54 protein-coding genes (2 of these 54 running past the window's edge) are annotated in these 56,681 nt (G+C 70.4%); 35 read left to right on the top strand and 19 right to left on the bottom strand.

Features of this window, described 5'->3' with window-relative positions:
• From prmC to MFF22_RS05140, 3 genes are all read left to right on the top strand, one after another.
• Nucleotides 1-812 carry the 3' portion of a peptide chain release factor N(5)-glutamine methyltransferase gene (gene prmC, locus MFF22_RS05150; protein ID WP_238247886.1) on the top strand. Its footprint begins 64 nt before the window's first position, so only the last 812 of its 876 coding nucleotides appear in the window; its start codon lies off the left edge, out of view; it ends in the stop codon at nt 810-812.
• Between the two features lie 468 nt (nt 813-1,280).
• Nucleotides 1,281-2,399 carry a DUF4167 domain-containing protein gene (locus tag MFF22_RS05145; RefSeq protein WP_238248027.1) on the top strand — a complete coding sequence of 373 codons (1,119 nt, stop codon included), beginning with the start codon at nt 1,281-1,283 and terminating at the stop codon, nt 2,397-2,399.
• Between the two features lie 113 nt (nt 2,400-2,512).
• Nucleotides 2,513-3,403 carry a cell envelope integrity EipB family protein gene (locus tag MFF22_RS05140; protein ID WP_238247885.1) on the top strand — a complete coding sequence of 297 codons (891 nt, stop codon included), beginning with the start codon at nt 2,513-2,515 and terminating at the stop codon, nt 3,401-3,403.
• Between the two features lie 34 nt (nt 3,404-3,437).
• Here the strand turns inward: MFF22_RS05140 and MFF22_RS05135 are convergent, their stop codons facing one another.
• The gene (locus tag MFF22_RS05135; RefSeq protein ID WP_238247884.1) at nt 3,438-3,740 is read right to left on the bottom strand and encodes a DUF3572 domain-containing protein; all 303 of its coding nucleotides are present in this window, start codon (nt 3,738-3,740) and stop codon (nt 3,438-3,440) included.
• A gap of 73 nt (nt 3,741-3,813) precedes the next feature.
• Here MFF22_RS05135 and MFF22_RS05130 point away from each other — a divergent pair, with 73 nt between their 5' ends.
• The 4 genes from MFF22_RS05130 (at nt 3,814) to MFF22_RS05115 (ending at nt 7,497) form a co-directional block, all read left to right on the top strand.
• Entirely contained in the window at nt 3,814-4,185 is a 372-nt protein-coding gene (locus MFF22_RS05130) for a response regulator (RefSeq protein ID WP_238247883.1), read from the top strand.
• An 82-nt stretch (nt 4,186-4,267) separates the two neighbouring features.
• Complete coding sequence (locus MFF22_RS05125; protein WP_238247881.1) at nt 4,268-5,641, top strand: PleD family two-component system response regulator; 1,374 nt, start codon at nt 4,268-4,270, stop codon at nt 5,639-5,641.
• A 165-nt stretch (nt 5,642-5,806) separates the two neighbouring features.
• Nucleotides 5,807-6,769, top strand: coding sequence for an acetyl-CoA carboxylase carboxyltransferase subunit alpha (locus MFF22_RS05120; protein ID WP_238247879.1), 963 nt, complete (start codon nt 5,807-5,809; stop codon nt 6,767-6,769).
• The gene (locus MFF22_RS05115) at nt 6,766-7,497 is read left to right on the top strand and encodes a DUF1796 family putative cysteine peptidase (protein WP_238247878.1); all 732 of its coding nucleotides are present in this window, start codon (nt 6,766-6,768) and stop codon (nt 7,495-7,497) included. The genes MFF22_RS05120 and MFF22_RS05115 overlap by 4 nt, the downstream gene beginning before the upstream one ends.
• 10 nt (nt 7,498-7,507) lie before the next feature.
• Here the strand turns inward: MFF22_RS05115 and MFF22_RS05110 are convergent, their stop codons facing one another.
• On the bottom strand, nt 7,508-8,419 hold the full coding sequence (locus MFF22_RS05110; RefSeq protein ID WP_238247876.1) for a LysR family transcriptional regulator: 912 nt from the start codon (nt 8,417-8,419) through the stop codon (nt 7,508-7,510).
• A 98-nt stretch (nt 8,420-8,517) separates the two neighbouring features.
• Between MFF22_RS05110 and MFF22_RS05105 the strand changes: the two genes are divergently transcribed.
• Both MFF22_RS05105 and MFF22_RS05100 read left to right on the top strand, forming a co-directional pair.
• A complete protein-coding gene (locus MFF22_RS05105; protein WP_238247875.1) occupies nt 8,518-9,684 on the top strand; it encodes an MFS transporter in 1,167 nt (388 codons plus the stop codon).
• A gap of 161 nt (nt 9,685-9,845) precedes the next feature.
• Nucleotides 9,846-11,375, top strand: a complete 1,530-nt coding sequence (locus MFF22_RS05100) for a L,D-transpeptidase family protein (protein WP_238247874.1) — start codon at nt 9,846-9,848, stop codon at nt 11,373-11,375.
• A 34-nt stretch (nt 11,376-11,409) separates the two neighbouring features.
• Here MFF22_RS05100 and MFF22_RS05095 read toward each other — a convergent pair whose 3' ends face one another.
• From MFF22_RS05095 to MFF22_RS05055, 9 genes are all read right to left on the bottom strand, one after another.
• Nucleotides 11,410-11,583: a YqaE/Pmp3 family membrane protein gene (locus MFF22_RS05095; RefSeq protein WP_238247873.1), complete on the bottom strand. Its 174-nt coding sequence runs from the start codon at nt 11,581-11,583 to the stop codon at nt 11,410-11,412.
• Nucleotides 11,584-11,665: 82 nt separating this feature from the next.
• Nucleotides 11,666-13,243 (bottom strand): cytochrome c, encoded by a 1,578-nt coding sequence (locus MFF22_RS05090; protein WP_238247872.1) that lies wholly within the window; start codon nt 13,241-13,243, stop codon nt 11,666-11,668.
• Between the two features lie 90 nt (nt 13,244-13,333).
• Nucleotides 13,334-13,642 carry a hypothetical protein gene (locus MFF22_RS05085; protein WP_238247871.1) on the bottom strand — a complete coding sequence of 103 codons (309 nt, stop codon included), beginning with the start codon at nt 13,640-13,642 and terminating at the stop codon, nt 13,334-13,336.
• Complete coding sequence (locus MFF22_RS05080) at nt 13,642-14,133, bottom strand: TspO/MBR family protein (protein WP_238247870.1); 492 nt, start codon at nt 14,131-14,133, stop codon at nt 13,642-13,644. Before MFF22_RS05080 ends, MFF22_RS05085 begins: the two co-directional genes overlap by 1 nt.
• Nucleotides 14,130-15,422, bottom strand: a complete 1,293-nt coding sequence (locus tag MFF22_RS05075) for a geranylgeranyl diphosphate reductase (RefSeq protein WP_238247869.1) — start codon at nt 15,420-15,422, stop codon at nt 14,130-14,132. The genes MFF22_RS05080 and MFF22_RS05075 overlap by 4 nt, the downstream gene beginning before the upstream one ends.
• Before the next feature lie 4 nt (nt 15,423-15,426).
• Nucleotides 15,427-16,728 carry a BCD family MFS transporter gene (locus MFF22_RS05070; protein ID WP_370877558.1) on the bottom strand — a complete coding sequence of 434 codons (1,302 nt, stop codon included), beginning with the start codon at nt 16,726-16,728 and terminating at the stop codon, nt 15,427-15,429.
• A 71-nt stretch (nt 16,729-16,799) separates the two neighbouring features.
• Complete coding sequence (chlG, locus tag MFF22_RS05065; protein ID WP_238247867.1) at nt 16,800-17,684, bottom strand: chlorophyll synthase ChlG; 885 nt, start codon at nt 17,682-17,684, stop codon at nt 16,800-16,802.
• Between the two features lie 177 nt (nt 17,685-17,861).
• Nucleotides 17,862-19,301: a transcriptional regulator PpsR gene (gene ppsR, locus MFF22_RS05060; protein ID WP_238247866.1), complete on the bottom strand. Its 1,440-nt coding sequence runs from the start codon at nt 19,299-19,301 to the stop codon at nt 17,862-17,864.
• Between the two features lie 35 nt (nt 19,302-19,336).
• A complete protein-coding gene (locus tag MFF22_RS05055) occupies nt 19,337-20,158 on the bottom strand; it encodes a cobalamin B12-binding domain-containing protein (RefSeq protein ID WP_238247865.1) in 822 nt (273 codons plus the stop codon).
• 311 nt (nt 20,159-20,469) lie between these two features.
• Here MFF22_RS05055 and bchF point away from each other — a divergent pair, with 311 nt between their 5' ends.
• The 16 genes from bchF (at nt 20,470) to MFF22_RS04975 (ending at nt 39,138) form a co-directional block, all read left to right on the top strand.
• Complete coding sequence (gene bchF, locus MFF22_RS05050; RefSeq protein WP_238247864.1) at nt 20,470-20,988, top strand: 2-vinyl bacteriochlorophyllide hydratase; 519 nt, start codon at nt 20,470-20,472, stop codon at nt 20,986-20,988.
• The gene (locus tag MFF22_RS05045) at nt 20,985-22,259 is read left to right on the top strand and encodes a ferredoxin:protochlorophyllide reductase (ATP-dependent) subunit N (RefSeq protein WP_238247863.1); all 1,275 of its coding nucleotides are present in this window, start codon (nt 20,985-20,987) and stop codon (nt 22,257-22,259) included. Before bchF ends, MFF22_RS05045 begins: the two co-directional genes overlap by 4 nt.
• 4 nt (nt 22,260-22,263) lie before the next feature.
• On the top strand, nt 22,264-23,835 hold the full coding sequence (gene bchB, locus MFF22_RS05040) for a ferredoxin:protochlorophyllide reductase (ATP-dependent) subunit B (RefSeq protein ID WP_238247862.1): 1,572 nt from the start codon (nt 22,264-22,266) through the stop codon (nt 23,833-23,835).
• Nucleotides 23,810-27,613: a magnesium chelatase subunit H gene (locus MFF22_RS05035; RefSeq protein ID WP_238247861.1), complete on the top strand. Its 3,804-nt coding sequence runs from the start codon at nt 23,810-23,812 to the stop codon at nt 27,611-27,613. Before bchB ends, MFF22_RS05035 begins: the two co-directional genes overlap by 26 nt.
• On the top strand, nt 27,610-28,503 hold the full coding sequence (gene bchL, locus MFF22_RS05030) for a ferredoxin:protochlorophyllide reductase (ATP-dependent) iron-sulfur ATP-binding protein (protein ID WP_238247860.1): 894 nt from the start codon (nt 27,610-27,612) through the stop codon (nt 28,501-28,503). Before MFF22_RS05035 ends, bchL begins: the two co-directional genes overlap by 4 nt.
• 16 nt (nt 28,504-28,519) lie before the next feature.
• On the top strand, nt 28,520-29,254 hold the full coding sequence (gene bchM, locus MFF22_RS05025) for a magnesium protoporphyrin IX methyltransferase (protein ID WP_238247859.1): 735 nt from the start codon (nt 28,520-28,522) through the stop codon (nt 29,252-29,254).
• The gene (locus tag MFF22_RS05020) at nt 29,251-30,642 is read left to right on the top strand and encodes a BCD family MFS transporter (protein WP_238247858.1); all 1,392 of its coding nucleotides are present in this window, start codon (nt 29,251-29,253) and stop codon (nt 30,640-30,642) included. The genes bchM and MFF22_RS05020 overlap by 4 nt, the downstream gene beginning before the upstream one ends.
• Before the next feature lie 19 nt (nt 30,643-30,661).
• The gene (gene puhA / locus MFF22_RS05015) at nt 30,662-31,441 is read left to right on the top strand and encodes a photosynthetic reaction center subunit H (protein WP_238247857.1); all 780 of its coding nucleotides are present in this window, start codon (nt 30,662-30,664) and stop codon (nt 31,439-31,441) included.
• Nucleotides 31,438-32,085 carry a photosynthetic complex putative assembly protein PuhB gene (gene puhB / locus MFF22_RS05010; protein WP_238247856.1) on the top strand — a complete coding sequence of 216 codons (648 nt, stop codon included), beginning with the start codon at nt 31,438-31,440 and terminating at the stop codon, nt 32,083-32,085. The genes puhA and puhB overlap by 4 nt, the downstream gene beginning before the upstream one ends.
• Before the next feature lie 10 nt (nt 32,086-32,095).
• Nucleotides 32,096-32,605 carry a photosynthetic complex assembly protein PuhC gene (gene puhC / locus MFF22_RS05005; protein WP_238247855.1) on the top strand — a complete coding sequence of 170 codons (510 nt, stop codon included), beginning with the start codon at nt 32,096-32,098 and terminating at the stop codon, nt 32,603-32,605.
• Nucleotides 32,605-32,901 (top strand): O2-dependent cyclase accessory protein, encoded by a 297-nt coding sequence (locus MFF22_RS05000; protein ID WP_238247854.1) that lies wholly within the window; start codon nt 32,605-32,607, stop codon nt 32,899-32,901. The genes puhC and MFF22_RS05000 overlap by 1 nt, the downstream gene beginning before the upstream one ends.
• Before the next feature lie 17 nt (nt 32,902-32,918).
• Nucleotides 32,919-33,971 carry a magnesium-protoporphyrin IX monomethyl ester (oxidative) cyclase gene (gene acsF / locus MFF22_RS04995; RefSeq protein ID WP_370877560.1) on the top strand — a complete coding sequence of 351 codons (1,053 nt, stop codon included), beginning with the start codon at nt 32,919-32,921 and terminating at the stop codon, nt 33,969-33,971.
• Nucleotide 33,972: 1 nt separating this feature from the next.
• Nucleotides 33,973-34,761: a putative photosynthetic complex assembly protein PuhE gene (gene puhE, locus MFF22_RS04990; protein WP_238247851.1), complete on the top strand. Its 789-nt coding sequence runs from the start codon at nt 33,973-33,975 to the stop codon at nt 34,759-34,761.
• Nucleotides 34,762-34,893: 132 nt separating this feature from the next.
• Nucleotides 34,894-36,111: a 5-aminolevulinate synthase gene (hemA, locus tag MFF22_RS04985; protein WP_238247848.1), complete on the top strand. Its 1,218-nt coding sequence runs from the start codon at nt 34,894-34,896 to the stop codon at nt 36,109-36,111.
• Nucleotides 36,112-36,412: 301 nt separating this feature from the next.
• Entirely contained in the window at nt 36,413-37,423 is a 1,011-nt protein-coding gene (gene bchI, locus MFF22_RS04980; protein WP_238247845.1) for a magnesium chelatase ATPase subunit I, read from the top strand.
• 56 nt (nt 37,424-37,479) lie between these two features.
• Nucleotides 37,480-39,138: a magnesium chelatase subunit D gene (locus MFF22_RS04975; RefSeq protein WP_238247843.1), complete on the top strand. Its 1,659-nt coding sequence runs from the start codon at nt 37,480-37,482 to the stop codon at nt 39,136-39,138.
• 5 nt (nt 39,139-39,143) lie between these two features.
• Here MFF22_RS04975 and MFF22_RS04970 read toward each other — a convergent pair whose 3' ends face one another.
• On the bottom strand, nt 39,144-39,287 hold the full coding sequence (locus MFF22_RS04970; RefSeq protein WP_238247841.1) for a hypothetical protein: 144 nt from the start codon (nt 39,285-39,287) through the stop codon (nt 39,144-39,146).
• A 332-nt stretch (nt 39,288-39,619) separates the two neighbouring features.
• On the opposite strand from MFF22_RS04970, the gene bchO reads away from it, so the two are divergent.
• From bchO to MFF22_RS04925, 9 genes are all read left to right on the top strand, one after another.
• On the top strand, nt 39,620-40,519 hold the full coding sequence (gene bchO / locus MFF22_RS04965) for an alpha/beta fold hydrolase BchO (protein ID WP_238247839.1): 900 nt from the start codon (nt 39,620-39,622) through the stop codon (nt 40,517-40,519).
• Nucleotides 40,520-40,596: 77 nt separating this feature from the next.
• Nucleotides 40,597-41,364, top strand: coding sequence for a gamma-glutamyl-gamma-aminobutyrate hydrolase family protein (locus tag MFF22_RS04960; RefSeq protein ID WP_238247838.1), 768 nt, complete (start codon nt 40,597-40,599; stop codon nt 41,362-41,364).
• Between the two features lie 102 nt (nt 41,365-41,466).
• A complete protein-coding gene (larC, locus tag MFF22_RS04955) occupies nt 41,467-42,810 on the top strand; it encodes a nickel pincer cofactor biosynthesis protein LarC (RefSeq protein WP_238248026.1) in 1,344 nt (447 codons plus the stop codon).
• Complete coding sequence (gene larE / locus MFF22_RS04950) at nt 42,807-43,628, top strand: ATP-dependent sacrificial sulfur transferase LarE (protein WP_238247837.1); 822 nt, start codon at nt 42,807-42,809, stop codon at nt 43,626-43,628. Before larC ends, larE begins: the two co-directional genes overlap by 4 nt.
• Nucleotides 43,625-44,311, top strand: a complete 687-nt coding sequence (gene larB, locus MFF22_RS04945) for a nickel pincer cofactor biosynthesis protein LarB (protein ID WP_238247836.1) — start codon at nt 43,625-43,627, stop codon at nt 44,309-44,311. Before larE ends, larB begins: the two co-directional genes overlap by 4 nt.
• Nucleotides 44,312-44,382: 71 nt before the next feature.
• Complete coding sequence (locus MFF22_RS04940) at nt 44,383-45,492, top strand: aldo/keto reductase (RefSeq protein ID WP_238247835.1); 1,110 nt, start codon at nt 44,383-44,385, stop codon at nt 45,490-45,492.
• A gap of 195 nt (nt 45,493-45,687) precedes the next feature.
• The gene (locus MFF22_RS04935; protein ID WP_238247834.1) at nt 45,688-46,716 is read left to right on the top strand and encodes a cyclase family protein; all 1,029 of its coding nucleotides are present in this window, start codon (nt 45,688-45,690) and stop codon (nt 46,714-46,716) included.
• 96 nt (nt 46,717-46,812) lie between these two features.
• Entirely contained in the window at nt 46,813-47,760 is a 948-nt protein-coding gene (locus MFF22_RS04930; protein WP_238247833.1) for a 3-hydroxyacyl-CoA dehydrogenase family protein, read from the top strand.
• Entirely contained in the window at nt 47,757-48,512 is a 756-nt protein-coding gene (locus MFF22_RS04925) for an SDR family NAD(P)-dependent oxidoreductase (protein WP_238247832.1), read from the top strand. The genes MFF22_RS04930 and MFF22_RS04925 overlap by 4 nt, the downstream gene beginning before the upstream one ends.
• Before the next feature lie 144 nt (nt 48,513-48,656).
• On the opposite strand, the gene MFF22_RS04920 is transcribed toward MFF22_RS04925, so the two are convergent.
• The 3 genes from MFF22_RS04920 to recF all read right to left on the bottom strand — a co-directional run bounded on the left by MFF22_RS04920 (nt 48,657) and on the right by recF (nt 50,908).
• A complete protein-coding gene (locus MFF22_RS04920; RefSeq protein ID WP_238247830.1) occupies nt 48,657-49,247 on the bottom strand; it encodes a histidine phosphatase family protein in 591 nt (196 codons plus the stop codon).
• 43 nt (nt 49,248-49,290) lie between these two features.
• Nucleotides 49,291-49,686, bottom strand: coding sequence for a VOC family protein (locus MFF22_RS04915; RefSeq protein ID WP_238247828.1), 396 nt, complete (start codon nt 49,684-49,686; stop codon nt 49,291-49,293).
• A gap of 79 nt (nt 49,687-49,765) precedes the next feature.
• A complete protein-coding gene (gene recF, locus MFF22_RS04910) occupies nt 49,766-50,908 on the bottom strand; it encodes a DNA replication/repair protein RecF (RefSeq protein ID WP_238247826.1) in 1,143 nt (380 codons plus the stop codon).
• 141 nt (nt 50,909-51,049) lie between these two features.
• Here recF and MFF22_RS04905 point away from each other — a divergent pair, with 141 nt between their 5' ends.
• A complete protein-coding gene (locus MFF22_RS04905; RefSeq protein WP_238247824.1) occupies nt 51,050-51,250 on the top strand; it encodes a hypothetical protein in 201 nt (66 codons plus the stop codon).
• A 231-nt stretch (nt 51,251-51,481) separates the two neighbouring features.
• Here the strand turns inward: MFF22_RS04905 and MFF22_RS04900 are convergent, their stop codons facing one another.
• The 4 genes from MFF22_RS04900 to MFF22_RS04885 form a co-directional block, all read right to left on the bottom strand.
• Nucleotides 51,482-53,374, bottom strand: coding sequence for a response regulator (locus tag MFF22_RS04900; RefSeq protein ID WP_238247821.1), 1,893 nt, complete (start codon nt 53,372-53,374; stop codon nt 51,482-51,484).
• On the bottom strand, nt 53,367-55,076 hold the full coding sequence (locus MFF22_RS04895; protein ID WP_238247819.1) for a response regulator: 1,710 nt from the start codon (nt 55,074-55,076) through the stop codon (nt 53,367-53,369). The genes MFF22_RS04900 and MFF22_RS04895 overlap by 8 nt, the downstream gene beginning before the upstream one ends.
• The gene (gene cheB / locus MFF22_RS04890) at nt 55,073-56,122 is read right to left on the bottom strand and encodes a chemotaxis-specific protein-glutamate methyltransferase CheB (protein WP_238248025.1); all 1,050 of its coding nucleotides are present in this window, start codon (nt 56,120-56,122) and stop codon (nt 55,073-55,075) included. Before cheB ends, MFF22_RS04895 begins: the two co-directional genes overlap by 4 nt.
• A gap of 160 nt (nt 56,123-56,282) precedes the next feature.
• Nucleotides 56,283-56,681 carry the end of a hybrid sensor histidine kinase/response regulator gene (locus tag MFF22_RS04885; RefSeq protein WP_238247818.1) on the bottom strand. The gene runs 1,869 nt beyond the window's last position, so 399 of the gene's 2,268 nt are visible here — the last part of the coding sequence; its start codon lies beyond the right edge, outside the window; it ends in the stop codon at nt 56,283-56,285.

Here is a 56,681-nt window from a genome sequence, read left to right as displayed (position 1 = left end):
CCCACCTCGCCGCGGCGGGCATCCCCGATGCGGAAAGGGAGGCCCGCTTCCTGGTCATGGGACTCCTCGGCCTCGAACCCCGCGACCTCGCCCTCGATGGCGACCGCCCTGTGGGGGAGGCGGCCCCGCTCGTACGCGCCGCCCTCGACCGGCGGGCGATGGGGGAGCCCGTGGCGCGCATCCTTGGCGCGTGGGAGTTCTGGGGACTGCCCTTCGTGCTGGTGCCGGAGACGCTGGTCCCCCGGCCCGACACCGAGACGGTGGTGGAGGCGGCCCTCGCTGCGCTGCCCGACAGGACGGCGCCCCTGCGGATCCTCGATCTCGGCACCGGCTCCGGCTGCATCCTCGTCGCCCTGCTGAGCGAGCTGCCCCGGGCGGTTGGGATCGGTCTCGACCGGTCGGAGCCCGCCCTCCGGGCCGCCCGCACCAACGCCATCGCCAACGGAACCGGCGGCCGGGCGCTCGTCGCCTGCGGTAACTGGTGCGACCCCCTTCGTGGCCCCTTCGACCTCGTGGTCTCCAACCCGCCCTATATCGCCGCCGGGGACATCCCCGGCCTGGACCGGGAAGTGGCACAGCACGATCCCCGGGCGGCCCTCGACGGCGGGGCGGACGGTCTCGACGCCTATCGGCAGATCCTCGGGAGCCTCGGACGCGGAAGACTACTGAAGCCGGGCGCCCCGGCGGTGGTGGAGATCGGCTACGACCAGGCGGAGGCCGTGCGGACCATCGGGATCGCGGCGGGCCTGCGCGTCGCCAAACTGTCGCGCGACCTCCCAGGGCACGACCGCGCCCTGACTTTCACGCATTGAATTCCACGGCTACGACGACCACGTCGTGTCTTCGCCCGCAATTCCCGAACGAAACGAAGCGTGTGATCCGAAAAAGCTTGTTGCAGCCGGCCGGAGGCGATAGAGTCGGCTTGAAGATCGCGAACGTTTCGTTAAGACGAGCCGCGATAGGGTCGGTGGAGACCACGGCCGCCACGTAGTTCGCCGCCCCCCTCAATTCCGGAGCTGGTTGTACGCGAGGCTCGCGACCCGGTCCGGTACCGCTCGAACCTGACAACCGGCTGTATTCCGCGCCGATCCATCGGCCTGCGATGCGAACGGCAGATCAGACGGCCGGTGAGGTTCGTGCAGGGAATTGCACGGCTGCTTTCGGGCAGCACGCGTCGGTGCGACGCGCCGGAGGCATGCGCGATCCCGGATGTGCCTTTGATTTGTCTGGCGTGAACTGAGGGTCACTGAAGACCGATGAGACCGAACCAGAATCGACGGATGCGCGGGCGCAACCGCCCCAAGGGTCCCAATCCGCTGACGCGCTCGTACGAATCGAACGGCCCCGACGTCAAGATCCGAGGCACCGCTCAGCATATCGCCGACAAGTATGCCCAGCTTGCGCGGGACGCGCTGGCGGCTGGCGACCCCGTCGCGGCTGAGAACTACTTCCAGCACGGCGAGCATTACTTCCGCATCATCTCCGGTGTCCAGGAGCAGACCCGCCCTGTGGCCGGCGGCTACGCGGCCCGCGCCTTCGATGACGAGATGGACGAGGGCGACGAGGAGGGGCAGGGCCAGGGCGGCCAGCCGAACGGCAGCGGCTACAACGGCCAGGGCTATAATGGCCAGGACGATTACGGCGACCCTGGTCATCAGCCCCAGCCCTACGAGGCCCGGCAGGATTCCTATCAGGAGGGTCGGCAGAACCGCGATCGCTTCCAGAACCGCGACCAGCGCCGTTACGACGGGCAAGCCCGTCAGGAGAACGGCCGCCAGGATTACGGTCGCGACAGGCAGCGCCAGGACAATGGCCGTCAGGACAACGGGCGCCAAGAGAACGGGCGTCACGACGGCAACCGGCAGGATTACGGACGCCAGGATTATCGCGGCCAGGAAAACGGGCGGCAAGACAACGGGCGGCAAGACAACGGCCGCCAGGATCAGCCGCGTCAGGACTATCAGCGGGCCGAGAGCCCGCGCAACGATAGGCAGGACTACCGCCAGGATCGCCCTGAGCGTCAGGACCGCCAGGAGCGTCAGGACCGCCCCGAGCGTCAGGACCGCCCCGAGCGTCAGGAGCGTCGCGACTATCGCGCCGAGGCGCCCCGCGGGGAGTTCCAGCGCCCCGAGAGCACGCCCCGTCGGGAGCGGCGTCGCGAAGAGCCGGCCGTTGTGGCCGAGGACGCTGCGGCCCTGCCGGCTTTCCTGATGGCGCCGGTGCGTCCGGTCGCCGCCACGACCCCCATCGAACCGGAGCAGCCGGCGGTCGTTGAGACCGCCGCAGAGGAAGCGCCCGCCGCCAAGCCGCGCCGTCGCCGTCGGCCGCGCTTCGAGAGCGCGGCGGCTGAGACGGGCGAGGGCGGCACGCCCTCGACGGACGACACGCCGACCGAGTGACCCCGCATCGTCGCCGCCTCCCTTTGCCCGATGGCGAGGGGAGGGGGCGGACCGGGGATTGTCCTGACCCGCAGGGCTATTTATCTCGCGACGGCTATGAACCCGAGATTTTGATGGCCGCTCTGCGTCGACGCCTCCTTGCCGGAATGCTGCTCCTCGGGGGGCCAGCCTATGCGGCTCCCGCCACGCCGGAGGCGGCCGCCCCGGCCGCGTCGGACCCCGTCATTCTCGCCAATCACCGGGCCGTCTACGACCTGACCCTGGGCGGTAGCTCGGGCACGCGCCCCGTCGAGGCGGCCAGGGGGCGCATCGTGATCGACTTCCGCGGCGATGCCTGCCGGGGTTACACGATGCAGACGCGACAGGTCACGGAGTTGTCCTCTGGAGAGACCGGCACCCGCATTTCAGACCTGCGCAGCACGACGTTCGAGAGTGGCGAAGGGCACGATTTCCGCTTCAAGACCACCACCGTCTCGGACGGGGATCCGTCCGCTCCAGTGGATGGCACGGCGACCGAGGACGGCGATGCGCTGAGCATCAAGCTGAAGGGCAAGGGTAAGCCCATCACCGCCGAGGGCCCGGTGCTGTTTCCGAGCGCCCACATGCGCAAGCTGGTGGAGACGGCGCGGGCGGGCCAAACCACCCTCTCCGCCAAGGTCTATGACGGCTCGGATGACGGCAAAAAGGTCTACGACACCTTTGCCGTGATCGGCCCGGCCGCAACGACGGCCGCCACAGCCGCCAGTGCCGAGGTCGACAAGCCGCTCCAGGCGGGGCCGATCGCGGCCGTGCGCCACTGGCCGGTGAAATTGACCTACTACACGGAGGGCGTGGGGGAGCGCACGCCGATCTATACCCTCGGCTTCGATCTCTACGAGAACGGCGTCAGCGGGCGGATCAAGCTCGACTACGGCGACTTCGCCCTGACCGGGACGATGACCGCCCTCGATCTCGATACGGACAAGCCGGCCGCCAAGGGGGCGGGCAAGGGTTGCACGCCGTGACGGACGCCTGACGCGGACCGCCCCCGACGTTCGCTCACGCCCACTCGTCGTCGGGCCGGGGCGACAGGCGATGCCACGCGGCGACGATGCGCTCCGGCTTCACGTCGAGGGACCGCGCGCATGCCAGGAGCACCGGCTCGTCGCCTGCGACGTGATCGAGCACGCCTGCGAGGAAGACCGGGTCCTTGGAACCGGCACGGACCGCATCCAGATCAAGGCCAGTCGAGGCGAGAAAGGGAAAAAGTCGGTCTTCATCCCCCACGATCCACAGCAGAACATCGAGGGCGAGGCTTTCCGTGGAGTCATCCGCTTGATGCGGTTTGCCATTCGTCAACATGTAACCCTTAAAACCGACGCAATGGGGCTGATGGGTCCTTAATCATGATCGGCTCTGACCGAGGCAAGGAACCATGTCGAAGACGGTGCTCATCGTCGAGGACAACGAACTGAACATGAAGCTGTTCAACGACCTCCTCGAGGCGAACGGCTACGCGACGCTGAAGACCGCCAACGGCATCGAGGCGATCGAGCTGGCGCGCGCCCATCACCCCGACCTCATCCTCATGGACATCCAGTTGCCGGAAGTGTCCGGCTTGGAAGTGACCAAGTGGCTGAAGGAGGACGACGATCTAAAGTCCATTCCGATCATCGCGATCACGGCCTTTGCGATGAAAGGTGATGAAGAGAGGATTCGCGAGGGCGGCTGCGAGGCTTATCTTTCGAAGCCCATCTCCGTTGCGAAGTTTTTAGCAACGGTTCGCGCCTATCTTGAATCCAAGTGACGCGACGCGGGACTAGTCCGGCGGCGCGAGGCCGCGAGCCGCACCGGCGGGTGGGGCCGACGACCGTCCTGAGTGAGGTAGCATGTCGGCCCGCGTCCTCATCGTCGATGACCTGTTCCCGAATGTAAAACTCCTCGAGACGAAGCTCGCCCTCGAATATTTCGACACGCTCGCAGCCCTCAACGGCCCCGATGCCATCGCCATCTGCGAGAAGGGCCTGTGCGACATCGTCCTGCTGGACGTGATGATGCCGGGCATGGACGGGTTCGAGGTCTGCCGCCGGATCAAGAGCAACCCGGTCACGGCCCATATTCCCGTGGTGATGGTCACCGCCCTCGATCAGCCGTCGGACCGGCTGAAGGGCCTCGATACGGGTGCTGACGATTTCCTGACCAAACCCGTCGACGACGTGGCCCTGTTCAGCCGGGTCCGCAGCCTCGTCCGCCTCAAGGCCGTGACCGACGAGTTGCGCCAGCGGGCCCTGGCCTCCCGGGCCTTCGGGATGGGTGATCCGCTCATCACCGCCGCGGCGGAGACCGGCCTCGATGCGCGAATCCTCCTGGTCGAGGACCGGCCGGGATCCGCCGAACGGATGGCGATGGCCCTGCAGCAGCATCACCGGGTCACGGTGGAGGCGGATCCGCACAACGCGATGGTGGTGGCCGCGGAGGGCGATTTCGACCTCGCCCTGGTGAGCCTCGACCTCACCGGGCATGACGGCCTACGCCTGTGCAGCCAATTCCGCTCCCTCGACCGGACCCGGGGCATGCCGCTCATCATGATTGCCGAGGCCCATGACCGGCCCCGGATCACCCGCGGCCTCGATTTCGGCGTTCACGACTATCTGATGCGCCCGATCGACCGAAATGAGTTGCTCGCCCGTGCCCGCACGCAGGTGCGGCGCAAGCGCTTCTCGGACGTGCTGCGCGGGGCGATGCAGGCCTCCCTCCAGATGGCCGTCACCGACGTGCTCACCGGCCTGCACAACCGGCGCTATCTGGAAAGCCACCTCAGCGGCCTGTTCGCGGAGGAAAGCATGCGGCACCGCCCGCTGGCGGCGCTCATCCTCGACATCGACCGCTTCAAGGCGATCAACGACACCTACGGGCACGAGGCAGGCGACGAGGTGCTGCGCGCCTTCGCCGAGCGGGTGCGCCAGCACACGAGGCCCATCGACATCGTCGCCCGCTACGGCGGCGAGGAGATCGTGGTCATCCTCCCCGAGGCCGGGCTGGCCGAGGCCCATACCATCGCCGAGCGTATCCGGGAGCGCATCCAGGACGTTCCGTTTTCCGTGCAGCGCGATTCGCGGCTCCTGTCGGTGACCGTCTCGATCGGCGTCGCCATGCGCTGCGCCGAGGATACCTCGCCGAGCGAGATGCTCCGCCGGGCCGACGAGGGCCTGTACGAAGCCAAGGCCGCGGGCCGGAACCGGGTCGTGGCGCAGGCGGCCTGAGCGGTGAGTCCGGCCTGCGGGGCGGGCCGGTCGGCTGGGATCCCATTCCTCGGGCGGACGCCCTAAAAGGTTGACAGCGCCGGGCTTCTCGCCAACACCTCGCGCCCGCCGCGGCCGGGATCGGAACCGGGCGTACGGCCTGTCACGACTCGATCACGGAACCCCATGGCGGCGACGCGCTCCTATCTCGACTTCGAGAAGCCGGTGGCCGAGCTCGAAGCGAAGCTCGAAGAACTGCGCGCCGTGGGCAGCCAGGACGGCGCCGTGTCCATTGCGGAAGAGGTCGGCCGGCTCGAGGCGAAGGCTCGTCAGGCCCTCGCCGAGATTTATGCCGCCCTGACGCCGTGGCAGAAGACTCAGGTCGCCCGGCACCCGCAGCGTCCGCATTTCATCGATTATTGCGCCGGGCTGATCACCGAGTTCACCCCGCTGGCCGGGGACCGGGCCTTCGGCGAGGACGAGGCCATCGTCGGCGGCTTCGGCCGGTTCCGGGGCCGGCCGGTCTGCGTCCTCGGCCAGGAGAAGGGCGCGACGACGGAGGCGCGGCTCCGGCACAATTTCGGCATGGCCCGCCCGGAGGGCTACCGGAAGGCGGTGCGCTTGATGGAGACCGCCGACCGGTTCGGCCTCCCGGTGATCGCCTTCGTCGATACGGCCGGCGCCTATCCGGGCATCGAGGCGGAGGAGCGCGGCCAGGCCGAGGCCATCGCCCGCTCCACGGAAGCCTGCCTCGGCCTGTCGGTGCCCAACGTCGCCGTGGTGATTGGGGAGGGGGGCTCCGGCGGGGCCATCGCACTCGCCACCGCCAACCGGGTCCTGATGCTGGAGCATGCGATCTACGGCGTGATCTCGCCGGAGGGTGCGGCCTCGATCCTCTGGCGTGACGGCGGCCGGGCCCACGAGGCCGCCACCGCCATGAAGATCACCGCCCAGGATCTCTTGAGGCTCGGCGTCATCGACGGCATCGTGCCGGAGGCCGTCGGCGGCGCGCATCGGGACCGGGATGGGGCGATCCAGGCGACGGGGCAGGCCATCGCCGAGTCCCTGGCCATGTTCGATGGTCTGGAGCCGTACGTGATCCGCGATCGCCGGGCGGAGAAGTTCCTCGAGATCGGCAGGCGCCTGTGACGGGGGCGGCCGGGCTGCGCGGGACGCTCCATCGTCTCGGCCGCCGCCTGGTCCGTCGCGACCGGCGGGAGCCGGGACCGGCCAACACGATCTCTCTCGGCTGCAACTGCCAGATGGCGCATGTCCTCAAGACCCTCGACCTGAGGACGTGGTCCGGGCCGTTCGACTGGATCTTCACCCTCCCCGGCATGGTCCGAGATTGTCTTGCCGATGACTTCGCCGCGCTCACGGACCGCCGCGAACTGGAGAGCATCCCGCAACAGGAGCGGCGGGCCCCCGACATCTGGAAAGGCCGCCACCGGCTCTACCGGGAGCGGCACGGTCTGGAATGCGTGTTCAACCACCACGACCCGGCCAGTGACCCCGACGACTACTCCTTCCTCACCGAAGGCGTCCGCCGCCTGCGCACGGCCCTCGATACGCCGGGAACACGCAATCGCCTGTGGATGATGAGCCATCTCCACACCCCCCGCGCGGTGGTGGAGGAGATCGATGCCCTGCTCGGCCAACGGGCGAGCCTGAATCACCTGACCTTCGTGCAACTGGTGACCGGCCGCGAGAGGGTCGCCATCGCCGAGGCCCCCGACCTCTCTCCGAGCCTGCGCTGGCTCACCGTCCACAGCCCGTCCGAGCCCGTGGGGTTGCGCCTCGCCGACCCTGCCGACGACGCGGCGCTCGTCGCGATCATTCGCGACGAAGCGGAACACCGGCCAGCGCTGTTGGCGTGAGGGCGAGCCGTCACGGCACCGCGTCCCCGCGCAGGGCCTCAACGAGGAAGTCCACCATCGCCCGCACCCGGGCCGGCATGGCGGGGCCGCCGACGAACACGGCGTGAATCGCCTCGCGATCCTGCGGGTTGAACGGCTCCAGCAGCGGGACGAGGCGGCCGGCAGCTAGGTCTTCGGCGATATGGAAGTTGCCGACCCGGGTGATGCCGACGCCGCGCAGGGCGAGCTGCACCAGCGTCTCGCCGTTGTTGGCGGCGACATTCCCGTTCACCGGCAGGATGAAATCCCGTCCGTCCTCGCGGAACGGCCAGCCGGGCTCGCTGCGGCGGAAACTGAAATCGAGGCAGTTGTGGGCCGCGAGGTCGGAGGGCCGGCACGGCGTGCCCATCCGTTCGAGATAGGCCGGCGCCGCCACCACCGTCCGCCCGGTCTCGCCGAGACGGCGGGCGGTGAGGGGACTATCGGCCAGCGGCCCGAAGCGGATCGCCACATCGGCCCGGCCGCCGAGCACGTCCGCGAGTTCGTCGCTCAGGTCGATCTCGGCGACGATGCGGGGGTGTCGCGTCACGAACTCGGCGAGCAGCGGCACGATCACTAGCCGGCCGTGGGCGGTGGCCGCGCTGATCCGCACACGGCCGCTCGGGCAGCCCCGGTCGGCGAGGGCGCGCTCGGTCTCGTCGAGATCCGCCAGAATGCGCCGCGCAGCCCGCCCATAGGTCTCGCCCTCCGCCGTAGCCCGCAGGGTGCGGGTGGTCCGCACCAGCAGACTTACGCCGAGCCGCGCCTCGATCCGCGCGACGATCCGGCTGACCGCAGAGGGAGTCAGGCCGAGCTTGCGGGCCGCATCAGAGAGGCTGGCCGCCTCCACGACGGCGACGAAGACGGCCATCTCGCCCGTCCGCCCGATCCGGTCCTGCACCATTCGTGACACACCCGCACAAATCCTGATCCGCAAACGGGACTACATTCTCTACGACGAGTCGGCCATGTGCTCCGGCGGAACGAGCGGAGACAACAACCATGGCGATCAATCCCCCCCTCTTGGCCCTGGCGGTCGGCGCCTTCGGTATCGGGATGACGGAATTCACGCCGATGGGGATGCTGCCGCTCATCAGCGGGGATCTTGGCGTGTCCATTCCCGCCGCGGGTCTGGTCGTCAGCGCCTACGCCATCGGGGTCCTCGTCGGCGCTCCGGTTCTGACGCTTGCCACGGCGCGGGTTCCCCGCCGCCGCCTCCTCGTCGGCCTCATGGGCATCTTCACTCTGGGTAACCTTCTGGCGGCAGTCGCCGACAGCTACGCCATGCTAGTCGCGGCCCGGATCGTCACATCCCTCAATCACGGGGCGTTCTTTGGGGTGGGCTCGGTCGTCGCGGCAAGCCTTGCCCCCCCGGAACGGCGGGCTGCGGCGGTCGCAACCATGTTCTCCGGCCTGACCATCGCCACCATCGGAGGCGTCCCCCTTGCCGCATGGATCGGAGAGGAATTCGGGTGGCGCGCAGCCTTCTGGGGCATCGCGGGGGTCGGCGCGCTCACCATGATCTCCCTGCGCCTGGCCTTGCCGCCCCTGGCGGTCGAAAGCCCAGCGGACATGCGGGCCGAACTGCGGGTGCTTCGGCGATTGCCGGTGCTCGCTGCCCTGGCGCTGACGATGATCGGCTTCAGCTCGATGTTCACGGTCTTCACCTACATCGTCCCGATCCTGAAGGCTGAGACCGGGGCAGGCACGCCCTTCGTCACGACAATGCTGGTGGTGTTCGGAGTCGGCCTCACCATCGGAAACTGGCTCGGCGGACGCTTCGCCGACCGTTCGGTGGACGGGGCGATCTTCGGCGCCCTGATCGCCCAGATCGTCATCCTTGTGCTGTTCATCTGGGGCCTGCGCTGGGAAGGGTCGGCGGCGGCGCTGATCTTTCTGTGGGGCATCGCCAGCTTCGCCATCGGAACGCCGCTCCAGATGCGCGCGATGCAGAAGGCCAAAGAAGCCCCCAACCTCGCCTCGGCGATGAATATCGGGGCGTTCAACCTTGGGAACGCAATCGGCGCGGCGGTTGGCGGCGGCGTCATCGATGCCGGGCTCGGCCTCCCGGCGGTGTCGCTGGCAGGCGCCGTCCTGGCCGGCGCCGGTCTGCTGATGCTGATCGCCCTGCGGCATGTGCGGTCCGTCACACTTGCGCCTGCCGGGTGAGGGAAACCGGTGGACCACCCCGTCAGGCGCTGGCCCGGTGTTGCATCCGGGTCATTGCGGTAACGAATGCGCAAGCTTAACGACGTTACACGGTTGGGGAGTGGCGCCCGAAACAGGCCGATGCCAACGGCCCGGGCGAGAGTTCGAGGACGAGGTTCCCCATGACGGCGCGTCCCGCGACTGCGAGGATGCTGGCGGCCGCTGCCTTGACCGCCCTACTGCTCGGCGCCTGCCAGGATGGCAGCGGGATCAACGGTCCCACGGCCCGGAGCATCGCACCCATCGCACCGCAGACCCTTGCCCTGATGCAGAGCAAGGGCATGCAGCAATCCGACCCGATCCTGATCCGCGCCTACAAGAAGGAAGCGGAGATGGAGGTCTGGAAGAAGGGCGGGGACGGAAAGTACGCCCTGCTGAAGACCTACCCGATCTGCCGCTGGTCGGGCCAGCTCGGACCCAAGACCCGGGAGGGTGACCGGCAGACGCCGGAGGGCTTCTACACGATTACGCCGGGCCTGATGAACCCGAACTCATCGTATTACCTGTCGTTCGACACGGGCTTCCCGAACGCCGTCGACCGGGCCAACGGCCGCTCCGGCCGCTTTCTGATGGTGCATGGCACCTGCTCGTCGGCGGGCTGCTTTGCGATGACAGACGCCTCGATCGCCGAGATCTACGCCATCGCCCGGGAGGCCTTCTCCGGCGGCCAGCGCAGCTTCCAGTTCCAGGCCTACCCGTTTCGGATGACGGCCAGGAACATGGCCAAGTTCCGGAACGACCCGAACGCGCCGTTCTGGCGCAACCTGAAGGAAGGGTCCGATTATTTCGAGGCCCTGCGCGAGGAGCCGAAGGTCGGCGCCTGCGGCACCCGGTACGTGTTCGGCGGAGCGGATGTGGCAGCCGGCTCGTGCAAGCCGAAGCTCGAGCCCCAAGTCGCCGAGAAGCGCGACCGGGATGAGAGCGAGATCGCCGAACTGGTCGCCAAGGGGACCCCGGCGGTGCACGTCGTCTACCAGGACGGTGGCCAGAACCCGGTCTTCCGCCCGCAGAACAACCCGACGGCCTTCGCGAGTCTCGGCGGCACCGAGACGGTCCTGCCTTACGACGCGAAGGAATACGGACGGCACAACCTCGGTGACGTGAGCCGGCCGGAGACTCTGGCCTTCGCCCCGGAGGAGGTCGAGATCGACGCCAAGGGCCACCCGGTGATGCTCGCCGCGGCCCAATCGCCCACCACGACGGCCTCCACGACGCCGAAATCCGCCAAGGCCGGCGAAAAGACCAAGGGGCCGGTGCGCCCGGCGCCGACGACCCTCATGGCCTCGCAGCCGGCGGAAGCACCCGTAGAGGCTGAGAAGCCGGCCCGCATCGCCGTCGCCGATGCGGACGGCGAATCGGACGGGTATCAGAAGCTCCTCGGCAAGCTGTTCTCCAAGGAGAAGTCGACGCCGGTGACACCGGCGACCGATGCCGCGACCGTGGAACCGGTGCGGATTGTGGCTCAGGCCGAGCCTGTGTCGAAGGCCGCGCTCAAGCCGGCACATGCCGGCAAGGACGGGGAGAAGCCGGCGCATGCCGGCAAGGACGTCGGCAAGGAGCATCTGGGTCACGCCGCCGACGCGAAGAAGGCGGAGGCCACCAAGGCTGCGTCAGGCCGTCAGACGGTGGCCAAGGTGGACGCCAAACCCTGACCGGGCGGGGCCTCCGGGGCCCCGCCTCTCCCTGTCAGACGAGCGGCCGATCCCGGTTCATGAGCCAGAGGGCGTGCACCGTGCCGGGCAGCCAACCGAGAATCCACAGCACGATATTCAGCAGGAACTGAATGCCGAACCCCGTCGTGACCAGGACGGCAATCGGCGGGAAGACAATCGCGAGCAGGATTCGGATCAGGCTGGACACGGTAACTCCGCGGGACGTGAGGGGGCTTGCGGCGCTGTAACGACGTGGAGCCGTCCGTGTTCCGCTGCCCCCTCTCGCCCCTTCACTTCGCCGGCATGGTCGCGCTTGGGATGGCGGCCGGCACGTTGGCCGCCTGCTTCTCCGGGTGCTTCACTTGGCTGTAGGCGACGTTGGCGAAGGAGCCGATCACCGCAGGCCAGCTCGGGTTCGCGTATTGCGGATCGTCGTGGGCAGCCTTGCAGAAGGCGGTGGTCAGGCCGTTGACGATGTCGTCGTCGCTGGCCCCCGTCGGCTCGGCCTTGATCTGCGGCACCACACGGACCAGCGTCGGTACGAAATCCTGCTGCTTCAGTCCTGTCAGGCTGTCCTGGATACCGACCTTCTCGAAGGCGGCCTTCAGCTTGTCCTGCTCGATCTCGGCGCAGGGGGCAGTGCCGGCGAGCATCGTCTTCGTCGCCGCACGGGCGTCGGACGCCTTCTCGCCGGTGACGACCGGCGCCTTGTTGCCCCAGGAGTTGCGGACGTAGTCGGTGACGTTCTTCACCTCCACGTCGGTCATCTGCTGGCCGATCGCCACCATCGGCGCGTAGCCGCTCTGGGCGGCGAGGCCGCCATAGATCACCCGCAGCACCGTTTCAGGTCCCTCGGACATCACAGAGGTGTTGCCGGCCAGCGCCGGCACCGCGCCCTCGATGCCCTTGCCGTTGGGCTGATGGCAGGAGGAGCAGTAGGTGAGGTAGGTCGAGGCGCCAGGGGCGTCCTTCGTATCGAAGGCGGCGAGGTCCTTCGCCTTATAGGTCTCCTTGGCGGGCACGGTACGCAGGTAGGCCACCATCGCCTTCAGGTCCTCCTCCTTCACCTTGGAGAGGGATTCCATGATGGTCTGGCGCATCGGCCCCGCCGCGACGCCCGGACGGTCTCCGGGTGCGGTGCCGGTCTTGAGGTAGGTGACCACCTGCTCGTCGGTCCAGGCACCGATGCCCTGGTGGCCGTTGGGCGTAATGTTCGGGGCGTACCAGCCGTCGATGACGCCGCCGCCGAACCGGCCGGCGAGGCTCGAATTGCCGACGAGCTTATTCTCGTTGTGGCACATGGCGCAGTGGCCGAGGCTCTCGACGAGGTAGGCGCCGCGGTTCACCTCGGCGCTGGCGTTGGGGTCCGGCTTGAACCGCTCGTCGGTGAAGAACGCTGTCCGCCACGTCACGAGGGCGGTACGGACGCTGAAGGGGAACGGGATCTGGCTTTCCTGCCGCTTCTCGTTCACCGCCGGGATCGACTGGAGATACGCCCAGATCGCCTTGGTGTCCTCGTCCGTGACCTTCGTGAACCAGCCGAAGGGGAAGGCGGGGTAGAGGTAGCCGACGTGCTTGCTGTAGCCCTGACGGAAGGACTTGTCGAAGTCCTCGTAGGAGTAGTCGCCGAGACCGGTTTCCTTGTCCGGCGTCAGGTTAGGCGTCATGATCACGCCGAAGGGCATGTTCAGGGCGTAGTTTCCGGCCAGATACTTCCCGCCGGGCGCTGTGTGGCAGGCCGCACAATCGCCCATCGTGACGAGGTATTTCCCGCGCTCCACGGGGTCCTGGCTGTCCTGCGCCCAAGCGGGCGCCCCAAGGATCGTTCCGGCGAGCAGGCCGGACGCAAGGACGAGGCTGCGCTGCATGGCCGGCATCTCCCAGAAGCCAGTTTTCACAAGCATTTTAAAACGAATGCCGCGCGTGAACGCAGCGGAATAACTGTTGTTCCTGCTGTGTTATCCATGGCCCTGCGGCCAAGCGTCCCTCGCCGGTGATTCGGCGGCCGCAAAGGACTTCCGCCGCAGGGCGAGATCCACGCAATGGGCTGCGAGGCCGACGAGCATCCAGCCTGCGATCGCCGGCCAGGGCGCTCCCGTGAGGGCGGCCCGAAGGGCGAGCATCAACGCCGCTCCAGCGGCCAGGGTGGCGGCGAAGGGCGCGAACCGGCGCAGGCCCCGGCAGAGGACCACGAGCAGAACCGCCTCCGCCAGCACGCCGCCGAGGACGAAGTCCACGATGCGGCCGGAGGTGAACAAAGCGTCCATCACGCGAAGCTCGCGCGCGGGTTCAACTGGACGATGCGCAGGTTGAGGCAGGCCGCAATGCTGACCCAGGTGAGGTAGGGCAGGTTGAGGAAAGCGGCAGTTGGACCGGATCGCCCCGCCACGAGCATCACCGCGAGGACGGAGACCCAAAGAAGCACCACGTCGGCCAGGGCCCAATCGGGCCGGCGGAAGCGGAAAAACAGCACGCTCCAGGCGATGTTGAGCACCCCGTTCACGGCGAAAACCAGCGCCAGGGCGAGCCGGTCGGCGGGATCGCTCCCCCATGCCACGACCCCGGACGTGGCGGTCAGCACGAAGATGCAGGCCCAGACCGGCCCGAAGGCCCAATCCGGCGGCTTCCAAGCCGGAACGCGCAGGCGGCGGTACCAAGCGTCGGTCCGCGTGGCGACGCCGCCGGCCACGGCGACGAGCACCGCGCAGGTCGCCGCCACCAGGGCCGGGCCCCAATCCGCCGACCATGGGAGGCTCACGGCGAGACCCAGCGGAACAGGTGAGCGAGGTCCTTGAAGAAGATCCGCACATGCGCCGCCGGCTTCGCCCGGACCAGCTCCTTGTTCATGTAGGAGTCCCAGGTCAGCTGCTGCACGTCCTTGTCCCGGCAGATCGAGACGAAGCGCTCCCTGAGGCCGTCGCTGCGATACCAAACCCACTGCATCAGGCCGAGGATCAGGAAGACCCGCCCGTGCAGGCGCATGAACCGGCGGCGGGCGAGGCCGAGCGCCTTCGCATCGCCGCTGGCGAGAAACGCAGTCGCCGCCTCGGCCGCGAGGCGGCCGCCCAGCATGGCGTAGTAGATGCCTTCTCCAGACGCCGGGGCGACGACGCCCGCCGCGTCACCCGCCAGCAGCACGTCCCGGCCGTTGTCCCAGCGCTTGAGCGGCTTGAGGGGGAGGGGTGCTCCCTCCCGGCGCACCGTCTCGGCCTCGGCAAGGCCCGTCGCCTCGCGGAGGGAGCGGATCGAGCTGCGGAGGGAGAAGCCTTTGCGGGCGCTGCCCGTGCCGATGCTCGCGGTCTCGCCGTGGGGGAAGATCCACGAGTAGAAGTCGGGCGAGTGCTTGCCCTGATAAAACACGTCGCAGCGGGTCGGACCGATGGCGGCCTCGCCGGCCTCGCCGGGCCGGGGCACGCGGACGATCTCGTGATAAGCGAAGACCTGCCGCATCTTGTCGTGGCCCGGCACCTCCGCCCGTCCCACGGGGGACGTCGCGCCATCGGCGCCGATCACGAGCTTGGCGCGGACGCTGTGGCGGACGAGGGCGTCGCCCTTGCCGGTGGTGAAGTGGACCAGCGCCGGGCCGCCATCGGGTCTCTCGACCTTGTCGAAGGACGCCTCGCGCAGGTCGGCCCCCGCCGCAGCGGCGCGCTCACGCAACCACGGATCGAAATCCTTCCGGTCGACCATGCCGACGAAGCCCTCGCCGACCGGCATGTCCACTTCCTTGCCGCTCGGCGCGATCATCCGTGCAGCGCGGATGCGGGCGACGAGGAGATGGTCGGGGATCGCGAAGTCGCGAATCAGCCGCGGTGGGATCGCCCCGCCGCAGGGCTTGATCCGCCCCGGCTTGTCGAGGAGCAGGACGGCGTGGCCGGCTCCGGCGAGGTCGGCTGCCGCTGTGGCCCCCGCCGGGCCGCCGCCCACGACCACGACGTCGAAGGTCGCTTCCGTTTTCTCGCCCTGATGGGGGGAAGGCCCCCCGCGCCGCAGGGAGGGAGGGGAGGCGGTGGTGTTCGTGAAGCCGTGCGAATCGGGCTGGGTCATCGCATCACCTCGCCTCAAGAGCCGGATCGAGCGGATAGCTGGCGGGCGCGCTCTCGGTGCGCAGGGCGAACGCCACCGCCACGAGGAACAGCACGCCTTCGGCGACGAAGACCGTCGCGTAGGCCTGGACCGGATCGCCCACGACGAGGCGCATCGCGTCCACGGCGAACGCCCCGAGCACGCCGCCGCCGCCGAAGGCGACACCCTGCGCCGCGCCCCAGACGCCCATGCGGGTGCCGCGCTCCCGCTCGCCGCCGCGTCCGGCCAGCGCCATCATCGAGCCGATGGCCGCCACCGCGTAGATCCCGTTGGCAAGGCCGAGGGCGAAGACCGCTCCGCGCAGGGGGAAATCCAATCCGGACGGGCCGCCCGCCGCGATGGCAAAGAGGGCGAGCGCGGAAGCCGCGCATCCGACGGCGGTCCAGAGGCGCAGGGAGGCAAGGGCCGTCCCCTTAGCCATAAGGGTCACCCCCGCGACGAGGAGCATCCCGGCGAGGACGCCCCCGTGCTGAAGCCCCGCCAGCTTGGTCGTCGCCCCCGGGCCCAGTCCGAAGACGAGGCCGGCATAGGGCTCGAGAATCAGCTCCTGCGCGCTGTAGGCCAGCATGGAGACGAAGACGAAGACGGTGAAACGTCGGGCCACCGGATCGGCGAGCACCTTCTTCAGCACAGCGCCGAAAGGCGCCTTGGCCTCCGCCGCCTCCGGCCGTGGGGCAGGGAGCCGGGCCTCGACGCCCCCCACGGCGAGGGCGGCGAGACAGAAGGCGATGAGCGAGACGGCGCCCGAGACGGCCATGAGGCGCGTCACCGAGAAGGGTTCGAGGAAGTGCCCGGCCAACGGTGCGGTGAGGGCGAAGCCGACGATCATCATCACCCAGACCACGGTGGCCGCCGCCCCCCGCCGGGCCGGGGCCACGCCGCCGGCCAGGAGGACGAGGAGCGAGGTCCCCGCAGCGCCGACCCCGAGGCCGACGAGAAGGAAGGAGAGGGCGGCCAGGGCGAGCCCCGCGGCGAGGTGCGTCTGCGCCAGGGCCGTCCCGCAGGCGGCCCCAAAGCCGCCGAGGCACAGGGCGGCCATCCCGCCGAGGATCCACGGGGTGCGCCGGCCCGTCCGGTCGGAGCCGTAGCCCCAGCGGGGCCTCAGCACCTGCACCGCGTAATGGATGGCCACCAACAGCCCCGGCACCAGGGCCGGCAGGGCGAGTTCCACCACCATCACCCGGTTGAGGGTCGAGGTCATCAGCACGACGACGCCGCCGAGCGCCGTCTGCACGAGGCCGAGCCGGAAGATGGCAGGCCAGGACAAAGTTCCACCCGCTCTGCTGCGCGACGTGGCATCTGTCGCGGCAGGTGAAGGAGATGCGGTCGAGACGGCCATCACGCGCCCCCCACCAGCGGCCGGAGGGCGAAGGCGGTCACGAGCATCCCGAGGACATAGAGGGTCGTTCCGGTGCCGTTGTACCACGCGGCCCGACCCCGCGGGTCGTCGAGGAAGCGCACCATCAGGACGGCCTGCCCGATGAGCAGGGCGCCGACGAGGCCGGCATGCCAGGGCCGCCCCCAGGCGGCGAGGAGAGCGATCACCCCGACCTGTGGCAGGGCCATCACGAGGCAGGCGAGGCGGGCGGCGTTGGCCGGGCCGAGCTGAACGGGCAGGGAGCGCACCCCGGTCGCGAGGTCGCCTTCCACCGACTTGAAATCGTTGAGGGTCATGATGCCGTGGGCGCCCACCGAGTAGAGCAGGGCCGTGATCAGCACCCGCCAGTCGGGCATGGCGGCGGCCATCACCGCGGCGCCGGTGAACCAGGGCAGCCCCTCGTAGCAGATCGCCACCGCCGAGTTGCCCCACCAGCCATTGCCCTTCAGGCGTAGCGGCGGCGCCGAATACAGCCATGCCAGCACCAGCCCGAAGAGGGCCGCGCCGAGGATCCACGGTCCGAGGGCCGCCGCGACGGCGAGGGACAGGGCCGTCCAGCCGAGGGCGAGGTAAAGGCCCCAGCGGCCGGGGATCCGCCCCGAGGGAATCGGCCGTCCCGGCTCGTTGATGGCATCGACGTGGCGATCGAACCAATCGTTCGCCGCCTGGCTCGTCGCACAGACGAGGGGCCCCGCCAGCACGATCCCCGCCGCGATCACCGGCCACTGGCCGTGGGCGGGGACGCCTGAAGAGACCACGCCGCAGCCGAACGCCCACATCGGTGCGAACCACGTGAGCGGCTTCAGAAGCTCGACGACTGCACTCGGAGCGGGCGTTGCGGCCATGGCGGGAGGCTATGCCAACCCCACGGAGTGTCAAGTCAGAATGACAGTTCCGGCCGCTGCTGCGGCGAACCGGCCTTCACCGCCTGCAACGCATTACAGTGACAGATACTGTATACGTAAAGTCCTAGAGACACGCGCGTCCGATCCGCTGGCGGCCGCGGGATGAGGGCCGGAACCCTACTCCTCCTCGGTCGGGTCGAGGTCGCCGACGCCGTAGCGGCGCATCTTGGCGTAGAGGCCCTGACGGGAGAGGCCGAGCATCTCGGCCGCCGACGCGCGGTTGTCCCGGGTGATCCGAAGGGCTGCCTCGATGCACAGTTTCTCGATGAGATCCGTGGTCTCGCGGACCAGGGTCTTCATGGAGACCCGGCCGACCAACTCGGCCATCTGTTCCACCGAGCGCGGTTCCGTCCGGGTCCCGACATTGAGAGCCGAGCGGCGGGGCAGCGACCGGATCGACAGCCCGAGGAACGAAGGTGAACCAGCCGCGGCGACGGCCGCGATCTCCACATCCTCCAGGCCGCCATAGGCTCCGCGCACCACGCTCTGGAAGCGGCGGACGGAGCCGTGGTCCTGAAGGGTCGCGAACAGGGTCCGCGCTTCGGTCTCGTCCCGACCGAGCCATTCCTCGATGGGCCGGCCGCGGGCTTGGCCCTCCGCGGCGAGCTGGGCCAGTTCGAGGAAGGCCGCGTTCGTCCAGACGATCCGGCGCCCCGAATCGGTGACGACGAATCCTTCCGGCATCGATTCGAGCAGGGCCCGGGTCGGCAGCACGCCGGATGCGTCGTCTTGAGAAGGCGCGGTTTCGACCTTCTCCGGCAGCAGCCGGAGGATCGCGCTGGTGCCGCCCTCGCCCCGGAAGAGCGAGGCGGAGACCGTCACCGTCCCCCGCCCTTGAGGCAGGGTGGCGCGGACATCCGCCGCCTGTCCCGTGGCCCGGAGGGATCCATGTTGAGCCTCCAGGCTCCGCAACCCGACCGGGTCGAACAATTCCACCGCATCCACGCCGACCATCCGGCGTACCGGCCGCCCGATGAGTCGGGCCGCCGCGGGGTTCGCCTCGACGACCCGGCGGGTGGTCGCGTCCACGACCAGAACCGCCTCACCGCACACCTGGAACAGAAGCCGGTAGCGGGTTTCGGCAGCCCGCAGGCGGTCGTAATCCCGCTCGAGGGCCTGTTGCGTGTCGGCGAGCCGACGCTGCAGTGCCGCAACGGCCCGCATGTCCCGCCCGAGGACGAGGATCGGCCCGTCCGCGTCCGGCCGCAGGGCGGCATAGCGGATCGGCAGATCGGTGCCCGTCGGGGAGGGGTGGTTGACCTGCCGCCAGCGCGTCACCTCGCCGGGCCCGGCATCACGCAGGAGCTCATCGACCTTCTTGCGGCTCTCGACGGTCACGGTGTCGATGAGCCGCCGGCCGAGCCAGCCGCCGATCTTCTCGTCCGCGAAGTCGTCGCCCCCCGTGGCACCCTGGATCACGCCGTCCCCATCGACGATGAGCGACAGGTCCGACGCAGCGGTGACGGCCAGTCCCGCCGTGACCCCTCCGAGGAGGGCGGCGACCTTGGGAAGGGTCTCGCGGGAGACCGGCTCGGCAGTGCGTGGGCGCGGTGGCACGGGTTTCTGTCGCAGTGCGTCGATCGGTCTACCTTTCAGCAAGCCAGCGCCGGTCTGTCCAGCATCGCTTCCGCAAGATCCGGTGCCGACCATGCATCGGGTGCGTAGGCGTCGGCCCCGACCTCGGATGCAGAGGCGCCGGACCACGTGAAGTAAGGCCCACCGACCATCACGAACAGCGAAGGGTTTTGCGAGGCCCGCCGGAGAGCCGGAAGGAGTGCCTTAAGGGCCGGCGCATGAACGTCACATGACACGGACACGCCGACGACGTCGAACCAGTCGATAGTCACCACCGACGCGGGATCGGCCCCGGTGCTGTTCAGGATCGTCACGTCCCATCCCGCTTCCCGGAAGAAGCTCGCAAGGAGGGAGAGGCCAAATACGTGGATTTCACCGGGGCAGGGCATCAACAGGATGCGCCGTCCGCTTGGGCTGGCGGCCTTCTCGAGGGTGGCGCAGAGCCTCCGCGCCAAGGCCTGAAGGCGCCCCAGCCCCTCCGTCACCACGAGGAAGTCGCAGGTGTCGTCCTCCCACATCGTCCCCAGGCGGCGAGCGGCGGGCGCGAGGAGGTCGAGGAGCAGGCGGTCGAGGGAGAGGGCGCCGGTGGTCAGGCGGTCCACCGCCCGGTCGAGATCGAACGAGCCGGGGGCGAGGAGAAGGCCGACGAGAGCCTCGGGATCCTGGATGGGCGGCGCCAAGACGGGCCGGGACGGGCCCCGGTGCACGAGCATCAGCCGCGGCAGGATTTCCGACTCCACGAGCCAGGCGAGCGCGCCGAACTCGCTGTCCACGGACCCGCTGCAATCGCAGCCTGAGTCGGTGTAGGCGTCGGCGCCGAGGTGCAGCAGATCGTCCATCGGCATCCCTCCCGGCACCGACGAGCCCCAGACGAGCCCGGTGCCTTATGCTGTTCTGATCATTCGTCTCGTTTCGCCCAGCCCGGCTCTCGACGGCGGCCGGTCTCGTCCTGCGCGGCGGGCATTCGGCCTAGCCGCAGCGGCACCAACCTACGCTGGAAAATAAGGTTGGCAATCAACAATCGCGTGCATTCCTCCTGAAAGTGTCATCGAACCAGAGCGTCAAGCGGGATTGACACTTTTGACCGGCTCGATAGGTTCGCGAGAACCGGGGCCGGTTGGCGACCCGGAAGGCAGGGAAGGGCGAACCCATGGGTCGGCAGGACCTCGGTCGCAGTCACCAGCCGGTATCACCGCTCTACACGCCAGAGGAGCGGCGGAGGCGCGACGCCTCTCCGTGGACCCTGGTCCAGGGGATCCTGGCTCCGCTCCAGTTCGCGATCTTTCTCGTGAGTCTCGGCCTCGTCCTGCGCACACTGGCGACGGGCGAGGGCGCGAACGCGGCGCTCGCCTCCGTGGTGGTGAAGACGCTGGCCCTCTACGCGATCATGGTGACGGGCTCGATCTGGGAGAAGGATGTGTTCGGGCGCTACCTGTTCGCCCCGGCCTTCTACTGGGAGGACATGGTCAGCATGCTGGTGCTGGCCCTGCACTCCGCCTACCTCGCCGCCCTTTGGACGGGGGCGCTGGGGGAGCGGGCGCTGCTGCTGCTCGCGCTCGCCGCCTACGCCACCTACGTCGTCAATGCCGGGCAGTTCGTGCTGAAGCTGCGGGCCGCCCGCCTCCAGGGGGCCGGCGCCCCGCTCCCGACCGCAGGGGTGACGGCATGAACGCGCCGCTCACCCACGCCTCCGCCTGCGGCGGCATCGACCTCCACCGGGAGGACGGCCAACGGGCCGTGTTCTGCGGCCTCACCGGCATCGTCTGGCTGCACCGGAAGATCCGCGATGCCTTCTTCCTCGTGGTCGGCTCGCGGACCTGCGCCCACCTGATCCAGTCGGCGGCGGGGGTGATGATCTTCGCCGAGCCCCGATTCGCCACCGCGATCATCGACGAGCGCGACCTGGCCGGGCTCGCCGACTGCAACGACGAGTTGGACCGGGTGGCCGCCCGACTCATCGAGCGCCGGCCGGACATCAAGCTCCTGTTCCTCGTTGGCTCCTGCCCGTCCGAGGTGATCAAGCTCGATCTGAGCCGGGCGGCGCAGCGCCTGACGGCCAAGCTCAGTTCCGTCAAGGTGCTGAACTATTCGGGCTCGGGCATCGAGACCACCTTCACGGAAGGTGAGGATGCCTGCCTCGCCGCCCTGGTGCCGGATCTGCCCCGGGAGCCCGCCGAGGCGCCGCCTTCGCTCCTTGTCGTCGGGGCGCTCGCCGACGTGGTCGAGGACCAGTTCCTGCGGATGTTCGCCGCGATGGGCATCGGCGATGTCCGCTTCCTGCCGGCCCGTCATGCTGGGTCGATGCCGGCGGTCGGGCGCGGCACCCGCTACCTCCTCGCCCAGCCCTTCCTGACCGAGACCGCCCGAGCGCTCGACGAGCGCGGCGCCAAGCGCCTCGCCGCCCCGTTCCCGCTGGGCGCGGAGGGCACCACCGGCTGGCTCACCGCCGCGGCGGACGCCTTCGGCGTGTCCCAGGCGACCTTCGAGGCCGCCACCGCCGCCGGCCGGGCGCGGGCCGACACAGCTTTGGCGCCCTACCGTGAAAAGCTCGGCGGCAAGCGGGTGTTCTTCTTCCCCGATTCGCAGCTCGAAGTGCCGCTGTCGCGGTTCCTGGCCCGGGAACTCGGCGCGGAGCTGGTCGAGGTCGGCACGCCCTACCTGCACCGGGCCCACCTCGCCGCCGAAATAGAGCTTCTGCCCGCCGGCACCCGCGTCACCGAGGGCCAAAGCCTCGACGACCAAATGGACCGCTGCCGGGCTGCCCGGCCCGACCTGACGGTCTGCGGCCTCGGCCTCGCCAACCCGCTGGAGGCGGAAGGGCTCGCGACCAAGTGGTCGATCGAGCTGCTGTTCACCCCCGTCCAGGGCTACGAGCAGGCCGGCGACCTCGCCGAACTGTTCGCCCGTCCCCTCGCGCGCCGCGCGCTGTTGGAGGTCTAGGGCGATGCAGCTTACCCTCTGGACCTACGAAGGCCCTCCTCACATCGGCGCGATGCGCGTGGCGACCGCCATGAAGGGGCTGCACTACGTGCTGCACGCCCCCCAGGGCGACACCTATGCCGACTTGCTCTTCACGATGATCGAGCGGCGGGACCACCGCCCGCCCGTTACCTACACCACCTTCCGCGCCCAGGACCTCGGCCGCGACACGGCCGAACTGTTCAAGACGGCCTGCGCGCAGGCCTATGCCCGGTTCCAGCCGCAGGCGATGATCGTTGGCGCCTCCTGCACCGCCGAGTTGATCCAGGACGATCCGGGCGGTCTCGCCAAGGCGCTGGACCTGCCGGTCCCGGTCATCCCGCTGGAACTGCCGGCCTACCAGAAGAAGGAGAACTGGGGGGCGTCCGAGACCTTCTACCGGCTGGTCCGCGCCCTCTCCGGCGCCGTCGAGAAGCGCCCCGCCGGCAGCCGGCCGCTCTGCAACATCCTCGGGCCGACGGCGCTTGGCTTCCGCCACCGGGACGACCTGATCGAGATCCGCCGCATCCTCGCCGATCTCGACATCGACGTGAACGTGGTGGCGCCGCTGGGCGCGACTCCGGCCGACCTCGCCCGGCTGGGCGCGGCCGACTTCAACGTGGTGCTCTATCCCGAGACGGCCCGCTCGGCCGCCGAGCACCTGAAGCGGGCGCTGGGCCAGCCCTTCACCAAGGAAATCCCGATCGGCGTCGGCGGCACCCGCGCCTTCGTGGCGGAGGTCGCGGCCCTGGCCGGCGTCGATCCGGCGCCGGTGCTGGAGGGCGAAGGCTCGCGCCTGCCCTGGTACTCGCGCTCGGTCGATTCGACTTATCTCACCGGCAAGCGCGTCTTCGTGTTCGGCGACGCCACCCATGCGCTCGGCCTCGCCCGGGTGGCGGCGAAGGAACTCGGCTTCAAGCTCGTCGGGCTCGGCACCTACACCCGCGAATTCGCCCGGGAGGTCCGCGCCGAGGCGCAGGCCCACGGCATCGAGGCGACGATCACCGACGACTATCTCGACGTCGAGGCCGCCATCCGCGCCGCCGCGCCGGAACTGGTGCTCGGCACGCAGATGGAGCGCCACGTCGCCAAGCGGCTGGGCCTCCCCTGCGCGGTGATCTCGGCGCCGGTCCATGTGCAGGACTTCCCCGCCCGCCACTCGCCGCAGATGGGGTTCGAGGGCGCCAACGTCCTGTTCGACACCCTGGTCCATCCGCTGATGATGGGCCTCGAAGAGCATCTCCTGGGCATGTTCCGGGAGGATCCCGAATTCCACGATGGCGTCGGGCCGTCGCATCTCGGCGCCGCGCCGGTGGTGCGGTCTGAGGCCGTGGAGCGGGCGCCGGCTTCTCCCCCTCCGACACCGGCGCCCGCATCCGATGCCCCGCAGCCGATCGTCCTGTCCTGGGCACCCGAGGCTGAGAAGGAACTGAAGAAGATCCCGTTCTTCGTGCGCGGCAAGGCGCGCACCAACACGGAGACATTCGCGCGAGAGCGGCGCCTTCCGCTCATCACCCTCGAGACTTTGTACGATGCTAAAGCGCATTTCGGCCGCTAAAGCATTCGCCGGCGGCATGGACGCCATCCCGGCGTCGGCGGATGCGGCACGCCTCACCGCTGGACGCCCGGCCCGCCCCCCCGCGGGGCGCGGGGCGAGGCCCGACATCCGCGTCGTCATCGTCACCCTCGACAACCACCTGGCGAGCGCGGTGGAGCGGGCACGCCTGCGCCTGCGGGCCGAGATGCCCGGGCTGCACCTCGCCTTCCACGCCGCCGCCGAGTGGGAGAACGACCCCGCCACCCTCGAATCCTGCAAGGCCGACATTGCGCGGGCCGACATCGTGCTCAGCGCGATGCTGTTCCTCGACGAGCATGTCCGGGCTATCCTGCCGACGCTGCTCGCCCGCCGCGACTCGTGCGACGCGATGGTCGGCTGCCTCTCGGCGGGCGAGGTGGTGAAGACCACTAAGCTCAACCGCTTCGACATGAGCGGCACCAAGCGCAGCGCGCTGGATTTCCTGAAGAAGCTGCGCGGAAAGCCGGGTGCCGAGGGCAATGCCGCCCGGCAGATGGCCCTGGTGCGCAAACTTCCAAAAATCCTGCGCTTCATCCCCGGTTCGGCGCAGGACGTGCGAGCCTACTTCCTCACCCTGCAGTACTGGCTGGCAGGCTCGGACGAAAACGTTGCCGCCCTGGTGCGCTTCCTCGTCCAGCGCTACGCGGCGGGCGAGCGGACGGCATGGCGGGACCTCCCCGCCGCCCCGGCGCCGCTGCACTATCCCGAGACCGGCCTCTACCACCCGCGCATGGCCGGCCGGGTCGGCGAGGATGCCGCCCGCCTGCCCCGGCGGCAGGGCGCCAAGGGCCGGGTCGGCCTGCTGCTGATGCGCAGCTACGTGCTCGCCGGCAACACCGCCCATTACGACGGGGTGATCGAGGCGCTGGAAGCCCGCGGCCTCGACGTGGTGCCGGCCTTCGCCGCCGGCCTCGACAACCGCCCAGCGGTCGAGACCTTCTTCATGAAGGACGGGCGCCCGGCCATCGACGCCCTGGTTTCGCTCACCGGCTTCTCCCTGGTCGGCGGCCCGGCCTACAACGATTCGAAGGCGGCCGAGACGGTCCTGGCCCGGCTCGACGTGCCCTACCTCGCCGCCCACGCCCTGGAATTCCAGACGACGGAGCAATGGGAGGCGGGCACCCGCGGCCTCTCCCCGGTCGAGGCGACGATGATGGTCGCCATCCCCGAACTCGACGGCGCCACCGCGCCGACCGTGTTCGGCGGCCGCTCGATCGCGTCGGGCGCCGACAACGCCCGGGACATGCGCGCCCATCCCGAGCGGGTCGCGCGTTTGTCCGAGCGGGTCGCCAAACTCATCGCCCTGCGGCGGACCGCGAAGGCTGCCCGCAAGGTCGCGGTGGTGCTGTTCAACTTCCCGCCGAACGCCGGCGCCACCGGCACCGCCGCGTTCCTCTCGGTCTACGCCTCGCTCTTCAACACCCTGAAGGGCATGAAGGCCGAGGGCTACACCGTCGAGCTGCCCGACAGCGTCGATGCCCTGCGCGACGCGATCCTCGTCGGCAATGCCGGCCGCTACGGCACGCAGGCCAACGTCCACGCCCGCATCCCCTCCGACGACCATGTCCGGCGGGAGGCGCACCTCGCCGAGATCGAGGCGCAATGGGGCCCGGCGCCGGGCCGCCACCAGAGCGACGGCGCCGGCCTGTTCGTGCTCGGCGCGCAGTTCGGCAACGTGTTCGTTGGCGTCCAGCCCGCCTTCGGCTACGAGGGCGACCCGATGCGGCTGCTGTTCGAGAGCGGCTTCGCCCCGACCCACGCCTTCAGCGCCTTCTACCGCTACCTGCGCGAGGATTTCGGTGCGGATGCGGTGCTGCATTTCGGCACCCATGGGGCGCTCGAATTCATGCCCGGCAAGCAGACCGGCCTTTCGGAAGCCTGCTGGCCCGAGCGGCTGATCGGCGCCCTGCCGAACGTCTACCTCTACGCCGCCAACAACCCCTCCGAGGGGACGCTGGCCAAGCGCCGCTCGGCGGCGACGCTCGTGAGCTATCTGACCCCGAGCCTCGCCACGGCGGGCCTCTACCGGGGCCTCCTCGACCTCAAATCCTCGATGGAGCGGTTCCGGGGCCTCGACGCCGAGGCCGGGGCCGAGCGCACGGACCTCGCGGCGCTGATTCAGGCCCAGGGCGCCGCCCTCGACCTCGTGCCGGCCGAGCCCGCCTGGGACGGCGACGTGTTTGGCCGGGTCTCGGCCCTGTGGAATGCGGTCGCCGAACTCGAACAGACGCTGATCCCCCACGGCCTCCACGTCGTCGGCGAGGGCGTGCCGGCCGAAGAGCGCGTCGACCTGCTCAGCGCCGTCGCGGAAGCGTCCCACGGGCTGAAGCCGGAGCGTGCCGTCATCGCCGCCCTGGTCGCTGGGGAGGGGGTAGACGCTGCCCTGCGCCTCTCCGGCCTGCCCGCGACCGAGGAGACCCGCGCTGCCTTCGCCGGCCTTGCCGAGACCGACGCCCTGCTCGCCACGGACCACGAGGTCGCGGGCCTTCTGCGGGCGCTGGATGGGCGCTTCGTGCCCCCGGTCGCGGGGGGCGACCTGCTGCGCAACCCGGCGATCCTGCCGACGGGGCGCAACATCCACGGCTTCGACCCGTGCCGCCTGCCCTCCGCCTTCGCGGTGGCCGACGGCGCCCGGCAGGTGGCCCGCATCCTCGCCCGGCACGCCGAGGAAGGGAAAAACCTGCCAGAGAGCGTCGCCATCGTCCTGTGGGGAACCGACAACCTCAAGAGCGAGGGCGGCCCCATCGCCCAGGCGCTGGCCCTGATCGGCGCAGCGCCGCGCTTCGACGGCTACGGCCGGCTCGCGGGTGCGGAACTGATCCCGCTGGAGACGCTCGGCCGCCCACGCATCGACGCGGTCGTCACCCTCTCCGGCATTTTTCGCGATTTGCTGCCGTTGCAGACCAAGCTCATTGCGGAGGCCTGCTTCCTCGCGGCGACCGCCGACGAGCCCATCGACCAAAACTTCGTCCGCAAGCACGCCCTGGCGATCCAGGCCGAGCAGGGCTGCGACATCGACACGGCGGCGCTCCGGGTCTTCTCGAACGCCGAGGGGGCCTACGGCGCCAACGTGAACCACCTCGTGGATTCCGGCGCCTGGGACGACGAGGACGAGTTGTGCGAGGCGTTCTCCCGCCGCAAGAGTTTTGCCTATGACCGCGCGGGCAAGCCGGCCCCGCAGCGGGCGCTGATGAAGGCGGTGCTCGCCTCCGTCGATCTCGCCTACCAGAACCTTGATTCTGTCGAGGTCGGGGTGACGAGCGTCGATCATTACTTCGACGGCCTCGGCGGCATGGGCCGCGCGGTCGCCCGCGCCAAGGGCGAGGCGGTCCCGATCTACATCAGCGACCAGACCCGCGGCGAGGGCAAGGTCCGCACCCTTCCGGAGCAGGTCGCCCTGGAAACCCGCACCCGGATGCTCAACCCGAAGTGGTACGAGCCCCTGCTCGGCCACGGCTACGAGGGGGTCCGGCAGATCGAGGCGCATCTCACCAACACGGTGGGCTGGTCTGCCACCGCCAACGCGGTGCAGCCCTGGATCTACGAGCGCATCACCGAGACCTTCGTCCTCGACCCGGCCATGCGCGAGCGCATCGCCTCCCTCAACCCCACCGCCTCCGCCAAGGTCGCCCAACGGCTGATCGAGGCTCACAAACGCGGCTTCTGGACCCCCGACGCGGAGACCCGCGACGCCCTCGACCGGGCGGAGGAGGAACTTGAGGACCGGCTCGAAGGCGTCACAGCAGGAGTGGCCGCATGAACATCGCCATCCGAAACCCGGTCGTCGCCCGGAAGGAGGAGGGGAGCCTTCAGGTGGCCCTCGACCCCGATCTCAAGATCGACACCGCGAAGGTCTTCGCCGTCTACGGCAAGGGTGGGATCGGCAAGTCGACCACCTCGTCGAACCTGTCGGTGGCCTTCTCGAAGCTCGGCAAGCGGGTGCTCCAGATCGGCTGCGATCCGAAGCACGACTCGACCTTCACGCTGACCAAGCGCCTCGCCCCCACGGTGATCGACGCGCTGGAATCCGTGAACTTCCACTCGGAGGAGTTGCGGGTCGAGGACTTCGTGGTGGAGGGCTACAACGGCGTGATGTGCGTCGAGGCCGGCGGCCCCCCGGCCGGCACCGGCTGCGGCGGCTACGTCGTCGGCCAGACGGTGAAGCTCCTTAAGGAGCATCACCTGCTGGAGGACACCGATGTCGTGGTGTTCGACGTGCTGGGCGACGTGGTCTGCGGCGGCTTCGCCTCGCCCCTGCAGCACGCCGACCGGGCGCTGATCGTCACCGCCAACGACTTCGATTCGATCTTCGCGATGAACCGGATCGTCGCGGCGATCCACGCCAAGTCGAAGAACTACGGCGTGCGCCTCGGCGGCGTCATCGCCAACCGCTCGGCCAAGACCGACGAGATCGACCGGTTCAACGATGCGGTCGGCCTGAAGCGTCTCGCCCACTTCCCCGATCTCGACGTGGTGCGCCGCTCGCGGCTCAAAAAGTCGACGCTGTTCGAGATGGATTCCTCGCCGGAACTCGACGCGGTGACGGCGGAGTACATGCGGCTGGCCGAGACCCTGTGGGCCGGCGGCGAGCCCTGCGAGGCGGCCCCGATGAAGGACCGCGACCTGTTCGAGTTCCTGGGCTTCGATTGATCTGAGGCTTCGACCGATGGCCAGCGCCAGCTACGACGCCCGCCGGGGCGAACTCACCACCTACTTCGACCGCACCGCGGTCGAGGCGTGGTCGCGCCTGACCTCCGACGCGCCGGTCAGCAAGGTCCGTGCGACGGTGCGGGCCGGCAGGGACGCCATGCGCGCCACTCTGCTGTCCTGGCTGCCCGCCGATATGACCGGCCTTCGCCTTCTGGATGCCGGCTGCGGCACGGGGGCGCTCTCGGTCGAGGCGGCCAAGCGCGGGGCGGAGGTCGTCGCCATCGACGTGTCGCCGACGCTGATCGGGCTGGCGCAGGAGCGGCTGCCGGCCATCACGGGGGGAGGGCGCATCGATTTCCGGGTGGGCGATATGCTCGATCCGGCGCTCGGCCGATTCGAGCATGTGGTCGCGATGGATTCGCTGATCCACTACCAATCCGCCGACATTGCCCGCGCCCTCGGGCGCCTCGCCGAACGCACGGACGGATCGGTGCTGTTCACCGTGGCGCCGCGCACCGCCCTGCTGACCGTGATGCATGCGGCCGGGAAGCTGTTCCCCCGTGGCGACCGCTCGCCGGCCATCGTGCCGGTGACGGAGCGTAGCCTGAAGCGCCGCATCGCCTCGGAAGCGGCGCTCGATGGGTTCACCTGGGCGAAGAGCCACCGAGTGAACAGCGGGTTCTATCTGTCGAACGCCGTGGCGCTGACGCGCGTGTCCCCCTCTCCCCGCCTGCGGGGAGGTTCGCGATGAACCTTACCCGCAGCCTGATGCGCCTCACCCCGTCGATCCTGCCCTTCGCGGATGCGGCGACCGTTGAGCTGCCGATGGGGCGGCTCATGCGCCTCGCCCTGTTCCAGGTCACGGTCGGCATGGCCGCGGTGCTGCTGATCGGCACCCTCAACCGGGTGATGATCGTCGAACTCGGCGTGCCCGCTTGGATCGTGGCGGTGATGCTGTCACTGCCCCTCGTCTTTGCACCGCTGCGCGCCCTCGTCGGATTCCGCTCGGACACGCACCGCTCGGTGCTCGGCTGGCGGCGGGTGCCCTACATCTGGTTCGGCACCCTGCTGCAGTTCGGCGGGCTGGCGATCATGCCCTTCGCCCTGCTGATCCTGTCGGGGGACACCACCGGGCCCCTTTGGGTGGGCGACGTGGCGGCGGCGCTCGCCTTCCTCCTCGTGGGGGCGGGTCTCCACACCACCCAGACCGTCGGGCTGGCGCTCGCCACCGACCTCGCCCCGGCCCATGCCCGGCCGAAGGTGGTGGCCCTGCTCTGCGCGGCCCTGCTCGTCGGCATGATGGCGAGCGCGCTGCTGTTCGGCTTGGCGCTGGCGAACTTCTCGCAGGTGCGGCTGATCCAGGTGATCCAGGGCGCGGCCCTCGTCACCATCGTGCTGAACGGCCTCGCCCTGTGGAAGCAGGAGCCCCGGGATCCCCACCGGAGCCGCGAGGCACCGCGCCACAGCTTCAAGGAATCCTGGGACGCCTATGCCGGCCAGGGCCACGCCCGGCGGCGGCTCGTGGCGATCGGCCTCGGCACGGCGGGCTTCTCGATGCAGGACATCCTGCTCGAACCCTATGGCGGGCAGATCCTGCACCTGCCGGTCGGCGCCACCACCGCGCTCACCGCGATGCTGGCGGCCGGCGGGGCGCTCGGCCTGCTCATGGCCGCCCGCTGGCTGAATCGGGGCGGCGACCCGTTCCGGGTCTCGGCCGCGGGAGCCGGCATCGGGATCCTCGCCTTCTCAGCGGTGGTCTTCGCCGCGCCGCTCGCGTCGCAGAACCTGTTCGCGGTCGGCGTCAGCCTGATCGGCCTCGGGGGCGGATTGTTCGCCCACGGCACGCTCACCGCCTCCATGGACAAGGCGGGGCCGGAAGATACGGGCCTCGCCCTCGGCGCCTGGGGGGCGGTGCAGGCCACCGCCGCCGGGCTCTCCATCGCCGCGAGCGGCATCGTCCGGGACGTGGGCGCGGCCATCGCGCAGACGGGCATCCTCGGCGAGGGAATGAACGAGCCGGCCATCGGCTACCTCATCGTCTACCACATCGAGATCGCGCTGCTCTTCGCTGCCCTCGTGGCTCTCGGGCCGCTGGTGCGAAGCACGGAACGCCGCCGCCTCGTCGAACGAACCGCCTGAGACGCCAGGGGAGGATCACATGCCAACGGGTGCCTTGACCGGATACGTCGATGTCGCGCAGGTCGTGCTCTACGCGTTCTTCCTGTTCTTTGCTGGGTTGGTCTTCTACCTGCGCCGGGAGGACCGGCGCGAAGGCTACCCCCTCGAGGACGAGGCCGTCGGCCTTCGTCATTCGCACAACGCCTTCCTGATCCCGCCGTCCAAGGCGTTCCACCTGCCCGGTGGCGAGACCACCTTTGCGCCGCAGGCGATGCAGAGCCGCCGGGACATCGAGACCGGCATCCCGGCCCGGAAGGTCGAGCCCTGGCCCGGCGCCCCCTACGAGCGGACGGAGGGCTCCCTGGCCGCCGGCGTCGGGCCCGGCTCCTACGTCATCCGCCACGACGTCACCGACAAGACCTGGGAGGGCGAGGACCGGATGGTGCCCCTGCGGGTCGCCACGAACTTCGTCGTCCATGAACTCGGCCCGAACCCCATCGGCATGACGGTCTTCGGAACGGACAACGCCGTGGCCGGCGTGGTCGCCGACCTGTGGGTCGACCGGGGCGAGTCCCTCGTGCGCTACTACGAGGTCGAGCTTCCCGACGGCGGCAGACGGCTGATGCCCTCCGTATTCTGCCGCGCCGGCCGCTTCACCCGGACGGTGAAGTCCGAGGCGCTGATGGCGGCCCAGTTCGCGGGGATCCCCGTCACGAGGAACCCCGACGCCGTGACCTTCCTGGAGGAGGAACGGATCATGTCGTACTTCGGCGCGGGCACCCTCTACGCCACACCGAAGCGGGCGGAGCCACTCCTGTGAGCGGCGATTTCCTCCCCGAGGGCACCCCGCGTGGGCTGCCCGGCCCCTTGCCCCGGGGCGAACGCCTCCTGTGGCAGGGCGCGCCGACGACCGCCGGCGTGTTCGTGCGGGTGTTCCACGCCCGCGCCGTGACCCTCTGGTTCGCAGCCTGGGCGTGCGTCTTCGCCGCGGGCGCCGGGTCCCCGGGGCTGGCCGCGATGCATGCGGCGGCCGTGCTCCTCGCCGGAGCCGCCGGCCTCTTGCTGCTCTGGGTGCTGGCGTGGCTCACCCACCGCACCAGCGTCTACACCGTCACCGACCGGCGGGTCGTGCTCCATACGGGCATCGCCCTGTCGGTGACGCGCAACATCCCCTTTGCCGAACTGGAGAGCGGAGCCCTGCGCGCCTTCTCCGACGGGACCGGCGACATCCCGCTGCGGTTGCAGTCGGGCCTCCGGATCGCCTACCTTCAACTCTGGCCCCACGCCCGGCCCTGGCATCTGTCGCGCACCGAGCCCATGCTCCGGTCCGTGCCGGACGCCGAGTCGGTCGCCCGGCTCCTGGCACAGGCCCTCGGGGCCTATGCAGATGCCTCGGCGCCGGCCATGCCGGTGGTGGTCGCGCGGCCGTCGCAAACGGCCCCCCGCCTCGTGGCGGCGGAATAGGGAGGACGCGATGGGCGAAGCGATCCGCGAGCGTGCCGCCGGACCGGTTCCGGCACTGCTTCTGATCGGCGCGGGAGCGCTCATCGGCTTCACGATGCTCGCCGTGGCCATCGGCCGGGGCGAGGGCGTCGGGCTGACGCAATTGCCCCCGGCCAAGGCGCTGGCGCGGCTCGATTTCCGGGCGGAGGACCAGGCCGACGGATCGATCGCCCTGCGCGACGCCGCCAGCCAAAAGATCGTGACCTGGATCCGCCCCGCCGAGGACGGCTTCCTGCGCGGGACCCTCCGGGGGCTGGCCCAGGCCCGGCAGCGGGACGGGCTCGGCCGCGAGGCGCCCTTCAGCCTGACCCGCTACGACGACGGACGCCTCGACCTCGCCGACGAGGCCACCGGCCGGCATGTGCCCTTGGAAGCCTTCGGATCGACCAACGCCCAGGCCTTCGCCCGGCTGCTGCCGGGGCCGGGCGTCCCCGGGGCGGGCGAGGCCGAGCAGGGCAAACCCGCGACGGAGACTCGCTGATGGGTTGGCCCGGCTCCCGCACGGTCACCGTGCCCTGCACGATCGAGATCGAGCACACGCCCGAGAGCCTGCACGCGCACGTCACCCTCGATGCCGGGTTCGACATCGCGCCCGGTGACGAGGTGCAGGTCCACGATGCCCCGACCGAGGTGCCCTACGGCGAGCGCCTCACCGTGCGACGGACCGCAACGGTCACCCGCGCCGGCGCGCTGGAGCGCGCCTGGACCAAGCTGATCGCCCATCTCGAATTGACCGAACTCTACGAAGTCAGTTTTTCGGAAAGGAGGACGCTGTGAACGCTCCCGTCCAACCGCTGCCGAAGCAACCCGTCAACGAGTCGACGAAGGCCGCCCAGGAGACGACCTTCCTGTCGCCGCGCTTCTACACGACCGATTTCGCCGAACTGGATCGCACGGATGTCGAGCCGGTCCGCCGGGACTGGGACGTGCTGATCGCGGAACTGAAGGCGGACCCGAACAAGCGCCACTTCACGCGCAACGAGGAATTCGACTGCGACCTGTCCGGCATGGAGCCGGCCCTGCGCAAGGAATTCCTGGACTTCCTCGTCTCCTCGATCACCGCGGAGTTCTCGGGCTGCGTCCTCTACGCGGAGATGAGGAAGCGCGCCAAGAACAAGGACATCAAGGAACTCTTCGGCCTGATGAGCCGCGACGAGGCCCGGCACGCCGGCTTCATCAACGATACGCTGAAGGATTTCGGCATCGGTGTGGACCTCGGCTTCCTGACGAAGACCAAGAAGTATACGTTCTTCCGGCCGAAGTTCATCTTCTACGCCACATACCTGTCGGAGAAGATCGGCTACGCCCGCTACATCACGATCTACCGGGAACTGGAGAAGCACCCGGAGCGGCGGATCCACCCGATCTTCAAGTGGTTCGAGAAGTGGTGCAACGACGAGTTCCGCCACGGCGAAGCCTTCGCCCTGCTCATGCGGGCGAACCCGAAGCTGACGAGCGGCCTCAACCGCTACTGGATCCGCTTCTTCCTGCTCGCGGTCTTCGCGACGATGTATGTCCGCGACCATCATCGCCCGGCCTTCCACGCGGCGCTCGGCGTCGATCCGACCGACTACGACTATAAGGTCTTCCGCATCACCTCCGAGATCTCGAAGCAGACCTTCCCCCTGGAGCTCGATATCGACAACCCGAAGTTCCGGGCCGGGCTCGACACGCTGCTCGCCCATTCCCGGGGTATCGCCGCGGCTAAGGCCAAGGGCGGCCTGATGGGTAAGCTCGCCCAGGGCGCCCATGCCGTGGGGGCCGCGCTGACCTTCGTCCGCCTCTATGTCCTGCCGGTGAAGGCCAACGCCCTTCCCGCCGACATCCGCCTCGAGCCGGTGTGGTAGGATGGCGACCTATGCCGCCCCGGTGGTCTATGCGGTTCTGCTCTGGTGGTTCTCCACCGGGCTGATCCTGCTCCTGGACCATGCCCCGCGCCGCACCCATCCGTGGAGCATGGCGGCGGCGACGCTACTTCTGGCGGCCGCCCTTGTTGCCGTGCGGGCGAGCGCCGGGGACGCGAGCGGGAACGGCGCCTACACGGCCTTCACCGCGGCCCTCGTCGTCTGGGGCTGGCAGGAGATGAGCTACTACATGGGCTTCATCTCCGGCCCGCGGCCGGTGGCCTGCCCCCCTTCCTGCCGGGGGAGCGAGCGGTTCTTCGCGGCGCTCGCCACCAGCCTGTGGCACGAATTCGCCATCGTCATCGGCGGGCTCGCGATCCTGGCCCTCGTCTGGGGCCAGCCGAACAAGTTCGCCCTGTGGACCTACGGCACCCTGGTGGTGATGAACCTGTCGGCGAGGCTCAACCTGTTCCTCGGGGTGCGCAACCTGCACGCCGAGTTCCTGCCGGACCATCTCGGCTACCTCGCCTGCTACCTGACGCGGGCGCCGATGAACCGGCTCTTCCCCCTGTCCGTCACCCTCGGCACCGGAGCGGCGGCCCTGCTCGGGCGCGCGGCCCTGGCGGACGAGGTGCTGGCGCACGAGCTGATCGGCTTCACCGTCCTCGCCACCCTGATGGCGCTGGCGACTCTGGAGCACTGGTTTCTGATGCTTCCCCTGCCGTCCGCCGCCCTCTGGCGGTGGAGCCTGCCGGGCCGGAGCCTCGACGGGGCGCGCGGCGCCCCAGATTGATCCACCATGCACGGTTTTCGCTCAGGCGAAGCCGTGCGCCGCTCGATTTGGAATTCGTCGCATGCGAATTCTTGATCGGGCGGATGTTAAGGCACAAGCGGGGCCAACCTGCGGGAGCCGGGGAGTAGGGGAATGGATTACGAAGCCTTCTTCGGCGCTGAGATCGCCGGTCTCCACCGGGAGGGGCGCTACCGGGTCTTCACGGATCTGGAGCGCCACGCCGGCCGCTTCCCCCATGCCACCCACCATCACGGGGGCGGCACCCGGCCGGTGACGGTGTGGTGCTCGAACGACTATCTCGGCATGGGCCAGCACCCGAGCGTGCTGGAGGCCATGCACGAGGCCCTCGACCGCTGCGGCGCCGGGGCCGGGGGCACCCGCAACATCTCCGGCACGAACCACTACCATGTGCTGCTGGAGCGGGAACTCGCCGACCTGCACCGCAAGGAAGCCGCCCTCCTCTTCACCTCCGGCTACGTGTCGAACTGGGCCGCCCTCGGCACCCTCGCCTCGCGCCTTCCGAACTGCGCCGTGTTCTCCGATTCGGAGAACCACGCCTCGATGATCGAGGGCATCCGCTTCAGCCGGGCCGAGCGGCACATCTTCCGCCACAACGACCCGGAGGATCTCGACCGCAAGCTCGCCCTGGTGGACCCCGCCCGGCCGAAGCTGGTCGCCTTCGAATCGGTCTACTCGATGGACGGCGACATCGCGCCGATCGGCGAGATCTGCGACGTGGCCGAGAAGCACGGCGCGCTGACCTACCTCGATGAAGTCCACGCGGTCGGCCTCTACGGCCAACGCGGCGGCGGCATCTCGGAGCGGGACGGCGTCGCCCACCGCCTCGACGTGATCGAGGGGACTCTCGGCAAGGCCTTCGCCGTCCATGGCGGCTACATCACCGCCTCCGAGAAGCTCTGCGACTTCGTCCGCAGCTTCGCCTCCGGCTTCATCTTCACCACCTCCCTGCCGCCGGCCGTGGCGGCGGGGGCGGCGGCCTCGATCCGCCACCTGAAGAGCAGCGAAGCCGAGCGCGCCCGGCATCAGGAGCGTGTGGCGAAGGTCCGCGCGGCCCTGGATGCCGCCGACATCCCGACCATGCCCAACGACAGCCACATCGTCCCAGTGATGGTCTGCGACCCGGTGCTGTGCAAGGGGATCTCGGACACGCTGCTGGACGAGTTCGGCATCTACGTGCAGCCGATCAACTACCCCACGGTCGCCCGGGGCACCGAGCGCCTGCGCATCACGCCCTCGCCCCTGCACACGGACGAGGATATCGGCCGCCTCGTCGATGCCCTCACCACGATCTGGGGCCGCATCGGCCTCCGGCAGAAGGCGGCGGAGTAGGCTTACCCGTCGTCCCATCCTCGTCCTCATCCTGAGGTGCCCACGCCAGCGGGCCTCGAAGGAGCCTGACCGAAAAGCCGATCACTCCCATCAATCCCCCTCATCCTGAGGTGCCGCGAAGCGGCCTCGAAGGAGGGCTCCAGAAGGCACTGCGATCCCTGGAAGCCTCCTTCGAGGCCTCCGCTCCGCTCCGGCACCTCAGGATGAGGTCGAGTGCGGGAGAATCGCTGTCTTCTCGGTCAGACTCTCAGGATGAGGGCGACGACGGGAGCGAGGTCGCCCTTCAACCTTGAGCGTATCCGTGCCCCCCTTTCCCTTCTCGGCCATCGTCGGCCAGGACGAGATGCGCCAAGCGCTGCTGATCGCGGCGGTGGATCCGACGATCGGCGGCGTGCTCGTCTTCGGCGACCGGGGAACGGGCAAGTCCACGGCCATCCGGGCGCTGGCCGCCCTGCTGCCGCCGATGGCGGCGGTGGCGGGCTGCCCCTATAATTGCGATCCCGCGAGCCCGGCGGACCTCTGCCCGCACTGCGCACAGGGCGGCCCGCGGAAATCCCAGAAGAAGCCGGTGCCGGTGGTGGACCTGCCGCTGGGCGCCACCGAGGACCGGGTGGTGGGCACCCTCGACCTCGAACGGGCACTGGGCGCCGGGGTGAAGGCCTTCGAGCCGGGGCTGCTCGCCCGGGCCAACCGCGGCTTCCTCTACATCGACGAGGTGAACCTGCTGGAGGACCACCTCGTGGACCTGCTCCTCGATGTGGCGGCATCCGGCATCAATACGGTCGAGCGGGAGGGCCTGTCCCTGCGCCATCCGGCACGGTTCGTCCTCGTCGGCTCCGGTAACCCGGAGGAGGGTGAGCTGCGCCCGCAGCTCCTCGACAGATTCGGGCTGGCCTGCGAGGTCGCCACCCCCAAAGACATCGCCACCCGCATCGCCGTCGTCCGGGCGCGCGATGCCTACGAGCGCGATCCGGAGGGCTTCTGCGCCACCCATGCGAAGGACGATGCGGCCACCCGCAAGCGGATCGAGGCGGCCCGCAAGCGGCTTCCCGGCGTGTCCGTGCCCGACGACGCTCTGGAACAGGCGGCCCGCCTCTGCCTCGCCCTGGGCACCGACGGCCTGCGCGGCGAGCTGACCCTGATGCGCACGGCGCGGGCGCTGGCCGCCCTCGACGGCGCCGGCAGGGTGACCAACGACCATCTCCTCCGCATCGCCCCGGCCGCGCTCCGCCACCGCCTGCGCCGCAACCCCCTCGACGAGTCGGGTTCGACGGCGCGGGTGGAGCGGGCGCTGGCCGAGGTGTTTTCGTGACGGCGGTACCGGATCGCCCTCCATCCCCACCCGTCAGCGGGGAAGGAGGCGCCCCGGTGTGGGCCGACGCGCTCCTCGCCCTCCGGCTATTCGCCGACGATCCCCACGGTTTCGGCGGCGTGGTGGTCCGCGCCGGGCCCGGTCCCGTCCGGGACGCGTGGCTCGAACGGCTGCGGTCTGCCCTGGGCCCCGGACGCGCCATCTGCCGGATGCCGCCGGGGATCGCGGACGACGCGCTCCTCGGGGGCCTCGACCTTCCGGCGACGCTGGCGGCGGGGCGTCCCGTCCGGCAGGCCGGCCTCCTCGCCCGGGCGGAGGGCGGGGTGATCGTCGTCCCCATGGCCGAGCGCCTCGAACCCGCCACCGCCGCCCGCCTCGCCGCGGCCCTCGATACCGGGCGTGCCGGCCCCGGGGGCACGCCCGCGCGGTTCGGCCTCGTCCTCCTCGACGAGGGCCAGGGTGACGAAGGGGTTCCCACCGCCCTGGCCGACCGGCTGGCCTTCCGCATCGCCCTCGACAATATCCCGCCGCATCTGGCCGCGGCACCGGATCCCGACCTGTCCGTCGCGGAACCGGGGGCGGCCGCCGGGGAGGATCCTGTCGCCACGCTCTGTGCTCTGGCGGACGCGTTCGGCATCGCGTCGCCCCGGGCGTCCATTCTCGCCCTGCGGGTGGCCCGGGCCCTTGCCCCCGAGGATGCCGGGCGCGCGATCCTGAACGCCGCGAGGCTGGTCCTCGCCCCCCGCGCGGAGCGCCTTCCCGAAGCCGCCCCCCCACCCGAGCCGCCCCAGGAGGGCGAGGCGCAACAGCCTTCCCCCGCGGACGACGGGTCCGATCTGCCGGCGACACCGGAGGATCAGGTCCTGGACGCGGTCCGCGCCGCCATCCCCCCGCACCTGCTCGACGCGCTCCTGGCAGGAGGGCCGAGACGGTCGGAGGCCAAGGCGGGACGGGGCGGCAAGCCCGAGGCGGTGTCACGGACCGGCCGTCCGGTGGGCAGCCGCCCCGGCGATCCCCGGCGCCACCGCCTCGACCTTCTGGCGACCCTGCGCGCCGCGGCCCCCTGGCAGGGCCTGCGCCGGTCAGCGGACCCGGCCGGTGCGGCACAGGGCGGCCTGCGGATCCGCCGGGACGACCTGCGCATCCGCAGGCTGCGCCGCCGCGTGGAGACGACGACGGTCTTCTGTGTGGATGCTTCGGGGTCGGCCGCCCGGGAGCGGCTCGCGGAGGCGAAAGGCGCCGTCGAAAGCCTGCTGGCCGAGGCCTATATCCGCCGCGACAGGGTCGCCCTTGTGGCCTTCCGGGGCAGGGGGGCCGACCTCGTTCTACCGCCGACCCGGTCCCTGACCCGGGCCAAGCGCGGCCTCGCCGGTCTTCCGGGCGGAGGCGGTACGCCCCTCGCAGCCGGCCTCGACGCCGCCCTATCGGTGGCGGCCACCGTCCGCCGGGGCGGCGGCAACCCAGTCGTCGTCGTCCTGACCGACGGGCGTGCCAATGTCGCCCGCAGCGGGGAGGGGGGACGGGCCAGGGCCGGAGACGAAGCCCTTCAGGCGGCCCGCGCCATCAGGCAAGCGGGGCTTCCGGTCCTCGTCGTGGATACGGGCGCCCGGGGTGGGGGAGCCAGGACCCTGGCCGAGGCGATGGCCGCCCGCTACCTTGCCCTCCCGCGGAGCGATGGCAGCGCCATCGGCGCCGCCGCGAAGGCGCTACGGTGAGACGCTCAGAGATCGCCGCCGATGCCGGCCTTGGCGAGGCGCTGGTGATGCGAGATCCAGGACTGGAGCATCCCGCGGACGATCGCGGGGAAATTCCAGCCGGCGAACGGCGTGCCGGCGGTCTCGGCCGTGGGGATGAGAGGTATCATGGCCTACTCCTGAGGTGGGGATCCGTCGTGTTCTTGAGGACCGGGACCATGCCCTGCCTCCCGCACTGCAACAAGGACGGCGGCGACACGCGTGACATGCGGTTTCCGCATGGATTTATCGTGTCTTACGAAATACTTCAGGGTATGAAGAATAGCGCTCCGATCGGCGCCGCTTTCCACCCTTCCGACGCCGACGGGGTCCCGGCTCCCGGTCGTTGTTGCAGTGCCGAAGGCCGGCGGCGGGGCGTCCGTTGCCTTATCCGCCGCGAAGGCTCCACCCCTCACCCAGCGGTCGAGGCGATGCCCCAAGCTTTGAAGACGACGAGGCCCCCTTGCTGAGCTTCGACCACCCCGACCGGCCCGACTGGAACACCGACGGCCGGGATTGGCCGCACCGGGCGGCGAGCCGCTTTGTGCCGGCGGGCGGCCTCACATGGCACATCCAGGAATTCGGGGATGTCGGCGCTCCGGTCCTGCTGCTGCTGCACGGCACGGGGGCGGCGACCCATTCCTGGCGCGGGTTGGCGCCGCTGCCGGCGGAGCGGTTCCGGGTGATCGCCCCGGATCTGCCGGGCCACGGCTTCACCGATCCGCTGCCCGCCGGCGACCTCTCCCTGCCGGGCATGGCCAAGGCCGTGGCGGCCCTGGTCACGGCCCTCGGCCTCGCCCCGGCCGTCGTGGCCGGCCATTCCGCCGGGGCGGCGGTTCTGGCGCGCATGTGCCTCGACGGTCTCGTCACCCCGCGGCTGCTCGTCGCGTTCAACGGCGCGCTGGCCCCCTTTCCCGGCGCGGCGAACCTCCTGTTTCCTAGCATCGCGCGGCTGCTGTTCCTCAACCCGTTCACCCCGCGGATCTTCGCCTGGACCGCCGACCGGGCCGCCGTCCGCCGCCTCATCGAGGGGACGGGCTCGCGCCTCGACCCCGCCGGCCTCGACCTCTACCGCCGGCTCTTCGCCCGGACAGGCCATGTCCGGGGGGCGCTCGGCATGATGGCGAACTGGGACCTCGACCGCCTGCACAGGGACCTGCCCCGGCTTGGGCTGCGCACCCTGCTGATCGTCGGCGGCGACGACAAGGCGATCCTGCCGGACACCGCCTTTACCCTGCGCGACCGGCTGCCCGACGCGCGGGTCGCCCTCGTGCGTGGACTCGGCCATCTCGCCCACGAGGAAGCGCCCGAGCGCGTGGCGGAGATCCTGATCGAGGAGGCCGGCCTGCTCGGGATCGTATGAGAATGGGGGCTGGCGCCCGAGGTACCGAACCCCTACCTTGTGTATAACGAATACAGGTCTGGGAGTGGTGGGCGCGAATGGCAAGGCCAGCAATCGGCGTCATAGGCAATGCGCGCCTGCTCGACGACCGATTTCCGGCCCAGGTCGTGGGCATGAACAATCTCCGCTCCCTCGCGGAGGTCGCCGGCGTCCTGCCCCTGATCTTCGCCGCCTGCCCCACGGTGACGGGGATCGGTGACCTCCTCGACACGGTGCATGGCGTGCTGCTCCCCGGGGGCCGCGCCAACATCCATCCCCGGCGGTTCGGGGTGCCGCCGGCCCCCGTCTACGAGCCCTACGACGAGGCCCGGGACGCCCTCGCCCTGCCCCTGGTGGAAGCCTGCGTGGCCCGGGGCGTTCCGATCTTCGGCATCTGCCGTGGCTTTCAGGAAATCAATGTCGCCTTCGGCGGCAGCCTCGATCCCGAGATCCGCGACATTCCAGGCCGTCTCAACCACCGGATGCCGCGGTTGCCCGACGGGCAGATCCATCCTGATCCGGACGTGGTCTTCGCCGAGCGGCACGAGGTCCGCCTGACGCCGGGCGGCGTCTTCGCCGATCTCATCGGTCGGGACCGGATCCGCGTGAACTCCCTCCACGGCCAGGGCATCCGTTCCCTGGGCGACCGGGTGGTGGCCGAAGGCATCGCCGAGGATGGGACGATCGAGGCGATCCGCATCGCCGAGGCGCCGGGCTTCGCCCTCGGGGTGCAATGGCATGCCGAGTACGACACTGCCGCGAGCCCGATCAACCGGCCGTTGATCGAGGCCTTCGGCCGGGCCGTCTCGGAGCATGCCCGGGCCTGACGGGGACCATCCGCGACCTCCTGTCCCGGCCGGCTTGCCGCCACCGGCCCGAGCCCGATGTCGCGCTCCCCGGCGCCGGATTGCGCCCTAGCTTCCGTCACGATGCAGATCCACTTCGATGCCCTGGGCGGGGTCGCCGGCGACATGGTCGTCGCCGCCCTCCTCGATGCCTTCCCGGACCATGAGGCCGGCGTGGCCCGAAGCGTGCGCGCCGCCCTGCGGAAGGCAGCCCCGGAAGCTGCGGAAGGCACCGTTTGCACCCTCGCGGCCCATTCCGACGGCATCCTGACCGGCCGCCGCTTCAAGGTGACCCGCGACGGCAAGCCCGCCGAGGAGAACGGACCCCGGCATCACGAACACGCGCACCACCACGATCATGGCCGCCACGATCATGGGCACGATGATCACGGGCACGATCATGGGCATCACCACGATCACGCTCCTCACGATCACGCCCGCCACGGCCATCGGCACTGGTCGGGGATCCGGCAGGGCCTGACCCGGGCCGATCTCGCCCCCGATGTGGCCCACCACGCCCTGGCGATCTTCGGGCACCTCGCCGAGGCCGAGGCGCGGGTTCACGGCATCCCGGTGGATGAGGTGGCCTTCCATGAGGTCGGCGCCTGGGATTCGATTGCGGACATCGTCGCCGCCGCCCATCTCGCGGCGGCCCTGAAGCCCACAGCCTGGACGGTCTCGGCACTGCCGCTGGGGGGCGGCCGCGTGCGGACGCAGCACGGTCCGCTGCCGGTACCGGCCCCGGCCACCGCGCTCCTCCTCGACGGGTTCGCGATGATCGACGACGGCATCCAGGGCGAGCGGATCACGCCCACGGGTGCGGCGATCCTCCGGCACCTGTGCCACGGCGCCGCCCAGCCGACCGGCGCGCGGGTGCTGCAGCGGACGGGGACGGGCTTCGGCACCAAGACCCTGCCGGGGATCAGCAACTGTCTGCGGGTCCTGGCCTTCGACGAAGGCGAGGTGGCCGCGCCCCGGGCGGGCCGCCGGGACATCGGCGTCGTCGAGTTCGAGGTGGATGACCAGACCGCGGAGGATCTCGCCCAGGGCCTCGACCGCATCCGCGCCCATGGCGACGTCCTCGACGTGGTGCAGATGCCGGCCTTCGGAAAGAAGGGGCGGATGACGACCCATGTCCGGGTGCTCGCCCGCGCCGGGAGTGTCGAGGCGGCCATCGAGGCCTGCTTCCGGGAGACCACGACCATCGGCCTGCGTTACCGCATCGAAGCCGGCATCGCCCTGCCGCGGGAGAGCGTGACCGTCGCGGCCGAGGGCCGCGAGGTCCGGGTCAAGACCGTCGCCCGGCCGGGCGGGCCCACGGCGAAGGCCGAGGCCGACGACGCCCTGGCCGGCGAGGATCACGCCGCCCGCGCCCGCCTGCGCCGGGCGGCCGAGCGCATCGCCCTCGAACGGGGAGGCAAGGAATGACCGGCTCCGCCCGCGACACACTCGAAGGCGTCCTGCGGGAGATCGGCCCCTTGGCCGTCGCCGTCAGCGGCGGCGTGGACAGCCTCACGCTGGCGGCCCTCAGCCACCGGATCCTCGGGCGCGGCGCGGAGATGGTCCATGCCGCCTCGCCCGCCGTGCCCGGTGAGGCGACGTCCCGGGTGCGCGCCGAGGCCACCCGGGAGGGATGGGCGCTGCAGGTGGTGGAAGCCGGCGAGTTCGCCGATGCCCGCTACCGGGCCAACCCGGTGAACCGCTGCTTCTTCTGCAAGACCAACCTCTACGGGACGATCCGTAAGGTGACGGACCGGCAGATCGTCTCCGGCGCCAACCTGAACGATCTCGGCGAGTACCGGCCCGGCCTCGATGCCGCCCGGGAGCACGGGGTACGCCACCCCTATGTCGAAGCGGGCCTCGACAAGGCGGCGGTGCGGGCGCTGGCCCGGGAGCTCGGCCTCGGCGAGGTGGCGGAACTGCCCTCGGCGCCCTGCCTGTCGAGCCGGGTCGAGACCGGCCTGCGGATCGAACCCGAGACGCTGGCCTTCATCCACGCGGTGGAAGTCATGGTGGGCGGCGCCCTCGGGCCGGGCAGCGCCCGCCGTGCGGTGCGCTGCCGGGTCCGGGCGGCAGGGGTGGTGATCGAGCTCGATCCGACGAGCCTGGAGGCCCTGGCCGGTCCGCAGCGGGACGATCTCGTGAAGCGGATCGCCGCGGCCGCGCCTGCGGACCTCGCGGCGCACGGCGTGCGGTTCCAGCCCTACCGGGTCGGCAGCGCCTTCCTCACGGGAGATGCCGCATGAGCGCCAAGGACGAGATCACCCTCGACTTCGGCCGGGCCGAACGGATCGGGCTGGAGGAAGCCATCTATTGTGCCGGCAAGTCGGCGCAGCAGATCGACGCGATCCTCGATGCGGCCGCGGAGCGTGGCGCCCGTTTCCTGCTGACCCGGCTGGATGCCGAGAAACTCGACGCCCTGCCGGGCCACCATCGCCGTGCCCTCGATTACTGCCCCGTTTCCCGCACCGCCTTCTTCGGCGAGGCTCGCCCGGTGGAGGGTCCCCCCGCCGTGGCCGTCGTGGCGGCGGGCACGTCGGACGTCCCCGTCGCCCGGGAGGCCCTGCGGACCCTGCACTACCAGGGGCGGGGGGCGACCCTCGTCGCCGATGTCGGGGTCGCCGGCCTGTGGCGGCTGACGCAGCGCGTGGAGGAGATCCGCGCCCACGCCGTCGTCATCGTGGCGGCGGGCATGGATGCGGCGCTGCCCAGCGTCGTCGGCGGCCTCGTGGCCGGGCCGATCATCGCCGTGCCGACCTCCGTCGGCTACGGGGTTTCGGCCGGCGGCCACACGGCGTTGAACTCGGTGCTGGCGAGCTGCGCACCGGGCATCACCGTCGTCAACATCGACAACGGGTACGGGGCGGCCTGCGCGGCCCTGCGCCTCCTGTACGCGGCCGAGCGCCTCGCCGGCCGTGCCGAACGATGACGGCCGGTGGCCGTTGATGCTCCCAGAGACCGGAGCGTCCCGATGAATCAGCACATCCCACGGAGACGGACATGGAACGCCGTGATTTTCTTAAAGGGGCGGCCCTTGGCGCCGGCCTCGCCGCAGCCAGCCCTGCGGGGGCGGCCGTGAGCGACCCCGGACTGCCCAACACGCGGCCGCAGGACCCGGCCGACCTGCCCCTCATCACCGATCCCGGCGAGCGCCGGGGCGAGATGCTCTATCGGACCTTCGGCAAGACCGATGAGAAGATCTCGGCCATCGGCATGGGCGGGTTCCACCTCGGCAAGAGCGCCGTCACCGACGACGAGGCGACCCGGCTGATCCACGAAGGGATCGACCGCGGCATCACCTTCATGGACAATTGCTGGGACTACAACGACGGCCGCTCCGAACTCCGCATGGGCGCGGCCCTGTCGCAGGACGGCTATCGCAACAAGGTCTTCCTGATGTCCAAGATGGACGGGCGGACCAAGGAAGAGGCGCTCAAGCAGATCGACCAGTCGCTCCTGCGCCTGCGCACCGATCACATCGACCTCGTCCAACACCACGAGATCCTGCGCTTCGACGATCCGGATCGGGTCTTCGCCGAGGGCGGCGCCATGGAAGGCTTCATGGAGGCCAAGAAGCAGGGCAAGCTGCGCTACATCGGCTTCACCGGCCACAAGGATCCGCGCATCCACCTGCAGATGCTCGCCGTGGCGCAGGAGCGGGGCTTCCACTTCGATTCCTGCCAGATGCCGGTCAACGTGATGGACGCGCATTTCCGCTCGTTCAGCCACCTCGTGCTGCCGCACCTCGTCCGCGAGGGCATCGCGCCGCTCGCCATGAAGACCTTCGGCGACGGGGTGATCCTGAAGTCGGACGCGCCGATCAAGCCGATCGAGTACCTGCACTTCTCCCTGAACCTGCCGGTCTCGGTGGTGATCACAGGTATGCAGAGCCAGCGCGACCTCGATCAGGCGTTCGAGGCCGTGAAGACCTTCCAGCCGATGGACAAGGCCAAGGTGGCCGAGCTCCTCTCCCGCTCGAAGCCCTATGCCCTGGAAGGCAAGTACGAACTCTTCAAGACCAGCGCGACCTTCGACGGCACCGCCAAGAACGCGGCGTGGCTCGGTGACGACGTGCAGAGCGTCAAGAAGCTCGCGCCGACGATGCAGTAAGGGGACGGCCGGCGGGTGGCTCCCCGCCGGCCGTCCGCTCTTCCCGCCTGACGAGGATCGCGACGATCCCCGCAGGCGGTGAGAGGGCAGCCGCGCAACGTCACGGTTCGCCCGTTCCCGCCCCTTGCCGCGACCATCCGGCCGGGCGAACCTGACTCGACGCCGCGTGAGACGGCGCGTGAGGGAGGACAGCCGATGAACCCGCGCTGGACGCGGCGGCCGGAGGGCTCGACCTGGGGCGATTTCGGCCCCGACGACGAGCGGGGGCGCCTCAACCTGCTGACGCCGCAGAAGGTGCTGCAAGGCGTCGCCGAGGTGCGCGAGGGCCTGACCTTCTGCCTGAGCATGCCCCTCGACAGGCCAGGGGGCAACGTCCTCAATTCCCGTCGCCACCCGCCGAAGATCACCCCCACCAAGCGGGCCAACGGCAAGCCGGTGACGAACTTCCTCGTCTGCGAGGAGGTCGAGGGGGCGAGCGACGTCATCTGCGACGACCTCGCCGTGATCCACCTGCAATATTCGACGCAATGGGATTCCCTCGCCCATGTCGGCTCGCTCTACGATGTCGACGGAAGCGGGAAAGGCCCGACCTTCTACAACGGCTTCCGCGGTGGCCGGGACATCGTCGGCCCCAGCAGCGCCGCGGAGGCGGACAGCCCCTCCCGGGCCAAGCGTCTCGGCATCGAGCGCCTCGCCGAGGCCGGGATGCAGGGCAGGGCGGTGATGATCGACCTGCGCGCCCATCTCGGCGACGCGAGGACGTCCGTGGGCTGGGAGACGCTAGCCCGGATCATGGAGGCGGACGGGGTTTCGGTGGAGGCGGGCGACATGGTCTGCCTGCATACCGGCTTCGCCGAGCGGCTCCTGGCGATGGACGGCACACCGGACCCGACCCTCGTGCACAACCTTTGCGCCGGGCTCGACGGGCGCGACCCCGGCATCCTCGACTGGATCACTCGGTCGGGCATCGTCGCCCTCATCGCGGACAACTACGCCGTCGAAACCTATCCCGCCGGGCCGGCGCGGGGGGATTGCTGCGCCATCCTGCCGCTCCATGAGCACTGCCTGTTCAAGCTCGGGGTGAACCTCGGTGAATTGTGGCACCTGACCCCCCTTGCCGACTGGCTCCGGGCGAAGGGCCGCAATCGTTTCCTGCTCACCGCGCCGCCCCTGCGCCTGCCCGGCGCAGTCGGCTCGCCCGCCACCCCCATCGCCACCGTCTGATGATGGATCGCAGCCCCTCCCGTCATTGCGAGCGACGTGAAGCAATGACGGCGGTGCGTGGCGACCCCTGAAGAGCGAAACGGAAAGGACTTCCGAATGGAGATCGCAATCGTCGGCGGCGGGCTGATGGGGCACGGGATCGCCCTGGTGCTGGCGCTGGCCGGGCACGGGGTGCGGATCACCGACACCCGGGCCGAGACCCGGGACGCCGTTCACGGCCTGATGGCCTCGGCGCTGGCCACGCTGCGGGATGCCGGTGCCGCCCCCGACGGCTGGGACGAACACCGCCTCGCCGGCGCGGTACAGATCGAGGCGGAACTGCCCGCCACGGTGGAGGGTGCGGGCCTCGTGATCGAGGCGATCACCGAGAACCCGCAAGCCAAGCAGGCCCTCTTCGCCGAACTCGACCGGCTCTGCGCCCCCGACGCGATCATCGCCAGCAACACGAGCTACCTCGACGTCTTCCCGCTGATCCCCGAGCGGCGCCAGAGCCGGGCCCTGGTGATGCACTGGTACACGCCGCCCTACATCATCGATCTCGTGGACGTCGTGCCCGGCCCCGGAACCGATCCGGCGGTGATCGCAGCGATGGCCGACCTCGTCAGCGGGCTCGGGCAGAAGCCGGTCGTGCTGAAGCGCTTCGTGCCGGGCTACATCGCCAACCGCATCCAGCAGGCGATCAGCGCCGAGGTGTTCCACCTCCTCGATGAAGGCTACGCCACGCCCAGGGAGATCGACGAGGCGATCATCCACGGCCTGTCCCTGCGTATCCCGATCCTCGGCCACCTCGCCAAGGCCGACTTCACCGGGCTCGACCTGACCCGGCGGGCCCTGGCCAACGGCTCCTACGCACCGCCGCAGGCCCGCACCCGTTCCGAGACCCTGGACGACCTCTGCGACCGTGGGCGAACGGGGGTGATGGCGGGACAGGGCTATTTCGACTGGGGCGGCCGGGACCCGGCCGACCTTTTCCGCGAGCGTGACCGCAAGCTGCTGGCGCTCAAGAAGGCGATGGCCGGGATCGGCCGGATGGAGGGGACATGATCGGCGCAGATCTCTCGGGCAAGCGGGTGCTCGTCACCGGTGCCTCCTCCGGCATCGGGCTCGCCACCGTTACCCAGTTCGCCCGTAACGGCGCGACGGTCGCCCTCAACCACCTCCCCGACGACGACCGCGGGCCCGCCATCGCGCAGGCGCTGGCGGACGAGGGTCTCGCGGTCATGCCCCTTTCCGGCGACGTCTCGCGCCCGGGGGAGGCGGAGGCGATGGTCGCGGAGGGCATCGCCCGGCTCGGCGGCCTGGATGTGCTCGTCAACAATGCCGGCACGTCGGGCACCACCGCCCCCATCGCGTTCGAGAACCTCGACGCCATGACCGAGGCGTTCTGGGAGACGATCCTCTCGACCAACCTCGTCGGGCCATTCCGCTGCGCCCACGCGGCGGCCGACGCCCTGCGGGACAGCCGCGGCGCCATCGTCAACACCGCCTCGGTGGCGGGGCTCGGCCGGAGGGGGTCGTCCATCGCCTACTCGGCGAGCAAGGCGGGGCTCATCAACCTCACCCGGAGCCTCGCCTTGGCCCTGGCGCCGCAGATCCGTGTCAACGCCGTCGCACCGGGTCTCGTCGAGACCCCCTGGACCGCCGCCTGGCCCCCGGAGCGCAAGGCCGCCACGGTGGAGCGCACCATGCTCGGCCGCTTGGCGAAGCCCGAGGACATCGCCGAGGCGATCTTCTTCCTGGCCGCGGCGGCCTACATCACCGGCGAGACGATCACCGTCGACGGCGGAGGGATGTAGGGGCAGTCGGGAAAGTCCCGAACCGCTTCACCGTCCTTGCGGGCGTAGCGAAGCAATCTAGGGATGCGCCCCGTCCCGAGGCGTCCCGCTGCCCTGGATTGCTTCGCTGCGCTCCCCCCCGCAGAGGGGGAGCGGGCGTTGCGCTCACGCCGCCACTGTCTTGGCGTCGAGGTCGAGCTCGATCGTGGCGCAGTTCTCCAGGAACGTGCCGGTGAGGTGGTAGAAGAACGTCCCGTGGCCCACCACGGCAATGGTCCGCTCCGGCCGGGCCCGGAGCCAGTCCCGGAAGCCGGCGACCCGGCGGTCGAACAGGGGGCGGGGCTCGATCGGCAGGCCGAAGGTCAGGTCGGCGCCCTCCTCGGCGTGCCACCACACCTCCGGCAGGTGCCCGACATCCAGATGCGGGAATTCCGCCGCCAGCTCCGAAGCCGCCCGGCCGACGTCACAGCTGCTCTCCTGGCACTCCCGGTGCAGGACCTCGACGAGGATCCGCGGCTCCCTCGGATGGCCCTCGAAGGCCAGCGCCGCGGTCTGGATCGCCCGGGTCAGGGGCGAGACCACGACGAGGTCGAACGGGATGTCCCGCAGGCGTGCCCGGGCCGCCCGGGCCTGCTCCTCGCCCCTGGGGGTGAGCCGCGCATCGCGATGGTTGGGATCGACCCCCGTGGCCCGGTGGGCGGCGTTGAAGGTCGATTCCCCGTGGCGGATGCAGACGATACGCGTGGTGTCTCGCATGGGACCTGAAGCTGGACTGTGAAACGGGTTGTGCGGGAATGGCTTACGAGAAGCGGCCGCCACGCTGGATGACCTCGATCTTGTAGCCGTCCGGGTCGGTGGCGAAGAAGAAGGTCGCGAGCGGAGTGTCGCCGTGCTTCAGGGTCTTCACGTCGGTGACGGTGAAACCCGCCTCCTTGTGTTTGGCATGCTCGGCCTGAAGGTCCTCGACGACGAAGGCGAGGTGACCGTAGCCGTCGCCCATCTCGTAGGGCTTCTCCCGGTCCTTGTTCACCGTCAGTTCCAGCTCGAAGGGCGAGGACGGGTCGCGCAGGTAGAGCAGGGTGAAGTCCGGGAAGTCGAAACGGTCGGCCGGCTCCAGGCCGAAGGCGCGGGAATAGTAATCGCGGGAGCGCGCCTCGTCGCGGACGCGGATCATGCTGTGGACTGGCTTGGCCATCGGGTCGTCGGTTCCGTGAGTGACGCGGCTGATGTGGTGCGGTCGGGCGATCCGGGAAGGGCGGCCGGGTGCCGCCTGCTCACCGCCCGATCCTGACGGTCTCGATCATCGCGCCGGCCGGTGCGAAGGCTTCCGGATCGGTGCCGGTCATCCAGACCTGACCGGACAGGGCGTCGAGGGCCTCGAACAGGCCGAGCCTGCGGCGGGGGTCGAGATGCGCGGCGACCTCGTCGAGGAGGATCGCCGGGGCGATGCCGCTCATCGCCCGCACCAGCCGCGCATGGGCGAGGACGAGGCCGATGAGCAGGGCCTTCTGCTCCCCCGTCGAGGCGGTGCCGGCGGGCACGTCCTTGGGACCGTGGCGGACCACGAGGTCGGTCGTCTGCGGGCCGGTGAGGGTGCGGCCGGCGGCCCGGTCCCGGTGCCGGCCGTTGCGGAGGGCGAGGCGGAACCGGTCCTCAGCCTCGATGGCCGGCCAGACCGCCACGAGGTCGTCGAGGTCGCCTTCGAGACGCACGGAGGCCCAGGGGAAGGGTTGCGCGTCGTCGCGGTTCTCGGCGATCAGCCGGTCGAGGCGTTCCACCGTCTCCCGGCGCGCCAGGGCCACGGCGACGCCGAGCTCCGCGATCTCCCGCTCGATCGCGTCGAGCCAGCGGTCGTCCTGGCCGGGCTCGTCCAGCAGGCGGTTGCGGGAGCGGAGAGCCCGCTCCAGCGCCGAGACCCGCGCCCCGTGGCCGGCATCGACGGCAAGGACCAATCGGTCGAGGAACCGGCGGCGGTCGCCGGCCGGGCCGCGGAAAAGGGCGTCGAAATCGGGGGTCAGCCAGACCACCCGGAAGAACTCGCTGAACGCGACGGGCGAGGAGGCCGGCGCGCCATCGACCCGGCACAGGCGGCTTACCCGGCCATCCGGTCCCGGGGGTTCCAGCCCGGTCCCGAGGCGGCGCTCGGCCCCGTCCCGGTCGAGGGTGAGCGAGACCGCGAAGCCCCCCGGTCCCCCGTTGCGGGGCATGGCGGAGAACTCCGCCCGGCGCAGGCCGCGACCAGGGGCGAAGAGCGAGATGGCCTCGAGCAGGTTGGTCTTGCCGGCCCCGTTCTCGCCGACCAGGGCCACGAGGCGCGCGTCGGGCTTCAGGTCGAAATCGGCATGGTTGCGGAAGTCGCGGACGATCAGGCGGTTCAAGCGCTGATCGGGGGCGGCCTGGTTTGGCGCGTCTGGCATGCGGCTGTGTTCGGGGCCGGCTCGAGGGTCCTGCGGGGGATGACGACCGCTGTAACGGCTGCGCGCGGGATCGCCAATGCGACCGGCGGGGCGAACCCTCTCCGGTTCCGGCGCGTTTCGGAGGACCGAGGAGACTCCGCCATGAAGTTCCGCACGCTCTTGCCCTTCGCCGGCCTCCTGCTGCTCGCCGGCTGCAACGACCAGAAGGCCGAAACGCCCAAGCCCCCGCCGCCGCCGGCCGCGCCGACCCCGCCGCCGGCTTCCACGGCCCCCACGCCTCCAGTCACGCCCGCCCCGGGCGCGCCTGCACCGGCCAATCCAGGGGCTCCGGCCAACCGCTGAGGACCGGGTCAGCGAAGAAGGGCCGCCCCCCCTCTCCCCGCTTGCGGGGAGAGGCCCCCGGACACCTTGTCGTGTCCGGGGGAAGCGCAGGCAAAGCCGGAGCGGTGGTGAGGGGGCGCGCCGGACAGGGCTCCTCCGGCACGCCCCCTCACTGTCGGCTGCCGCCTCGCCGCGCCGACGACAAGGTCGTCGCCCCCCTCTCCCCGCAGGCGGGGAGAGGGGCTGCCGTAATCAGCCCGCGTGGCCGGGACCGAGGAGGTCGAGCACCCGCGTAGCGAGGTCGGCCGAGCGGAAGGGCTTGGCCAGGACCGGCAGGTCCGCCGGGATCTGCATCGCGTCGGCGTGGCCGGTGAGGATCAGGACCGGCAGGCCCGGGACGCGGGTCTTCACTTCGGACGCCAGTTCGACGCCGCTCATCCCCGGCATGGCGAGATCGGCCACCACGAGGTCGAAGCGCTCCTGCTGGAGCAGGTCGAGGGCGGCAAGACCGTTGCCGGCCTCGGTCTCGGCATAGCCGAACCCGGCCAGGAACGACGCGGTCACGTGGCGCACCTCCGGGTCGTCGTCGACCACGAGGATGCGGGCGGGGCGCAAGGCCGCGGGTGGCGCGGCCGCGCCCTGGGGAGCTTCCTTGGGCACCCCCGCGGCGAAGGGCAGGGCCAGCTCGACGCAGGTCCCCCGGCCGACCTCGCTCTCGATGGAGAGACGCCCCTTCGATTGCTGGACGAGGCCGAACACCATCGCGAGGCCGAGCCCCGTGCCCTGACCCACCGCCTTGGTGGTGAAGAACGGCTCGCAGACCCGCCGCAGGATCTCCTCCGGGATGCCGACGCCCTCGTCGGTGACCCGGATGCCGCAATATTCGCCGTCGGCGATTTCCGGATCACCCGCGATCGTCATGCTGCGGGTGGCGATGGTGATCGCGCCGCCCTCGGGCATGGCGTCCCGGGCGTTGATGCACAGGTTGAGCACCGCCAGTTCGAGCTGGTCGGGATCAACCTGGGCGGCGGGCAGGCCGGCCACCAGCTCCGTGCGCACGGTGACGATCCCCCCGAGGCTGCTGCGGAACAGCTCGCTCATGCCGCCGATGAGGGCGTTCACGTCGGTCGCCCGGGCCTGGAGGTCGTGGGCGCGGCTGAAGCTGAGGAGGCGCTTGGTGAGGGAGGCGCCGCGCTCGGCCGCCCCCCGGGCATTCTCGATCAGGCGCTGCACCCGCGGCAGATCGGCGACCTTGGGACCCACCAGTTCGAGGCTTCCGAGGATGGCGGTCAGCAGGTTGTTGAAATCGTGGGCGATCCCGCCGGCCAGGGTGCCCAGCGCCTGCATCTTGTCCGATTGGCGCAGACGCGCCTCAAGGCTCTTCTGCTCGGTGACGTCCCGCTCGATGATCGCGAGGTGCGAGACCGCGCCGGCGGCATCGCGGATCGGCACCCGGGTGAAATGGCTCCAGCGCTCGGCGCCGGGCAGGCCCTCGCCGAGGAGGGCTTCGGCGACCCCGCCGGCCCGGATCGCGTCGGCGTCGGCCTCGGCCGCCGCCTGCGCCCGCGGGTCGGGCAGGTCGGCCTCCTTGAGGCCCAGGCAGTCGGACAGGTCCCGGCCCAGCAGCGCTGCCTTGCGGGAGTTCAGGCGGACGAAGCGTCCCTCCGCATCCTTGAAGCTGATGGCGTCGGCGGCGTGGTCGAGGAGGCCGCGCAGGAGCGCCCGTTCGGTGGCGAGGTCGCGGCCGAGGCGGTGGCGCTCGAAGGCCTGGGCGACGGTGCCCCGCAGGATGCCGGGATCCCAGGGCTTGGTGACGTAGCCGACGATGCCGCCGCGGTTGAGGGCGGCGATCACGGCGGTGATATCGGCATAGCCGGTGAGCAGGATCGCCTGGGCGTCGTGGAAGGCGCGGGCCTCGGCGAGCAGGGCGTCTCCGGTGAGGCCCGGCATCCGCTGGTCGGAGACGATGACCGCGATGTCCGGCTCGGCCCGGAGGATTTCCAGGGCGTCGGCGGGCCTGCTCGCCGTCAGGACGCGGTAGCTGTCCTCGAACAGGTCCTCCAGGGCGATCAGGATGTCCGGCTCGTCGTCGACGGCCAGGATGGTGCCCGATCGCGCCGCCGTGCCAACCCCCACTTCACTCATGCGCCTGCGCCGCCTGCCGCGGGATCCCTATCACGAAGCAGGCACCTCCACCCGGGGCCGTCTCCACGGTAAGCGATCCGCTATGCGCCTGAACGACGCTGTAGGCAATCGCGAGACCGAGCCCCGTACCGGCCCCGACGGGCTTCGTTGTGAAGAAGGGTTCGAAGATCTTTTCGCGCAGTGGCTCGGGTATGCCCGGCCCGGTATCGCTGATCCGGATCTCGTCACCGGCCTCCGTAGATTGGGTCGTCACCCGGATCGTGCCACCCTCCGGCATGGCATCCGCCGCGTTGCCGAGGATGTTCATCACCACCTGATTGAGGAGGGCGGGGGTGCAATGGATCTCCGGCCGGCCAGAGAAGGTGCGTTCCACGGCGATCCGGTCGCCGAGCTTATGCTGGATCAGCGCCAGCACGGTCTCGATCGCCTCCGGCACGTTGACGAGCGCCCGCTCGCCCTCGTCGAGGCGCGAGAACTTGCGCAGGTTGAGCACGAGCTCCTGAATCCGCGTGAGGCCGAGGCGCATCGCCCCGATCCGGCTGCGGGCCTTCTCGATGGAGCGGGGCGCGACATCCGGCCCGGCCCCGGGCAACTCGCCGAGGATCCGCTCGACGGTGCCCTGGTGGGCCAGGATGAAGGCCAGGGGATTGTTGATCTCGTGGGCGATGCCGGCCACCAACTCGCCGAGCGAGGCCATCTTGGCGGCCTGAACGAGCTTTGCCTGGGCGTCCGTGAGCCGGCGGTTAGCGTCGGCGAGGTCGCGGTTCGCCCGTTCCAGGGCGTCGGCGAGGCTCGCCCGCGCCTCCGCCGCCTCCGCCTCGGCCCGGGCGCGCTCGACGGCCCGCTCACGCTGGCCGAACTCCCCGGCGATGCGCCGGTCGTCCTCCTCCAGGAGCCGGCGGCGGACGAAACCCCGCACCCGCAGGGCCAGCACCTCGGCATCGGTCTTCGACACGACGTCATCCGCCCCGGCCGCGAAGGCCTGGACGAGGAAATCCTTGGCCGGGTTGCTGCCGGAGATGGCGACGAGGTGGAATCCCGCCCCCGCCGCGCCCTCGCGGCGGCGGTCGATCTCCTTGCACAAAGCGAGGCCGTCGTAGTCGTGCCCCAGCAGGTCGAGGGTCACACAGTCGAAGGCACCGTCCCTCTCGTCGAGGGCGGCAAGCGCCGCCGCCGCCCCCTCGGCCACGGCGACCTGATGCCCGTCCTGCCCCAGGAGTCCCGCCAGGAAGGTGCGGTAGGTGGCGCTGGCGTCGATGACGAGGATCCGCCCCCGGCGGAAGGCGGCGGCGCCGGGGTTGTCGTCGCCCCCGGCCCGGCGCTCCCGCAGGAGGGCGCGGATCCGCAGGATCATCAGGTCCCGGTCGGCGGATTTCGGAAGGTAGGCGTCGGCCCCGCTCTCGAGGCCCTGGCGCTCGCCGCCGTTGCCGCCCGTGAGCATCAGCACCGGCAGGGCCCGGGTGCGGAGCGACAGGCGCATCTGCCGGATCAGTTCGTCGCCGTTCATTCCCGGCAGGTGGTAATCGGCAACGACCAGATCGGGCTGCGCCTCGTTCAGGGCGTCGAGGGCGGTTTCGGCGCTGGCGCAGCGCGAGACGGAAAAGCCGTGGGACTCGAGGAACAGCCGCAATTCGAGGGCCTGGGTCTCGGAATCCTCCACGAGGAGGATCCGGGCCGGCTCTCCCGCCGGGGTGAGGCTCACGGCACCGCCCCCGGCATGGCAAGGCGCATCACGTGCCCCGCCACTTGGTCCAGGGGAAGGACCGCCCGGGCCGCCCCGAGGCGCACCGCCGCCGCGGGCATGCCGTAGACGACCGCCGTGCTCTCGTGCTCGGCCACGGTCTGGGCCCCGGCGGCGTGCATGTCGGCGAGGCCGGCTGCGCCGTCCTCGCCCATGCCGGTCAGGAGCACGCCGATAGCCGACGCCCCCGCCTGGCGGGCGATGGAGCGGAACAGGACGGTCGCGGCCGGGCGCTGGCCCGAGACGGGCGGCGTCTCGACGACCCGCATCACGAGGTTCGACCCGAGTTCGAGATGTCGGTCGCCGGGGGCGACGTAGACGTGGCCGGCTTCCGCCCGCTGCCCATCGCGGGCGAGGGCCACGGGCAGGGCGACGACGCTGTCGAGCCACGCCGCGAAGCCTTCCATGAAGGCGGGGCCCATGTGCTGCACCAGCAGCACGGGAAGGGAGAAGTTTTCCGGCAGAGCGCCGATCACCTTGGCGAGCGCCGGAGGGCCGCCCGTGGAGGCGGCAATGCCGAGCACGCTCGCCGTCTGGCCGAAGGCCGGGACCGGCGGAGGCGGCGCGGCGGGGGCGCTCCGGCCGGCCCACTCGGAGCCGATCGGCCGCCGCCGGATCACCGGGACCTGGGCCATGATCCGCAACTGGGTGCAGATCTCGCCGGCGACGGCCTCATAGCCCGCATGGGTGGTGGCCACGGGCTTCTCCACGACGGAGAGGGCGCCGGCCCGCAGGGCGTTCATGGAGATGTGGAGGGAGGAATCCTCCACCGCATCGGCCACCACGACGATGGGCGTCGGGCGCTCGGCCATGATCCGCCGGGTCGTCTCCAGCCCGTCGATCCCGGGCAGGCGGATGTCCATGGAGATCACGTCGGGGCGCGCCCCGGCGATGGCCGCCAGGGCCTCTTCGCCGGAGGCCACCGCCGCGACGAGTTCGAGGCGGGGATCGCGCGAGACGATGTACCGAAGCAACTCCCGCACGACGAGGCTGTCCTCGACGATCATCACCCGAACGGCGCTCACGGCCTGCCTCCCAGGGGGTTCTGTCTCCGGCAAAAGCCGCCGTGGGCGGCACGACGCCGTCCGGCGGCGCCGGGGCCGGACATGGCTCTGCGCCCGGGCTCGCCTCCCGGCGTGCGCGCGGACGGAATTTGGACGGGACCGGTCACAGCAGCTGCCCGATGGTCTCGAGGAGCTTGCGCTGATCGAACGCCTGCTTGGTCAGGTAGGCGTCGGCGCCGAGGTCGAGACCCCGGGCCACGTCCTCGGGATCGCCCCGCGAGGTCATCAGCACGGTGGGGAGGCGGGCGAACCGCTCGTCGGCGCGCAGGGCCTTCAGCAGGCCGAAGCCGTCGAGGCGAGGCATCTCGACGTCGGCGAGGACGAGATCGACGGGTTCGATCTCCGCCCTCAACCGGTCGAGCGCATCCTGCCCGTCGACGCAGACGACGACCCGGTAGCCTGCCGCCTCCAAGATGCCCTTCTCCAAGGTACGCGTGGTGATCGAGTCGTCCACGACGAGGACGGTCGCGCTCGCATCGCGGCGCGTCCGGTTCGTCGGCGC

The sequence above is a fragment of the Methylobacterium persicinum genome (genome assembly GCF_022179525.1).
Classification (GTDB): Bacteria; Pseudomonadota; Alphaproteobacteria; order Rhizobiales; family Beijerinckiaceae; genus Methylobacterium; species Methylobacterium persicinum.
Note: the sequence above shows the minus strand (reverse complement) of the source record. Positions and strands in the feature narration are given on the sequence as shown.

Coding starts and splice junctions, on each gene's coding strand:
- chlG (WP_238247867.1), bottom strand. CDS start 17,684: ATGGCCGCAACGCCCGCTCCGAGTGCAGTCGTCGAGCTTCTGAAGCCG.
- MFF22_RS05020 (WP_238247858.1), top strand. CDS start 29,251: ATGAACCTTACCCGCAGCCTGATGCGCCTCACCCCGTCGATCCTGCCC.
- MFF22_RS05100 (WP_238247874.1), top strand. CDS start 9,846: ATGACGGCGCGTCCCGCGACTGCGAGGATGCTGGCGGCCGCTGCCTTG.
- MFF22_RS05045 (WP_238247863.1), top strand. CDS start 20,985: ATGAACGCGCCGCTCACCCACGCCTCCGCCTGCGGCGGCATCGACCTC.
- hemA (WP_238247848.1), top strand. CDS start 34,894: ATGGATTACGAAGCCTTCTTCGGCGCTGAGATCGCCGGTCTCCACCGG.
- larC (WP_238248026.1), top strand. CDS start 41,467: ATGCAGATCCACTTCGATGCCCTGGGCGGGGTCGCCGGCGACATGGTC.
- MFF22_RS05085 (WP_238247871.1), bottom strand. CDS start 13,642: ATGGACGCTTTGTTCACCTCCGGCCGCATCGTGGACTTCGTCCTCGGC.
- MFF22_RS05140 (WP_238247885.1), top strand. CDS start 2,513: ATGGCCGCTCTGCGTCGACGCCTCCTTGCCGGAATGCTGCTCCTCGGG.
- puhA (WP_238247857.1), top strand. CDS start 30,662: ATGCCAACGGGTGCCTTGACCGGATACGTCGATGTCGCGCAGGTCGTG.
- MFF22_RS04920 (WP_238247830.1), bottom strand. CDS start 49,247: ATGCGAGACACCACGCGTATCGTCTGCATCCGCCACGGGGAATCGACC.
- puhE (WP_238247851.1), top strand. CDS start 33,973: ATGGCGACCTATGCCGCCCCGGTGGTCTATGCGGTTCTGCTCTGGTGG.
- MFF22_RS05035 (WP_238247861.1), top strand. CDS start 23,810: ATGCTAAAGCGCATTTCGGCCGCTAAAGCATTCGCCGGCGGCATGGAC.
- MFF22_RS05125 (WP_238247881.1), top strand. CDS start 4,268: ATGTCGGCCCGCGTCCTCATCGTCGATGACCTGTTCCCGAATGTAAAA.
- larE (WP_238247837.1), top strand. CDS start 42,807: ATGACCGGCTCCGCCCGCGACACACTCGAAGGCGTCCTGCGGGAGATC.
- puhC (WP_238247855.1), top strand. CDS start 32,096: ATGGGCGAAGCGATCCGCGAGCGTGCCGCCGGACCGGTTCCGGCACTG.
- MFF22_RS05120 (WP_238247879.1), top strand. CDS start 5,807: ATGGCGGCGACGCGCTCCTATCTCGACTTCGAGAAGCCGGTGGCCGAG.
- MFF22_RS05090 (WP_238247872.1), bottom strand. CDS start 13,243: ATGCAGCGCAGCCTCGTCCTTGCGTCCGGCCTGCTCGCCGGAACGATC.
- MFF22_RS05130 (WP_238247883.1), top strand. CDS start 3,814: ATGTCGAAGACGGTGCTCATCGTCGAGGACAACGAACTGAACATGAAG.
- MFF22_RS04925 (WP_238247832.1), top strand. CDS start 47,757: ATGATCGGCGCAGATCTCTCGGGCAAGCGGGTGCTCGTCACCGGTGCC.
- MFF22_RS04960 (WP_238247838.1), top strand. CDS start 40,597: ATGGCAAGGCCAGCAATCGGCGTCATAGGCAATGCGCGCCTGCTCGAC.
- bchL (WP_238247860.1), top strand. CDS start 27,610: ATGAACATCGCCATCCGAAACCCGGTCGTCGCCCGGAAGGAGGAGGGG.
- recF (WP_238247826.1), bottom strand. CDS start 50,908: ATGCCAGACGCGCCAAACCAGGCCGCCCCCGATCAGCGCTTGAACCGC.
- larB (WP_238247836.1), top strand. CDS start 43,625: ATGAGCGCCAAGGACGAGATCACCCTCGACTTCGGCCGGGCCGAACGG.
- MFF22_RS04940 (WP_238247835.1), top strand. CDS start 44,383: ATGGAACGCCGTGATTTTCTTAAAGGGGCGGCCCTTGGCGCCGGCCTC.
- MFF22_RS05105 (WP_238247875.1), top strand. CDS start 8,518: ATGGCGATCAATCCCCCCCTCTTGGCCCTGGCGGTCGGCGCCTTCGGT.
- MFF22_RS05135 (WP_238247884.1), bottom strand. CDS start 3,740: ATGTTGACGAATGGCAAACCGCATCAAGCGGATGACTCCACGGAAAGC.
- bchF (WP_238247864.1), top strand. CDS start 20,470: ATGGGTCGGCAGGACCTCGGTCGCAGTCACCAGCCGGTATCACCGCTC.
- MFF22_RS04930 (WP_238247833.1), top strand. CDS start 46,813: ATGGAGATCGCAATCGTCGGCGGCGGGCTGATGGGGCACGGGATCGCC.
- MFF22_RS04900 (WP_238247821.1), bottom strand. CDS start 53,374: ATGAGTGAAGTGGGGGTTGGCACGGCGGCGCGATCGGGCACCATCCTG.
- bchB (WP_238247862.1), top strand. CDS start 22,264: ATGCAGCTTACCCTCTGGACCTACGAAGGCCCTCCTCACATCGGCGCG.
- MFF22_RS05110 (WP_238247876.1), bottom strand. CDS start 8,419: ATGGTGCAGGACCGGATCGGGCGGACGGGCGAGATGGCCGTCTTCGTC.
- bchM (WP_238247859.1), top strand. CDS start 28,520: ATGGCCAGCGCCAGCTACGACGCCCGCCGGGGCGAACTCACCACCTAC.
- MFF22_RS05055 (WP_238247865.1), bottom strand. CDS start 20,158: ATGGACGATCTGCTGCACCTCGGCGCCGACGCCTACACCGACTCAGGC.
- cheB (WP_238248025.1), bottom strand. CDS start 56,122: ATGATCGTCGAGGACAGCCTCGTCGTGCGGGAGTTGCTTCGGTACATC.
- MFF22_RS05145 (WP_238248027.1), top strand. CDS start 1,281: ATGCGCGGGCGCAACCGCCCCAAGGGTCCCAATCCGCTGACGCGCTCG.
- MFF22_RS04915 (WP_238247828.1), bottom strand. CDS start 49,686: ATGGCCAAGCCAGTCCACAGCATGATCCGCGTCCGCGACGAGGCGCGC.
- MFF22_RS05075 (WP_238247869.1), bottom strand. CDS start 15,422: ATGACCCAGCCCGATTCGCACGGCTTCACGAACACCACCGCCTCCCCT.
- MFF22_RS04935 (WP_238247834.1), top strand. CDS start 45,688: ATGAACCCGCGCTGGACGCGGCGGCCGGAGGGCTCGACCTGGGGCGAT.
- MFF22_RS04905 (WP_238247824.1), top strand. CDS start 51,050: ATGAAGTTCCGCACGCTCTTGCCCTTCGCCGGCCTCCTGCTGCTCGCC.
- MFF22_RS05000 (WP_238247854.1), top strand. CDS start 32,605: ATGGGTTGGCCCGGCTCCCGCACGGTCACCGTGCCCTGCACGATCGAG.
- MFF22_RS04970 (WP_238247841.1), bottom strand. CDS start 39,287: ATGATACCTCTCATCCCCACGGCCGAGACCGCCGGCACGCCGTTCGCC.